This is a genomic window from Stenotrophomonas sp. Nf1, assembly GCF_003028475.1.
Lineage (GTDB): Bacteria > Pseudomonadota > Gammaproteobacteria > Xanthomonadales > Xanthomonadaceae > Stenotrophomonas.
On sequence record NZ_PYTV01000003.1, the window covers coordinates 396,314 to 453,984 of the forward strand.

The 57,671-nt window shown below is 67.4% G+C and carries 46 protein-coding genes, 1 pseudogene and 1 riboswitch (2 of these 48 running past the window's edge); of the genes and pseudogenes, 18 read left to right on the top strand and 29 right to left on the bottom strand.

Features of this window, described 5'->3' with window-relative positions; translation table 11 throughout:
* Positions 1–610: the end of a phosphoethanolamine--lipid A transferase gene (locus C9412_RS08390; RefSeq protein ID WP_107231191.1), read on the top strand. 1,040 nt of this gene lie to the left of the window's left edge; only the last 610 of its 1,650 coding nucleotides appear in the window; the start codon falls outside the window, past its left edge; the stop codon is at positions 608–610.
* Positions 611–1,190: 580 nt separating this feature from the next.
* On the top strand, positions 1,191–3,155 hold the full coding sequence (locus C9412_RS08395) for a M2 family metallopeptidase (RefSeq protein ID WP_107231192.1): 1,965 nt from the start codon (positions 1,191–1,193) through the stop codon (positions 3,153–3,155).
* A 119-nt stretch (positions 3,156–3,274) separates the two neighbouring features.
* Here C9412_RS08395 and C9412_RS08400 read toward each other — a convergent pair whose 3' ends face one another.
* The 3 genes from C9412_RS08400 to C9412_RS08410 form a co-directional block, all read right to left on the bottom strand.
* Positions 3,275–3,667 carry a hypothetical protein gene (locus C9412_RS08400; protein ID WP_014038106.1) on the bottom strand — a complete coding sequence of 131 codons (393 nt, stop codon included), beginning with the start codon at positions 3,665–3,667 and terminating at the stop codon, positions 3,275–3,277.
* Positions 3,668–3,736: 69 nt separating this feature from the next.
* Complete coding sequence (locus tag C9412_RS08405) at positions 3,737–4,633, bottom strand: siderophore-interacting protein (protein ID WP_107231193.1); 897 nt, start codon at positions 4,631–4,633, stop codon at positions 3,737–3,739.
* Positions 4,634–4,774: 141 nt separating this feature from the next.
* A complete protein-coding gene (locus tag C9412_RS08410) occupies positions 4,775–6,001 on the bottom strand; it encodes a multidrug effflux MFS transporter (RefSeq protein WP_107231194.1) in 1,227 nt (408 codons plus the stop codon).
* 300 nt (positions 6,002–6,301) lie between these two features.
* Positions 6,302–6,404: riboswitch (glycine riboswitch) on the top strand.
* A 62-nt stretch (positions 6,405–6,466) separates the two neighbouring features.
* On the opposite strand from C9412_RS08410, the gene gcvP reads away from it, so the two are divergent.
* Positions 6,467–9,334: an aminomethyl-transferring glycine dehydrogenase gene (gcvP, locus tag C9412_RS08415; protein WP_107231195.1), complete on the top strand. Its 2,868-nt coding sequence runs from the start codon at positions 6,467–6,469 to the stop codon at positions 9,332–9,334.
* 92 nt (positions 9,335–9,426) lie between these two features.
* On the opposite strand, the gene C9412_RS08420 is transcribed toward gcvP, so the two are convergent.
* The 3 genes from C9412_RS08420 to C9412_RS08430 all read right to left on the bottom strand — a co-directional run bounded on the left by C9412_RS08420 (position 9,427) and on the right by C9412_RS08430 (position 12,111).
* Positions 9,427–9,837, bottom strand: coding sequence for a VOC family protein (locus C9412_RS08420; RefSeq protein WP_107231196.1), 411 nt, complete (start codon positions 9,835–9,837; stop codon positions 9,427–9,429).
* Positions 9,838–9,939: 102 nt separating this feature from the next.
* Positions 9,940–11,307 (bottom strand): amino acid permease, encoded by a 1,368-nt coding sequence (locus tag C9412_RS08425; protein ID WP_107231197.1) that lies wholly within the window; start codon positions 11,305–11,307, stop codon positions 9,940–9,942.
* 81 nt (positions 11,308–11,388) lie between these two features.
* Positions 11,389–12,111 (bottom strand): AraC family transcriptional regulator, encoded by a 723-nt coding sequence (locus C9412_RS08430; protein ID WP_107231198.1) that lies wholly within the window; start codon positions 12,109–12,111, stop codon positions 11,389–11,391.
* A gap of 115 nt (positions 12,112–12,226) precedes the next feature.
* Between C9412_RS08430 and C9412_RS08435 the strand changes: the two genes are divergently transcribed.
* Together C9412_RS08435 and C9412_RS08440 are read left to right on the top strand one after the other, a co-directional pair.
* A complete protein-coding gene (locus C9412_RS08435; RefSeq protein ID WP_107231199.1) occupies positions 12,227–14,317 on the top strand; it encodes a catalase in 2,091 nt (696 codons plus the stop codon).
* Between the two features lie 22 nt (positions 14,318–14,339).
* A pseudogene (locus C9412_RS08440) lies at positions 14,340–14,540 on the top strand (hypothetical protein); the annotation flags it as partial.
* A 73-nt stretch (positions 14,541–14,613) separates the two neighbouring features.
* Here the strand turns inward: C9412_RS08440 and C9412_RS08445 are convergent.
* Together C9412_RS08445 and C9412_RS08450 are read right to left on the bottom strand one after the other, a co-directional pair.
* Entirely contained in the window at positions 14,614–15,402 is a 789-nt protein-coding gene (locus tag C9412_RS08445; RefSeq protein ID WP_107231201.1) for a hypothetical protein, read from the bottom strand.
* A 125-nt stretch (positions 15,403–15,527) separates the two neighbouring features.
* Positions 15,528–17,654 (bottom strand): methyl-accepting chemotaxis protein, encoded by a 2,127-nt coding sequence (locus tag C9412_RS08450; protein ID WP_107231202.1) that lies wholly within the window; start codon positions 17,652–17,654, stop codon positions 15,528–15,530.
* A gap of 235 nt (positions 17,655–17,889) precedes the next feature.
* Between C9412_RS08450 and C9412_RS08455 the strand changes: the two genes are divergently transcribed.
* Together C9412_RS08455 and C9412_RS08460 are read left to right on the top strand one after the other, a co-directional pair.
* Complete coding sequence (locus C9412_RS08455; protein ID WP_107231203.1) at positions 17,890–18,849, top strand: L,D-transpeptidase; 960 nt, start codon at positions 17,890–17,892, stop codon at positions 18,847–18,849.
* 4 nt (positions 18,850–18,853) lie between these two features.
* Complete coding sequence (locus tag C9412_RS08460) at positions 18,854–19,486, top strand: M23 family metallopeptidase (RefSeq protein WP_107231204.1); 633 nt, start codon at positions 18,854–18,856, stop codon at positions 19,484–19,486.
* A 20-nt stretch (positions 19,487–19,506) separates the two neighbouring features.
* Here the strand turns inward: C9412_RS08460 and C9412_RS08465 are convergent, their stop codons facing one another.
* From C9412_RS08465 to hflK, 7 genes are all read right to left on the bottom strand, one after another.
* Positions 19,507–19,914 (bottom strand): hypothetical protein, encoded by a 408-nt coding sequence (locus tag C9412_RS08465; RefSeq protein ID WP_107231205.1) that lies wholly within the window; start codon positions 19,912–19,914, stop codon positions 19,507–19,509.
* Positions 19,877–20,521 carry a transcriptional regulator gene (locus C9412_RS08470; protein WP_258190117.1) on the bottom strand — a complete coding sequence of 215 codons (645 nt, stop codon included), beginning with the start codon at positions 20,519–20,521 and terminating at the stop codon, positions 19,877–19,879. Before C9412_RS08470 ends, C9412_RS08465 begins: the two co-directional genes overlap by 38 nt.
* Positions 20,522–20,584: 63 nt before the next feature.
* Complete coding sequence (locus C9412_RS08475) at positions 20,585–21,223, bottom strand: hypothetical protein (RefSeq protein WP_107231207.1); 639 nt, start codon at positions 21,221–21,223, stop codon at positions 20,585–20,587.
* A gap of 153 nt (positions 21,224–21,376) precedes the next feature.
* Entirely contained in the window at positions 21,377–22,669 is a 1,293-nt protein-coding gene (locus tag C9412_RS08480) for an adenylosuccinate synthase (protein ID WP_107231208.1), read from the bottom strand.
* A 378-nt stretch (positions 22,670–23,047) separates the two neighbouring features.
* Positions 23,048–23,233, bottom strand: a complete 186-nt coding sequence (locus tag C9412_RS08485) for a DUF2065 family protein (RefSeq protein ID WP_106468837.1) — start codon at positions 23,231–23,233, stop codon at positions 23,048–23,050.
* Between the two features lie 67 nt (positions 23,234–23,300).
* Positions 23,301–24,164 (bottom strand): protease modulator HflC, encoded by an 864-nt coding sequence (locus C9412_RS08490; RefSeq protein WP_010482785.1) that lies wholly within the window; start codon positions 24,162–24,164, stop codon positions 23,301–23,303.
* Positions 24,161–25,294: an FtsH protease activity modulator HflK gene (gene hflK, locus C9412_RS08495; RefSeq protein WP_107231209.1), complete on the bottom strand. Its 1,134-nt coding sequence runs from the start codon at positions 25,292–25,294 to the stop codon at positions 24,161–24,163. The genes C9412_RS08490 and hflK overlap by 4 nt, the downstream gene beginning before the upstream one ends.
* A 153-nt stretch (positions 25,295–25,447) precedes the next feature.
* Here hflK and C9412_RS08500 point away from each other — a divergent pair, with 153 nt between their 5' ends.
* Positions 25,448–26,443, top strand: coding sequence for a YhdH/YhfP family quinone oxidoreductase (locus tag C9412_RS08500; RefSeq protein WP_107231210.1), 996 nt, complete (start codon positions 25,448–25,450; stop codon positions 26,441–26,443).
* Between the two features lie 88 nt (positions 26,444–26,531).
* A complete protein-coding gene (gene pilH, locus C9412_RS08505; RefSeq protein WP_005410644.1) occupies positions 26,532–26,903 on the top strand; it encodes a twitching motility response regulator PilH in 372 nt (123 codons plus the stop codon).
* Positions 26,904–27,030: 127 nt separating this feature from the next.
* On the opposite strand, the gene C9412_RS08510 is transcribed toward pilH, so the two are convergent.
* Positions 27,031–27,918, bottom strand: coding sequence for a DnaJ C-terminal domain-containing protein (locus tag C9412_RS08510; protein ID WP_107231211.1), 888 nt, complete (start codon positions 27,916–27,918; stop codon positions 27,031–27,033).
* Between the two features lie 261 nt (positions 27,919–28,179).
* Between C9412_RS08510 and C9412_RS08515 the strand changes: the two genes are divergently transcribed.
* Complete coding sequence (locus C9412_RS08515; RefSeq protein WP_107231212.1) at positions 28,180–28,662, top strand: peroxiredoxin; 483 nt, start codon at positions 28,180–28,182, stop codon at positions 28,660–28,662.
* Positions 28,663–28,691: 29 nt separating this feature from the next.
* Entirely contained in the window at positions 28,692–29,267 is a 576-nt protein-coding gene (locus C9412_RS08520; protein WP_107231213.1) for a ferritin-like domain-containing protein, read from the top strand.
* 134 nt (positions 29,268–29,401) lie between these two features.
* On the opposite strand, the gene pbpC is transcribed toward C9412_RS08520, so the two are convergent.
* The 9 genes from pbpC to prpB form a co-directional block, all read right to left on the bottom strand.
* On the bottom strand, positions 29,402–31,783 hold the full coding sequence (gene pbpC / locus C9412_RS08525) for a penicillin-binding protein 1C (RefSeq protein ID WP_107231214.1): 2,382 nt from the start codon (positions 31,781–31,783) through the stop codon (positions 29,402–29,404).
* A 49-nt stretch (positions 31,784–31,832) separates the two neighbouring features.
* The gene (locus C9412_RS08530) at positions 31,833–36,740 is read right to left on the bottom strand and encodes an alpha-2-macroglobulin (RefSeq protein WP_107231215.1); all 4,908 of its coding nucleotides are present in this window, start codon (positions 36,738–36,740) and stop codon (positions 31,833–31,835) included.
* 163 nt (positions 36,741–36,903) lie between these two features.
* Positions 36,904–38,364 carry a bifunctional 2-methylcitrate dehydratase/aconitate hydratase gene (locus tag C9412_RS08535; RefSeq protein WP_107231216.1) on the bottom strand — a complete coding sequence of 487 codons (1,461 nt, stop codon included), beginning with the start codon at positions 38,362–38,364 and terminating at the stop codon, positions 36,904–36,906.
* Between the two features lie 123 nt (positions 38,365–38,487).
* Positions 38,488–39,666 (bottom strand): 2-methylaconitate cis-trans isomerase PrpF, encoded by a 1,179-nt coding sequence (gene prpF, locus C9412_RS08540; protein ID WP_107231217.1) that lies wholly within the window; start codon positions 39,664–39,666, stop codon positions 38,488–38,490.
* Between the two features lie 77 nt (positions 39,667–39,743).
* Positions 39,744–39,986 carry a type II toxin-antitoxin system ParD family antitoxin gene (locus C9412_RS08545; protein ID WP_107231218.1) on the bottom strand — a complete coding sequence of 81 codons (243 nt, stop codon included), beginning with the start codon at positions 39,984–39,986 and terminating at the stop codon, positions 39,744–39,746.
* Between the two features lie 101 nt (positions 39,987–40,087).
* Positions 40,088–40,792: a hypothetical protein gene (locus C9412_RS08550; protein ID WP_107231219.1), complete on the bottom strand. Its 705-nt coding sequence runs from the start codon at positions 40,790–40,792 to the stop codon at positions 40,088–40,090.
* Between the two features lie 93 nt (positions 40,793–40,885).
* Positions 40,886–43,504, bottom strand: a complete 2,619-nt coding sequence (acnD, locus tag C9412_RS08555) for a Fe/S-dependent 2-methylisocitrate dehydratase AcnD (RefSeq protein WP_107231220.1) — start codon at positions 43,502–43,504, stop codon at positions 40,886–40,888.
* A 97-nt stretch (positions 43,505–43,601) separates the two neighbouring features.
* Positions 43,602–44,759 (bottom strand): 2-methylcitrate synthase, encoded by a 1,158-nt coding sequence (gene prpC / locus C9412_RS08560; RefSeq protein WP_008265338.1) that lies wholly within the window; start codon positions 44,757–44,759, stop codon positions 43,602–43,604.
* 36 nt (positions 44,760–44,795) lie between these two features.
* Entirely contained in the window at positions 44,796–45,689 is an 894-nt protein-coding gene (prpB, locus tag C9412_RS08565; RefSeq protein ID WP_107231270.1) for a methylisocitrate lyase, read from the bottom strand.
* Between the two features lie 153 nt (positions 45,690–45,842).
* Here prpB and prpR point away from each other — a divergent pair, with 153 nt between their 5' ends.
* On the top strand, positions 45,843–47,426 hold the full coding sequence (prpR, locus tag C9412_RS08570; RefSeq protein WP_107231221.1) for a propionate catabolism operon regulatory protein PrpR: 1,584 nt from the start codon (positions 45,843–45,845) through the stop codon (positions 47,424–47,426).
* A 134-nt stretch (positions 47,427–47,560) separates the two neighbouring features.
* Here prpR and C9412_RS08575 read toward each other — a convergent pair whose 3' ends face one another.
* Complete coding sequence (locus C9412_RS08575) at positions 47,561–48,031, bottom strand: DoxX family protein (RefSeq protein WP_107231222.1); 471 nt, start codon at positions 48,029–48,031, stop codon at positions 47,561–47,563.
* A 187-nt stretch (positions 48,032–48,218) separates the two neighbouring features.
* Complete coding sequence (pdxH, locus tag C9412_RS08580) at positions 48,219–48,818, bottom strand: pyridoxamine 5'-phosphate oxidase (protein WP_107231223.1); 600 nt, start codon at positions 48,816–48,818, stop codon at positions 48,219–48,221.
* A 40-nt stretch (positions 48,819–48,858) separates the two neighbouring features.
* Here pdxH and C9412_RS08585 point away from each other — a divergent pair, with 40 nt between their 5' ends.
* Positions 48,859–49,686, top strand: a complete 828-nt coding sequence (locus C9412_RS08585; RefSeq protein ID WP_107231224.1) for a kinase — start codon at positions 48,859–48,861, stop codon at positions 49,684–49,686.
* Positions 49,687–49,692: 6 nt separating this feature from the next.
* On the opposite strand, the gene C9412_RS08590 is transcribed toward C9412_RS08585, so the two are convergent.
* A complete protein-coding gene (locus C9412_RS08590; protein WP_107231225.1) occupies positions 49,693–49,896 on the bottom strand; it encodes a dodecin family protein in 204 nt (67 codons plus the stop codon).
* A gap of 99 nt (positions 49,897–49,995) precedes the next feature.
* Between C9412_RS08590 and C9412_RS08595 the strand changes: the two genes are divergently transcribed.
* The 5 genes from C9412_RS08595 (at position 49,996) to mdtD (ending at position 54,642) form a co-directional block, all read left to right on the top strand.
* Complete coding sequence (locus C9412_RS08595) at positions 49,996–50,538, top strand: shikimate kinase (RefSeq protein WP_107231226.1); 543 nt, start codon at positions 49,996–49,998, stop codon at positions 50,536–50,538.
* Positions 50,535–51,647: a 3-dehydroquinate synthase gene (gene aroB / locus C9412_RS08600; RefSeq protein ID WP_107231227.1), complete on the top strand. Its 1,113-nt coding sequence runs from the start codon at positions 50,535–50,537 to the stop codon at positions 51,645–51,647. The genes C9412_RS08595 and aroB overlap by 4 nt, the downstream gene beginning before the upstream one ends.
* Positions 51,648–51,790: 143 nt before the next feature.
* Positions 51,791–52,030, top strand: a complete 240-nt coding sequence (locus C9412_RS08605; RefSeq protein ID WP_107231228.1) for a WGR domain-containing protein — start codon at positions 51,791–51,793, stop codon at positions 52,028–52,030.
* Between the two features lie 26 nt (positions 52,031–52,056).
* Positions 52,057–53,139: a uroporphyrinogen decarboxylase gene (gene hemE, locus C9412_RS08610; RefSeq protein ID WP_107231229.1), complete on the top strand. Its 1,083-nt coding sequence runs from the start codon at positions 52,057–52,059 to the stop codon at positions 53,137–53,139.
* Positions 53,140–53,232: 93 nt separating this feature from the next.
* Positions 53,233–54,642 carry a multidrug transporter subunit MdtD gene (gene mdtD, locus C9412_RS08615; RefSeq protein WP_107231230.1) on the top strand — a complete coding sequence of 470 codons (1,410 nt, stop codon included), beginning with the start codon at positions 53,233–53,235 and terminating at the stop codon, positions 54,640–54,642.
* Between the two features lie 343 nt (positions 54,643–54,985).
* Here mdtD and C9412_RS08620 read toward each other — a convergent pair whose 3' ends face one another.
* Positions 54,986–57,671, bottom strand: the 3' portion of a protein-coding gene (locus C9412_RS08620; protein WP_107231231.1) for a hybrid sensor histidine kinase/response regulator. Its footprint extends 842 nt past the window's final position; only the last 2,686 of its 3,528 coding nucleotides appear in the window; the start codon falls outside the window, past its right edge; its stop codon occupies positions 54,986–54,988.

Below are 57,671 nucleotides of genomic sequence, written 5' to 3' on the forward strand. Positions count from 1 at the left end.
GCTGTCCGATGCGACCACGCCGGGCCTGTGCGCGGATGGCCGTTGCATGGACGAGATCCTGCTGCAGGATCTGGCCACCCAGGTGCGCGCCCGTCCCGGTGACCGGGTGGTGGTGCTGCACCAGCTGGGCAACCACGGCCCAGCCTATTTCGAGCGCTACCCGGCCGCCTTCGCCCGCTTCAAGCCAACCTGCGACACCCGTGATATCGGCCGCTGCTCGCGCGAAGAGATCACCAACAGCTACGACAACGCGGTGCTGTATACCGATCACTTCCTGACCAAGACCATCGGCACGCTGCAGGGCATGCAGGATTACGACACGGCGATGATCTACCTGTCCGACCACGGCGAGTCGCTGGGCGAGAAGGGCCTGTTCCTGCACGGTGTGCCGTATGCGATCGCCCCGGCCGAGCAGACCCGGGTGCCGATGACGATGTGGTTCTCGCCCGGCTTTGCCAGCAGTCGTGGGCTGGATCTGCAGTGCGTGCGCAAGCGCTCGGCGGCGTATACCGACCACGACAACCTGTTCCCGTCGGTGCTGGGGCTGATGCAGGTGAAGACGTCGCTGTACGAACGCGACCGCGACGTGTTCGCCAACTGCGAGCGTTGAGGGTTGTTCGGCAGGGCTTGCCGCCCTGCACCTGCAGAGGCAACGGCCGAAGCAACAGCAGAAGCTGGCTTCCTGTGGGTAGGCGGGGTGGGTCCGGTGGCGGGAGACGCCGTAAACCCATCCATGGGGGCTTGGCCGCGGCATCCATGCCGCGGACACTCCCGCCACCGGACCCACCCCGCCTTCGACGGTTTTCCGCGAGCTGTTGGGAATGCCGATGGGGTCAGATCCGTTTTCCAAAGGAAAACGGATCTGACCCCATTCTGATTTTCGATACCTGACAGATGTGTCGACCAAGGTCGACACCTACCAACAGCCGCCGGAATCTGTCAGAGGTGGGGCGGTGTGGGCTTGCAGGACCGTTGGCGCCATGGATGGCGCCATCGAGCCCCCATGGATGGGTTTACGGCGTGTCCTGCAAGCCCACACCGCCCCGCCATCCCACGGATAGCACGCTGTTGCTCTTGCTTGTGCTCCGGCCTCTGCGGGTGCCGGGCGCGGCCCGGCCGACTTCCGCCACTTGCGGTGGCAGCGGCTGCCCACTAGCCTTCGGCCGTCGTTCACCACCCAAGGACCGCCCGTGAAACACCGTCATCTCCTGCTGGCCTCGGCAATCGCCACCGCCACGCTGGCCCTGGTCGCCTGCAAGAAGGAACCCACTCCAGGCACCGACACCGCCAGCAGCAGCACCCCGGCCGGCGAAACCGCCGACCAGTTCGTGGCCCGCATCAATGCCGAATTCAAGGCCGCCTACCCGGAGATGACCTCGGCCCAGTGGCTGTCCTCCACCTACATCAACAGTGATTCGGAACGCATCGCGGCCAAGGCCAACGAGCGCTCGCTGACCCAGCTCAACAGCTGGATCGAACAGGCCGCCAGGTTCGATGGCAAGCCGATGAGCGAGGACAGCAAGCGCGCGATTCACCTGCTGAAGCTGATGTCCTCGATGCCGGCGCCGCGCGACCCGGCCAAGCTGGCCCAGCTGACCCAGATCGCCACCCGCATGGAAGGCAGCTACGGTGCCGGCAAGTACTGCACCGACGCCAACGATCCGAACTCCTGCCGCCAGCTGGGCGAACTGGAGCAGGTGCTGGCGCGCAGCCGCGACTACGACAAGCAGCTCGATGCCTGGCAGGGCTGGCACAGCACCACAAAGAGCATGCGCGGCGACTACCAGACCTTCGTCAGCCTGGTGAACGAAGGCGCCAAGGGCATGGGCTTCACCGATGCCGGGCAGATGTGGCGCAGTGGCTACGACATGCCGCCGGAGCAGATCGGTCCGGAAACCGACCGCCTGTGGGATCAGGTCAAGCCGATGTACGAGCAGCTGCACTGCTACGCACGCGGCAAGCTGGACAAGACCTACGGCAAGGACAAGGCCGAAGTGGGCAACGGCCTGATTGCCGCGCACCTGCTCGGCAACATGTGGCAGCAGGACTGGTCGAACCTGTGGGACCAGCTGGAACCGTACCCGGGCGCAGGCAGCCTGGACATCACCGCCGCGCTTGAGAAGCAGTACCAGACCAACCTGAGCGCCGCGCTGGCCAAGGCCGGCAAGGACGCCAACGTCGCCGCGCAGTACAAGGCACAGCGCGAGGCCGAACTGCGTACCGCCAAGCAGATGACCGAGCGCGCGCAGGACTTCTACGTGTCGCTGGGCATGCCGTCGCTGCCGCAGTCGTACTGGGACAAGACCCAGTTCATCAAGCCCGATGACCGCGACGTGGTCTGCCACGCCAGCGCCTGGGACATGAACATGGAAGGCGACGTGCGCACCAAGATGTGCATCAAGCCCAACGAAGAAAACTTCACCACCATCTACCACGAGCTGGGCCACATCTATTACGACCTGGCCTACAACCCGCTGCCGCCGCTGTTCCAGGGCGGTGCCAACGATGGCTTCCACGAAGCGATCGGCGACACCATCGTGCTGGCGATGACGCCCAAGTACCTCAGCTCGATCGGTCTGGTCGACGCACCGACCGAAAGCCGTGAGGCGGTGATCAACAACCAGATGCGCATGGCGCTGTCGGGCGTGTCGTTCCTGCCGTTCGGGCTGATGATCGATCGCTGGCGCTGGGGCGTGTTCGACGGTTCGATCACTGCCGACAACTACAACAAGGCCTGGTGGGACCTGAAGGCCAAGTACCAGGGCGTGGCCCCGGCCAGCACCCGTGGCGAAGAATTCTTCGACCCGGGCGCGAAGTACCACGTGCCAGGCAACACCCCGTACACCCGCTACTTCCTGGCGCGCATCCTGCAGTTCCAGTTCTACAAGGGCCTGTGCGACGCGTCCGGCTACAAGGGACCGCTGCATGAGTGCACCTTCTACGGCAACAAGGAAGCCGGCCAGAAGTACTGGGCGATGCTGAGCAAGGGTGCCAGCCAGCCATGGCAGGCCACGCTGAAGGAACTGACCGGCACCGACAAGCTCGATGCCGGCCCGATGATCGAGTACTTCACCCCGGTCAACGAGTGGCTGAAGCAGCAGAACGAAGGCCAGATGTGCGGCTGGCAGGCCAACGCAGCGCCGGCGGCGAAATGAAAGAAGGGGCGGATCCGCAAGGATCCGCCCCTTTCCGGTAGTGCCGGCCGCTGGCCGGCAAGCGCGAGATAGATGATCGTCAGGCAGCCGGCCAGCGGCCGGCACTACCGCGAGGTGGGTCAGCTGTTCTTCTTCGCCGCCATCGCCGCGGCCAGCTCGGCCTTGAACTCCTCGAAGGTCTGGCCCTTCTCCTTCGCCTCCGCCTGTGCGGCATCGCGCAACGCGTCCGAATACATCAGGCGCACCGGCGTGCCCTTGCGTTCGTGCAGTTCACCGGCCTGCATGATCAGCGCCAGTACCTGCGCAGCGCTCTCGCTGTGGCCGGCAATGCGGCCATCCATGCCCAGCACCCATTCGCCGTCGCGGCGCACGACCCCGGCCAGCAGGGTGCGCTGTGCATCGCGCAGTTCGGCATGCGGCTCCACCGGCGAGGCCTGCGCGGCGGCCTTGTTAGCGGCCTGCTTTTCCTGGCGACGGCGCTGGTCGCGGCGGGTCTTGGAGCTGGTGGACATGGTGCGGTACCGCTGCGAAGGGGGGCGCAAGGATAGCGCACCCCGCCCGCCTGACCGTTTCACACCCGCTCAGTCCAGCACTTTGCCGTGCCGCCAGTAGCCCATGAAGGTGATCGCACGACGGTCCAGGCCGCAGTCGCGGACCAGATGGCGACGGATCGCCATCACCGCCCCCGCCTCGCCCGCCACCCACGCATACAGCGGCCCCGCCACGCTGGCGTCGGCCTGTTCCCACAGGATCTGCGCATCCACATCGATGTCCTCCAGATCGTCACCGGCGGACACCGCCGAGGCCGCCGCCAGCCGGGCCTGGACCGCGTGCAGCAGCGGCTGGCCGTGGGCCGCCTGACCACGCGGCAACCAGACCAGCTCGGCCGTGGCCGGCGCCTTCAGCGGTACCGCATCGCCGGCCTGGGCGACCTCCAGCAGCGCCAGCGTGCGCGGCGGATCGGCCAGCGCGGCCAGTTCCTCGAGGATGCCGGCCACCGCCGGCAGCGCGGTTTCATCGGCCACCAGCAGCACCTGGCCGACACCCGCCGGTGGCTTCCATTCCCAGCCCTCGCTGCTGTCGGCACAGTCGGCATCGGGGGCCAGCAGCACCACGCGGTCGCCCGGGCGGGCGTGGATGGCCCAGCGCGAAGCCGGCCCGGTCTCGCCATGCAGGACGAAATCCACGTCTACCTCGCCCTGTTCCGCGCGCAGCTGGCGGATGGTGTAGGTCCGCATCGGCGGGCGCTGATCGTCCGGCAACGCCCGGTAGCGCGGATACCAGTCCTCGCCGCTGGGCACCTGCGGTAGGTCCTGGCCGGGCAAGGGGAAGAACACCTTGATGCGCTGGTCCGGGCCTTCGGTCTTCATCCGCGCCACGTCGGCACCGGTGAACACCATGCGGTCCAGGGAAGGGGAAAGAACGCGGCGCTCCTTCAGCGCCACCTCGAACAGGCGGTAGGTCTGCTGCGCAGCCATGGGGGAACCTCATGCGACGACATCGGATCGGCTGGCGGTCGTGCATCCACGCACTGGCTGGCTGGAGTCCCCAGCCTAGTCCGGTCACCGGTCGTCGCAAGCGTTGCGGGCATCACGGCCCGCCCTACCCCTGCGCGCTGCTCAATGGCCCGTGCAGGCTGCCTGTGCCGCGCGTTCACGCTGGTGTTCCCAGTACCAGAACACGAAGCCGGCGGCGAAGAACGCGGCCTGACCCAATGCCAAGTGCAGCGGGCTGGCACTGAGCAGCGGCGACACCACGCCGGCCACCACGGTGCTGATCATCAGCTGCACGAAGGCCTGCAGCGACGAGGCCAGGCCACGCTGGTGCGGGTACATGTCCAGCACCGCCAGCGCCAGGATCGGGAAGATCAACGCCATGCCCATGCCACCCAGGAAGATCGGCAGCACCGCCCACGGCAGCACGAACTGCGGCGCCAGTGCCACATAGCCGACGTTGAGCAGCACCGACAGCGCGCACAGGCCAAAACCGATGGCGACCTGGCGCGTCGGCGTGGTGTGGCCGGCCATGCGCCCGGACAGGAACGAGCCGGTGGTCATGCCACCAATGGTGGGAATGAACAGCCAGGCGAAGCCGCCCTCGCCCAGATGCAGGTGCTGCATCACGAACACCGGCGCCGAGGAGATGTACAGGAAGATGCCGCCGAAACCGATGCTGCCGGCCAGCGCCAAGCGCAGGAAGCGCGGATTGAAGCCGATGCGCACGTAATCGCGCAGCAGCACGCGCGGCGACAACGGTACGCGTGCCTCGACCGGATGGGTTTCCGGCAGGTAGCGCGCGGTGGCCGCCAGCAGCACCAGCCCGAACACCACCAGGAACCAGAAGATCAGCGGCCAGCCGGCGCCGCTGAGCAGGATCCAGCCACCGATGATCGGCGCGATCGCTGGCGCGATGCCGAACAGCATCGACACCTGACTCATCAGCCGCTGCGCGTCATGACCGTGGTACAGGTCGCGGATCACCGCGCGGCCGACGATCATGCCCACGCCCGCCGACAGGCCCTGCAGCGCGCGGAAGGCCAGCAGCGTGCTCAGGTCGGTGGAGAGCGCGCAACCGACCGAGGCGCCGACGAACACCACCAGGCCACCGAGGATCACCCGCTTGCGCCCCCAGGCGTCGGACAGCGGGCCGTGCGCCAGGCTCATCAGGCCGTAGAACAGCAGGTACACGCTGATGGTCTGCTGCACCGCCACCTCGTCCACCGCCAGGCGCTGGGCCAGCTGCGGGAAGGCCGGGAAAATGGTGTCGATCGAGAACGGACCGAACATGGCCAGGCCGGCGAGCAGCAGGGCCATGCGGCGGGTGGAAGGAGCAACAGCGGCGGTCATGGAAAAAGTGTCCGGCAGGGCCATGCGCGGCACGCACGGCCGGCGCCGGTCCCCTTGCGGCAGGGACGGCGCCAGATGAATACGAGAATACGGCCATCATAGGTGGGGATTGCACGCGATGCCATGCAGCGCTGCACAAAACGCACGACCGGGCCATCGGCCATTCAGGCCCGGCCGCACCGACCGGCGGCCGCCGGCGGGCCCGCAACGGGCTATAATCGGCGGGCAACACGGTGGGAGAAGCGGAACACCGCTGCCGAAGGCGCAACGCCCGTAATCGCTCAGGCCCGATACCACCCGTAACACAACTCTGGAGAGACCGGTTCGATCCGGCGCCGAAGGGGCACGAAGCTGCGGCCAGCCGCGCTTTTAAACTCTCAGGCAAAAGGACAGAGGGGCGCCCCGCAGACCGCCGACCGGCGGCTTGTGCCCGTGCGTGTGCCCTTTCCTGACGGATCCTTCGCCATGTCCCAGAACACCCCTTCCCTGCGTGAGCTCGAGCATCATTCCGCGTTCGTCGAGCGCCACATCGGCCCCAACGATGCCGAGATCGCGCAGATGCTCGACGTCGTCGGCCACGCGTCGCTGGATGCGATGACCGATGCCATCGTGCCGGCCAAGATCAAGTCGCCGGCGCCACTGGCACTGCCGCAGTCGATGACCGAAGTGCAGGCACTGGCGAAGATCCGTGCGATCGCCGACAAGAACACCGTGCTGCGCAGCTTCATCGGCCAGGGCTACTACGGTACCCACACGCCGAACGTGATCCTGCGCAACATCCTGGAAAACCCGGCCTGGTACACCGCCTACACCCCGTACCAGGCGGAAATCTCGCAGGGCCGCATGGAAGCGCTGATCAACTTCCAGACCCTGTGCGCCGACCTGACCGGCATGGAGATCGCCAACGCCTCGCTGCTGGACGAAGCCACCGCCGCCGCCGAAGCGATGACCCTGGCCAAGCGTTCGGCCAAGTCGAAGTCGGACACCTTCTTCGTGCACGACGCCGTGCACCCGCAGACCCTGGAACTGCTGCGCACGCGCGCCGAGCCGATGGGCATCGTGCTGCGCGTCGGCACTCCGGCCGAAGCGCTGGAAGCGGAAGCGTTCGGCCTGCTGCTGCAGTACCCGGACACCTTCGGCCAGGTCGGCGACTACAAGGCGCTGGTTGATGCCGTGCACGCACGCGGCGGCCTGGTGGCCGTGGCCACCGACCTGCTGGCGCTGACCCTGCTGGCCGCCCCGGGCGAATGGGGTGCGGACATCGTAGTCGGCAACAGCCAGCGTTTCGGCGTGCCGTTCGGCTTCGGTGGCCCGCACGCCGCCTTCATGGCCTGCCGTGACGCCTACAAGCGCTCGATGCCGGGCCGCCTGATCGGCGTGTCGATCGACGCGCAGGGCAACCCGGCCTACCGCCTGACCCTGCAGACCCGCGAGCAGCACATCCGCCGCGAGAAGGCCACCTCCAACATCTGCACCGCGCAGGTGCTGCTGGCGGTGATGGCCTCGATGTATGCCGTCTACCACGGCCCGGACGGCCTGACCCGCATCGCCCGCCGCACCCACCGCCTGGCCTCGATCCTGGCCACGGCGCTGCGCAATGCCGGCGTGCAGGTCGGTGGCGACTTCTTCGACACCCTGCACATCACCGGCGTGCATGCCGATGAGATCCATGCCAAGGCGCGCGCCGCCGGCTACAACCTGCGCGCGATCGACAGCGACTCGGTCGGCATCAGCCTGGACGAAACCACCACCCGCGCCGACGTGGTTGCGCTGGCTGCGGTGTTCGGTGCCCAGGCTGACGTCGACGCGCTCGATGCCAGCACCGCCGATGCACTGCCGGCCGGCCTGCTGCGCCAGTCCGCGTTCCTGACCCACCCGGTGTTCAACACCCACCACAGCGAGCACGAACTGCTGCGCTATCTGCGTTCGCTGGCCGACAAGGACCTGGCGATGGACCGCACGATGATCCCGCTGGGTTCGTGCACCATGAAGCTCAACGCCACCGCCGAGATGATCCCGGTGACCTGGCCGGAGTTCTCGCAGATCCATCCGCTGGTGCCGGCCGACCAGGCGCTGGGCTACAAGGAACTGATCGATACGCTGGAAGCGATGCTGGTCGAATGCACCGGCTACGACGCGGTGAGCCTGCAGCCGAACTCCGGCGCGCAGGGCGAGTACGCCGGCCTGCTGGCGATCCGCGCCTACCACCGCTCGCGCGGCGAAGGCCACCGCGATATCTGCCTGATTCCGGATTCGGCGCACGGCACCAACCCGGCTTCGGCACAGATGTGCGGCATGAAGGTGGTGGTCACCAAGACCGATGCCAACGGCAACGTCGATGTCGAAGACATCCGCGTCAACGCCGAGAAGTACAGCGACCGTCTGGCCGCGATCATGATCACCTACCCGTCCACGCACGGCGTGTTCGAGGAAGAAGTGGTCGAGATCTGCGAGATCATCCACCAGCACGGCGGCCAGGTGTACACCGACGGCGCCAACATGAACGCCCTGGTCGGCGTGGCCAAGCCGGGCAAGTGGGGTTCGGACGTTTCGCACCTGAACCTGCACAAGACCTTCTGCATTCCGCATGGCGGCGGCGGCCCGGGCGTCGGCCCGTGCGCGGTCAAGGAGCACCTGGCACCGTTCCTGCCGGGCAAGCTGGGTGACAACGGCCCGGTCGGCATGGTCAGCGCGGCCAGCTTCGGCAGCGCCTCGATCCTGCCGATCAGCTGGATGTACATCGCCATGATGGGCAGCGAAGGCCTGCGCAAGGCCACCCAGGTCGCGCAGCTCAATGCCAACTACATCGCCAAGCGCCTGGCCCCGCACTTCAAGACCCTGTACACCGGCCGCAACGGTCTGGTCGCGCATGAGTGCATCCTGGACGTGCGCCCGCTGGAGAAGACCAGCGGCATCGGCGCCGAAGACGTGGCCAAGCGCCTGATCGACTTCGGCTTCCACGCCCCGACCCTGAGCTTCCCGGTGGCCGGCACGCTGATGGTCGAGCCGACCGAGAGCGAATCGCTGCACGAGCTGGACCGCTTCATCGACGCGATGATCCAGATCCGCGAGGAAATCAGCGCGATCGAAGACGGCCGCCTGGACCGCGAGGACAACCCGCTGAAGAACGCGCCGCACACTGCCACCGCAGTGACCGCCAGCGAGTGGACCCACGCCTACCCGCGCGAACTGGCCGCCTTCCCGCTGGCCAGCCTGAAGCAGAGCAAGTACTGGCCGCCGGTGGCACGTGTGGACAACGTCTACGGCGACAAGAACGTGATGTGCGCCTGCATCCCGGTCGATGCCTACAAGGATGATGAAGTCGAGGCGTAATCCTTCGACCCGTCGGAAATGAAAACGGCCCGCGCGAGCGGGCCGTTTTCATAAGGGCGTGTGGACCAAGGTCCACACCCACAAAAAATCGATCACGGGTCCGGCATCTGTCCCAGGCTCAGCTGCCACGACACGCCGTAGCGGTCCTGCACCCAGCCATAGCGGTTGCTGAAATCGTAGTCGCCCACCGGCATCAGCCAGTGCCCGCCCTCGCCCAGCACGCGCGCGGCGCGTTCGAACTGTTCGGCGCCGGAGCACTCGACGAACAATGAGATCGACGGGCTGAAAGTGAAGTCGTGCACATCCAGGCTGTCGAAGCACAGGTAGTGGGTGCCACCGAGCAGGAAGATCGCCTGGCGCACCTGCCCGGGCACGCCGGCACCGGGCCCCTCCGGGTGGCGTTGCAGGGCCAGCAGGCGGAAATCGGCAAAGGCCTCGGCGTACAGGGCCAGAGCGGCCTCGGCCTGGCCGGTGAACATCAGGAACGGACGGCTGCGCAGCATGCGGTACTCCCGGTCGACGGGCCGATGACGGCCTACGCGATCAGCATCGCACGGCCGATGTGCAGCCCCCGTGGTAGTGCCGGCCGCTGGCCGGCAGCCTCGTCACGCCTCGCGCATGCGCCGGGCGATGGCGCTGCCCGCAGCGATCGTGGCGGTCAGCGCCACCATCGACAGGAACTGCAGGCGGGTGTGGGCCTCGCTCAGCAGCAGGCCGAAGATCAGCGCCAGGATGCCCAGCGCGCACACCGTCAGCCACGGGAAGCCGGCCATGCGGAACGGCAGGCGGGTGCCCAGGCGGTCGGCACGGCGGCGCAGCACCAGCTGCGAGACCAGCGACAGCGTCCACACCAGCAGGCAGGTGGAACCGACGATGTTGAGCAGGACCGGCAGCACCCGGTCCGGGAACAGCAGTTCCATCACGGTGGCGGCGAAACCGAACAGCACGCTGGCCAGCACGGCAATCACCGGCACCTGGCGCGGATCGGTCCAGCCCAGCACCGCCGGTGCTTCGCGGCGCTGCGCCAGCGAATACATCATGCGCGAAGCGCCGTAGAGGTTGGCGTTGAGCGCCGACAGCAGCGCGATCACCGCAATCAGTGTGATGGCGGTACCGGCGCCCGGGATGCGGGCGATATCCAGCACGGCGGCGAACGGCGACTTCAGCGCCTCGCTGGTCCACGGCACCACCGCGATGATCACGCTCAGCGAGCCGATGTAGAACACCAGGATGCGCCAGGCCACAGTGCGGATGGCACGGGCGATGCTGCGTTCGGGGTCTTCGGTTTCGGCCGCCGCCACCGCCACGATCTCGGTGCCGCCGAAGGCGAACACCACCACCAGCAGCGCCGCGCCGATACCGGCCAGGCCCTTCGGCGCGAAACCGCCGTGTTCGGTGAAGTTGCTCAGGCCCGGTGAGGTGACCTGCGGCAGCCAGCCCATCAGCAGCGCCACGCCGATGGCAATGAAGGCCAGGATCGCCACCACCTTGAGGATGGCGAACCAGAATTCGAACTCGCCGAAGTTCTTCACCCCGAGCAGGTTGATGGCGGTGAAGAACAGCATGAAGGCCAGCGCCGCCATCGGCACCGGTATGGCCGGCCAGACGGTGGCCAGCAGCCCGGCCGCCCCCACCGCCTCGGCGGCGATCACGATCACCAGCTGCACCCACCACAACCAGCCGACGGTGGCGCCCGCAGTGGCGCCCATGGCATCGGCGGCATACACCGAGAACGCGCCGCTGGTGGGTTTGGCCGCCGCCATCTCGCCCAGGGCGTTCATCACGATGATCACCAGCGCGCCGGCGACCAGGTAGGAGACCAATACCGCCGGACCGGCCGCCTGCACCCCCACGCCCGAGCCGAGGAACAGGCCGGCGCCGATGGCGCTGCCCAGCCCCATCATGATCAGCTGGCGCGGCTTGAGCGAATGCCCGAGGCGGGACGGTGAAGCGGTCGGAGTCGAATTGGGCATCGGCGGGGCTGGCGGCGGCTACAGGGGCGACACCTTACCCTGTCCCGCGCCTGCACGGATAGGCGCAGCGCAGCAGGTGGCTCAGGCCAGCGCAGGCTCGCCGACGTTGCCACCGATACGGGCCCGGTAGGCGCGCGGCGAGAAACCGGTTTCAGCCTTGAACTTGCGGGTGAAGGCGCTCTGGTCGCTGAAACCGCAGGCCTGGCCGATGCAGGCGATGCTGTCGTCGCCATGCAGCAGGTGCATGGCCATCTGGATCCGCAGCCGGGTCAGCACCTGCTGCGGGGTCATCTGGAATACCTTGCGGAAGCTGCGCTCCAGCTTGGACAGCGAAAAGCCGGTGATGTCCAGCAGGGTCTGCATGCGCACGTTCTCGGCGTAGTGCGCGTTGAGATGGGCCAGAGCCAGCCGCAGCTGCTCGTACTGGCTGCCCAGGCTGTCCTTCTGGCCGAGGTCGCGGGAAATGCCGATCAGGCCCTCGATGGCCCCATCGACCACCAGCGGACGCTTGCAGGTCAGGCACCAGCCCGGTTCGCGGTTGGCGAACAGATGCAGTTCCATCAGGTTCTCGATGACCTCGCCGGACAGCACGCGGGCGTCCTGGTCCACGTAGTCCGCGCTCAACCCGGTCGGGTAGATCTCCGCCGCGGTACGCCCGATCACGTCCTTGCGCGCGCGCAGGCCCAGCCGCCGCAGCATGGTCTGGTTGACGTGGGTGTAACGCCCCTGGCGGTCCTTCATGAAGAACAGCACGTCCGGGATGGCGTCGAACAGGGCTTCGATGTCGGTGGGCTCGACTCGCATGCGGCAAGCATACCCGAGCCTGCTTTTGCCCGTACGTTCACCCGTGGCGGACCCGGGGTTAACGGCCATGGGGCGACTGTCAGTCCTTCTTTGTCCTTCGATCCCGGAGCTCCCGATGGCCGCCAGCAAGCCGACCGGCAAGCGCGCACCCACCCCGTCCCCCAGCCAGCGCCGCGGCGAAGGCGACGAACTGCACCTGCACGCCGGCGGCACGCACCCGCCCATGACCACCGCCCAGGGCATCCCGGTTGCTGACAACCAGAACTCGCTGCGCCAGGGGCCACGCGGCCCCACCCTGCTGGAAGATTTCATCCTGCGCGAGAAGATCACCCACTTCGACCATGAGCGCATTCCCGAGCGCATCGTGCACGCGCGCGGCAGCGCCGCCCATGGCTACTTCCAGTTGACCCGGTCGCTGGGCAAGTACACCCGCGCCCGCGTGCTCACCGAGGTGGGCACGAAGACGCCGGTGTTCACACGCTTTTCCACCGTGGCCGGCGGCGCCGGCTCGGTCGACACCCCGCGCGACGTGCGCGGCTTCGCAGTGAAGTTCTACACGCCGGAAGGCAACTGGGACCTGGTGGGCAACAACATCCCGGTGTTCTTCATCCAGGATGCGATGAAGTTCCCGGACCTGGTACATGCGGTGAAGATGGAACCGGACCGCGCGTTCCCGCAGGCGGCCAGCGCCCATGACACGTTCTGGGACTTCATCTCGCTGATGCCCGAGTCGATGCACATGATCATGTGGGCAATGAGCGACCGCGCCATTCCCCGCTCGCTGCGCATGATCGAAGGCTTCGGCGTGCACAGCTTCCGCCTGTTGAACGAGGCCGGCGATTCGACGTTCGTCAAATTCCACTGGCGCCCGACGCTGGGCATCCAGTCCACGGTCTGGGACGAGGCGCTGAAACTGCAGGCGGCCGACAATGATTTCCACCGCCGCGACCTGTTCGAGGCGATCCAGCGCGGCGACTTCCCCGAATGGGAACTGGCGGTGCAGTTGTTCACCGAAGCCGAGGCCGAGGCCTTCCCCTTCGACCATCTGGACCCGACCAAGATCATTCCCGAATCACTGGTGCCCTTGCAGGTGATCGGGAAGATGGTGCTGGACCGTTGGCCGGACAACTTCTTCGCCGAAACCGAACAGGTGGCGTTCTGCCCGGCCAATGTGCCGCCGGGCATCGACTTCAGCAACGACCCGCTGCTGCAGGTGCGGCTGTTCTCCTACCTGGACACGCAGCTGATCCGCCTGGGCGGACCGAACTTCCACCAGATTCCGGTCAATGCCCCCCGCTGCCCCTTCGCCAACCACCAGCGCGACGGGCACATGCAGATGCAGGTGCCCAAGGGGCGCGTGGCCTACGACCCCAGTTCGCTGGAAGACGACAGCCCGCGCGAGACGCCGGCGGGGTTCCGCAGCCACCCCAGCGCCGACGATGGACGCAAGGGACGCACGCGTGCGGAGAGCTTCGCCGACCACTACAGCCAGGCGCGCGCGTTCTTCCGCAGCCTGGAAAAGCCTGAGCAGGCGCACCTCGCCTCGGCGCTGGTGTTCGAGTTGTCGAAAGTGGAAACGCTGAAGGTGCGCGTGCGTACCGTCAGCCACCTGCGCAACATCGACGAGGCGCTGGCCCAGCGCGTGGCCGACGGCCTGGCGCTGGCCGCGTTGCCCGAGCCTGCGCCGACCGCGGTGCCGGCGCGTGACCTGCCGGCCGTGCCCGAAGTGCGGGTGATCGGCCGCAGCAGGGACACGCTGCAGGGCCGTTGCATCGGCATCCTGTTCGACGAGGGTTCGGACGCAGGTGTGCTTGCCGCCCTGCAGAAAGCCGCGCGCAAAGCCGGCGCCGAGGTGAAGCTGGTCGCGCCCAAGGTCGGTGGGGCCACGCTCAGCAACGGCAAGGCACAGGCCGCCGATGGCCAACTGGCAGGCACGCCGTCGGTGGTGTTCGATGCGGTGGCCGTGGTGCTCGGTGCAGACGCAGCCAAGGCACTGGCCAAGGACGCGGCGGCGGTCGAGTTCGTCAGCCATGCCTGGGCGCATCTGAAAGCCATTGCCAGCGATGCGGGCGGCCAGTCGCTGTTGAAGGCCGCACGCGTGGGCAACGATGCCGGCATCGTGGAGGCCGAGGACACCAGGGCGTTCCTCACCGCCGCCGCGACCCGCCAATGGGCGCGCGAACCCAAACTGCGCCTGCTGGCCTGATTGAAACAACAGGAGAACCGCCATGCCCCGTGGTGACAAATCCGCCTACACCGACAAGCAGAAGCGCCAGGCCGAGCATATCGAGGACAGCGAGCGTGCGCGCGGTGCGAGTGAAAGCACAGCCGAGCGCATCGCCTGGGCGACCGTCAACAAGCAGGATGGCGGTGGCAAGCGCAGTGGCAGTGGGCGCAAGGCGGTGAAGAAGAAGGCAGCGCAGAAGGCCACACGAACCCGCACACGCGCAGGGTGATCACTGTGTGGTGGTGTCTGTGCTGTGCAACGGCGCAACGGCACCGTCAACGGCCTGCGCCGCTCTTTGCCACCACTGGCGGCACGCTTGCCGCCTGCAACGTGCGCACCGCTGCGATCGGAATGGCCTCGGCACGCCGCTGCTGCGGCCACCAGACGAACAGGAAAGCGCTGCTGGAGCCCAGAAGGCGGGCACTGCCCGGCAGCGGCGCCGGGTCGCCGTTGAGTTGCAGGCGGATCACCTCGCCCTTGCCATGACTTCGGATCTGCTGCCCGCGCACCTGCACGTAGTTGGCCGCGCCGATGGCCATGAAAGCGGCCACGGCCAGGGTCATCGCCGTCAGGGGCCGCAGCCCGATGCCCTCCCAGCTGGTCAGGAACGAACGCCGCAGCAGCACCCGCCAGATCCAGCTGCGTCCACGCAGCTGCTCCAGCTTGGCGGCATTGCGCATGCGCAGCGTTTCCGGCCAGCTCGCCACCAGCACCACCAGCAGCCCCAGCGCCAGCAGCAGCACATAGGCGGGGTCGCGGATACCGGCAACCAGGAAATCGCTGGGCTGCATGTAGTCCAGGATCGACAGCTCGAACCCGCGGTAGAACCAGAAGCTGGACCACAGTCCCAGTGCTGACACCAGCAGATAGGCCACGCTGAACAGCAGCGCAGGTTCGCGGCGCATGCGGCGCACCATCTGCATCACTGCCGAATCATCATCGCCGCCGGTCAGCGGCAGCATCGACCAGTCGGTCGGTCCTTCCGGTGGCGCGACAGCGGCCACCTCCATGCCCTGCACCCTCGGCACGTCGCCATAGGTGCCTTCCGGTTCCCTGCTGTCCATATCGCCCCCTTTTCCGGCGAGCATCGCCGAAAAAGGGGGCGTGCGGTAGAGTCGAGCTCGCTCGACTGCTCTCGATCCATGTACCAAGGCCGTCGAGCAAGCTCGACGCTACCGTTGCCTACCGGTCAGGCCGCGCGCGCTACTGCGGCGCGGGCAGCAGCGCCCTGCTCCAGCTGAAACACCGACACCGAGGTGGTCAGCGCATGCGCCTGCTCTTCCAGCGCGCGGCTGGCGGCGGTGGCTTCTTCCACCAGCGCAGCGTTCTGCTGGGTCACCTGATCCATCTGCACCACCACCTGGTTGACCTGCTCGATGCCAGCCGCCTGCTCCTTGCTGGCTGCGGCGATATCGCTCATCAGCTGGGTGGTGCGCGAACTGGCCTGGGCCACGCGGGCGATCGCCGCTTCGGATTCAACGGTCACCGCCAGGCCACTTTTCACCTTCGCAGCGGCGTCTTCGATCAATTCCTTGATCTCCTTGGCGGCCACACCGGCACGCTGTGCGAGCGTGCGCACTTCGCTGGCAACCACGGCGAAGCCACGGCCCTGCTCACCGGCACGTGCGGCCTCCACTGCGGCGTTCAGCGCCAGGATGTTGGTCTGGAACGCGATGCCGTCGATCACCGTGGAGATCTCCGAGATGCGTGCCGAGGACTGGTCGATCTCACCCATCACCGACGCCATCTGTGCCATCGCCTGCTCGGTTTCGCGCACCGCGGCACCGGCCGCATGCGCTTCGCTGTCAGCCTGGCGGGCCAGCTCGGCATTCTGGCGCACGGTGGAGGTCAGCTCTTCCATCGATGCAGCCGCTTCTTCCAGATTGGCGGCCTGCTGCTCGGTGCGGCGCGACAGGTCATTGTTGCCGGCGGCCAATTCCTGCGCCGCGTTGTTGATGCTGTCGGCGGCCACCTGGATGCCACGCACGATACCGGTCAGCTGTGCGGTGGTGGTGTTGGCATCATCGCGCATGCGCGCGAACACGCCCTCGTAGTCGCCGTCCATGCGTGCGGTCAGGTCGCCATGCGAAATCGCGCGCAGCACGTCGGAGACATCGGCGATGCTGGCCTGCGAACTGGCCATCATGCCGTTGAGGTGCTCGACCATCGCCTTGAACTGGAACTGGAACGCAGCGGCATCGCCACGCATGCTGAAATCACCGGCACGCGCGGCGCGGGCCAGTTCATCGATCTGCGCGTTGATCGCCATCAGGCTCTGCTTCACCGCGGCCAGGGTGCGGGTCAGCGCGCCCTTCTCACCCGGGTACTCCGGCAGGTCGCGACTGAGATCACCGATGGCGTAGCGCTGCATCACCTCGGCCATCAGCAGCTCCACCTGCACGTGCGATTCGACCAGGCTGTTGGTGGCCTGCACCATGCGCCCGAAGTCACCGGGGAAGGCGCTGGCATCCATGCGGTAGCGGATCGCGCCGGCCTCGTGCTGTTCGGCCATCTGCAGCTGCGCGCCGATCGCCGCCTGCACGCTCTGCCGCACGCTGGCCATCGCCTCGCCCAGCTGGGTCAGTTCGTCACGCCCGCCCAGGCGGAATTCCTGGTCCAGCTGGCCCTTGGACAGCCGCTCGGCCAGATTCACCGCGCGTGCCAGCGGGCCGGTCAGGCTGCGCCCGATCATCACCGAGGCTGCGATGCCGAGCAGCAGCGCAACACCGCCCAGCACCAGCAGCTGCAGCAGGCTGCGCTCGCCCAGACGGATCGCCTCGGCGGCGGCAGTACGGCTTTCCTTCTCTTCGAAGTCCACGCCATCGGACAGCGCCTTGTTCCAGCCATTGGCCGCCTCCTGCACCGGGCCCAGGGTCAGTGCCACCGCGCCCGGATAGTCGCCCTGCTCCATCAGGTCGCTGGTCTGCTTGTTGAGCGGGCGTGCGATGGCACGCTTGGCGGCAATGGTTTCAGCGAACGCCTTGCCTTCGGCATCGCTGGGCAACGCCTGGTAGGCACTCCAGCTGGCTTCGTAGCGCTTGACCAGGTCGGCGATGCGCTGCTCGTCGTGGCCGCGGTCTTCGCCCTGGCGGATCAGCATCTCGCGGCGCACCACCATCATCTGGTTGTTGGCATCGAGCATCTGCGACAGCAGCCGCACCTTGGCCACGCTGACATCGACCACCTGCTGCATCGCACGCTTCTGCACCACGCTGGCGGTGGCGCCGGTGGCCACCACGGCGGCAACCAGCAGCAGCAACAGGCCAAAGCCCAGCCCAAGACGCCAGGCAACCCTGACATTCCTCAAGAAATTCATCGGTACATCCAAAACGGGGGGATGCGCCCGTATCGGCCGGCCCACCGGCATTCTTGATCGGCCACACGCACACCCGTCGGCAGCCGTTCACCTTGGTGAGGCCGCGCGCCGCGCTTCTGCGACAAGGGCCTGCCCCGCGCAGGGGCGGACCTGCTCATGCCGGCATCAGGTTGCTTTCACGGGGGCTGCGCAGCCACTGCGGGCAGGGTGGAGCAGCCATCTGCCGGAGACCTCCATGCGCGTACACCGCCCCGCCCTGCTCGCCTTGTCCCTGCTGGTCTCGCCCGCCTTCGCGCAGGTGCCGCCGCCGGCCCCGTTGCCGGAGCCCATTGCCGAGAAGGCCGGACCCGATACCGCAGCGCGCTCACCGTTGCACGCCCAGGTGCTGCTGGATCGCGCCAATTTCTCCCCCGGCGAGATCGACGGTGAAGTCGGCAGCAACCAGCGCCGCGCCGTGGCCGGCTTCCAGGCCGCCCACGGCCTGACGGTCAGCGGAGAGCTGGACGACAGCACCTGGAAGGCCCTGCAGGCCGATACGGTCGTGCCACTGGCCAGCTACACGCTGACCGCCGAGGACGTGGCCGGGCCGTTCGTCGCCGTTCCGAAGACGCCCGCTGCGCAGGCAAAGCTGAAGGCGCTGGGCTACAGCAGCGTGGAGGAATCACTGGGCGAGCGCTTCCATGCCTCGCCTGCGCTGCTGAAGGCACTCAATCCTGGCATCGATCTGGCCAAGGCCGGCAATCGCATCCAGGTGCCCAACATCGCAGCGGCGGCCTTGCCGAAGGCGGCGAAGATCGTGGTCGACAAATCCGATTCCACCCTGCAGTTGCTGGATGCGCAGGGCAAGGTGATCGCACAGGTTCCGGTGTCGTCCGGCAGCCAGCACGATCCGCTGCCGATCGGTGACTGGAAGATTCTCGGCGTGTATCGCGACCCGCCGTTCCACTACAACCCCAAGCTGTTCTGGGATGCGCGCAAGGGCGACAGGAAGGCCACACTGCCGCCCGGTCCAAACAATCCGGTCGGCCGGGTCTGGATCGATCTGTCCAAGCCCCACTATGGCCTGCACGGAACGCCGGTGCCCAGCCATGTCGGCAAGACCGAATCGCATGGCTGCGTACGCATGACCAACTGGGACGCGCTGCGCGTGGCCGATGCGGTGGATACCTCCGTCCCCGTGCTGATGCAGGAGTGAGCCGATGCGTCTTTCGCAGCTGATCGTGCTGGGCGTGCTGCTGGGTGTGGGGATGGGCTGGTGGCTGCGCCGCGATGCCGCTGAACCCACGGCGGCGCCCACGCCTGCAACGCCGTCCACCGAGATGACAGCGCAGGCTCTGGAAGCGGCCACCGCGCGAGCACCGGCGCCGGCGCCGAAGCCGACCAGCGTCGACGCGGCAGCGGACAGACTGCTGTTGCCGGTGCAGGGCGTGCTGCCCTCGCAGCTGCGCGACACCTTCAGCGATGCCCGCAGCGAAGGACGCGTGCATGATGCGATCGACATCATGGCCGATGCCGGAACGCCGGTGCTGGCCGCGGCCGACGGCACGGTGGAGAAACTGTTCGACAGCAAGCGCGGTGGGCTGACGATCTACCAGTTCGAGCCCAGCGGACGCTGGTGCTACTACTACGCGCACCTGCAGCGCTATGCCGATGGCCTGGCCGAAAAGCAGGTGATCAGGCGCGGCGAGGTGATCGGTTATGTAGGCAGCACCGGCAACGCCAGCGCTGAGGCCCCGCACCTGCATTTCGAAGTGCACGTGCTGGGGCCGGAGAAGCAGTGGTGGAAGGGGGAATCGATCAATCCGTACCCGCTGTTGCAACCAGGGCGCTAGCTCGTCTGCACGCGCTCCATTCAGAGGGCGGAAGCAATGCGCACCGCTTCGCAGGCGGCGATAAGGTCTTCTACCAGGCGCCCGCTCACATCCAGTTCGCCCTCGTACTCGGCGAGATTGCGCTGCTGATGGCATTTGTCGAGCACACGCCATACGTCCGGGCCGACGCCCAAGGTGTGCTTGAGCGACTGGAACACGATGTAGCGGTTGCTGGGTCGGAATCCCTGCGCACGAAGCGCGGCCAGGCTCAATGCGTGCGCGGCGTTGTAGGCAAGATCGAACCGGCTCTCCAGCGAGAGCGTGGCATTACGCGCGTCGCGCAGGCGCGCCAGACCGGAGCGCTGCAGCCCCTCGATCTCGCTCGCTTCGGCAGGTTCGACGGTGAGCGGTTTACCCGGCCCGACCAGGTTCTGCAACGGTGAGGTCATCCATTCCTCCAATCACCCATACCTTGGGCTGTTCCAGTACTCGCCGCAGGAAAGCATTGCCCTTGCGCAGGCGATCCTTCAGTTCGTCATGCGTGTACAGCGTCGGATTCACCGGCCGCCCCAGCTGACCCTCGAGAGGATCCAGCGCGGCCATCAACTCAGCATAGCCCAGCGTATCGGACACCAGCATCAGATCGATGTCGCTATGTGCGCTGTCGGTGCGCTTGGCCACCGAGCCGTAGACGAAGGCGAAGCTGATCTTGTCCCGCAAGGGCTGCAACGCCTCGCGCAGCGGCTGGGCCAGGCCGATGGTCTTGTGCACCAGCGCCACCAGTTCGGCATGGATGGGGGAACCGGCAAATGCCCGATAGCGCTTCTGGTTACCGACTTTTCGTTGCTCCACCAGGCCACTTGCGACCAGCTTGGCCACTTCCCGCTGCACGGCGCCAGAGCCGGCACCGCTGCCACTGATCAGTTCGGAGATGCTGAAATCTCGACGGTCCTGGCCGAACAGCAGCGCCAGCACACGCTGCTGGGTCTGGGTGAACAGCGCGTCGGCCAGGCCGATGGCACGGGTGGAAGATGAACTGGCAACAGGGCTACCCATACTGGGCATTATTGTGCCCATATTGGGTATTCTGCAAGTGGCTTCGCCAGGCGTGGCCTGGCGCTACCCGGCGGGGATACGGCGCTGCCAACGGCGCAGGGCGATGCTGGCCACCGCCAGCCCGACACCGAATACCAGAAGCAACATCGCCACCGGCTGCCAGAAGAAAAACGGCCACAGCCAGACATAATCCAGGTCGGTCAGCTTCAGCAGATCCAGCGGTGGCTGCAACTCGATGGTGGCCGCACGACCCGCCAGCGCCGGGGCCACCTCGAGCACGGTCACCTGCAATGAGGACCGTCCGCGCGGCAGTGCATCGCCGCGGCCATAGCCAAAGTAGAACGCGGTAAGGCCGCTGGACTCAACCGATGCCAGCGCGCGATTGATGCCCTGCCCGGCCACGCCCGAACGCGTACCGGCGCGGAAGTCCGCACGATCGGTGGGGGTTTCGATACGCAGCAGCACCTCGGGGTCTTCCAGGCTGCCGTCGTCGGCATAGCGCAAACGAAGACGCAGACGGTCGTCCATGAAGCGGTAGACCGTGAGCTCGGCCGTGGCGCCCGGACTCAGCGGCAACGATATCGTCTGCGTACGCGAGGCTAGAGTGTTGGCAGCGGCGCCCAGCGCCAGCACCACGCAGGCAATACCCCACAGGCTCCACAGCACCCACAGGGTGATGCGCACCACAGTCTCGCCTTTCACGCTGACATCCGGGTCATCACGTCGCTTCCGTCCTGGCGGTGTCGACACAGTAACGAAAAAGCCCCGCTTTCGCGGGGCTTCTTCTTTCAGCGACGCCGGGCAGCGCCCGGCGCTACCGGTTGGTCGCGACGCCGGGCATGGCCCGGCGCTACCTCAGGCGAACGGGTCCTGCAGGACCATGGTGTGGTCGCGGTCCGGGCCGGTGGAGACGATGCTGATCGGGCAGCCGGCCAGCTCCTCCAGCGAACGCAGGTAGGCGCGTGCGGCCGGCGGCAGCTCGTCCCACTGGGTGATGCCGTGGGTGTTCTCGCTCCAGCCCGGGAACTCCAGGTACACCGGGGTGCAGTCTTCCCAGCCCTGCGCGTCCAGCGGCGCGTACTCGGTGCGCTTGCCGTTGTATTCGTAGGCGATGCAGACCTTCAGCTTTTCCATGCCATCGAGCACGTCCAGCTTGGTGATGCACAGGCCGCTGATGCCGTTGATGGCCACGGCGCGCTTCAGCGCCACGATATCCATCCAGCCGCAACGACGCGGGCGACCGGTCGAGGCACCGTACTCGGCGCCGCGGTCACGGATGCCCTGGCCGATTTCGTCGTCCAGTTCGGTCGGGAACGGGCCGCCGCCGACGCGGGTCGCGTAGGCCTTGGCAATACCCAGCACGTAGTCGATCGAATCGGCGCCGACGCCGGAACCGGCCAGCGCGCCACCGACGGTGGTGTTGGAGCTGGTGACGTACGGGTAGGTGCCGTGGTCGATGTCCAGCAGCGCACCCTGCGCGCCTTCGAACAGCACGCGCTTACCCTGCTTGCGCAGGTCGTGCAGGATGCCGGCCACGTCGGACTTCATCGGCTGCACGTATTCGCCGAAGGCCAGTGCTTCGTCGAAGGTCTTCTGGAAGTCGACCGCATCGGTGTTGAGGTATTTTGTCAGCACGAAGTTGTGGTAATCCAGCGCGGTGCGCAGGAGTTCTTCCAGCTGCTTCGGGTAATGCAGGTCGGCGATGCGGATGCCGCGGCGCGCCACCTTGTCTTCGTAGGCCGGGCCGATGCCACGGCCGGTGGTGCCGATCGCCTTGCCGCCGGCAGCGCGCTCGCGCGCCTGGTCCAAGGCGATGTGGTACGGCATGATCAGCGGCGCAGCCGGGGAGATCTTCAGGCGCGAACGCACTTCCACGCCGGAGGCTTCCAGCTCGGCGATTTCCTTCTGCAGTGCGGCCGGCGAGATCACAACGCCGTTGCCGATCAGGCACAGCGCATCGTCACGCAGGATGCCCGACGGGATCAGGTGCAGAACGGTCTTCTTGCCGTTGATGACCAGCGTGTGGCCGGCATTGTGGCCGCCCTGGAAGCGCACGACGGCGCCGATTTCCTCAGTGAGCAGGTCGACGATCTTGCCCTTGCCTTCATCGCCCCACTGGGCACCCAACACTACGACAGACTGACCCATGACGGGCTCCTCGATTTGTTGCGGCCATCGGGGCCGCGGACGGGTAAACCGTGGCGGGGCTGGCCAGCACCTGCAAGGCGGCTCCAAACGGGGAGCGGCCGGCGATGGATGGCCCAGACACGGAAAAAGCCGAACGGGGAGGCCCGTCCGGCTTTTGTGCATTATCCGGGTTTCCGGGGTCGGGTGCCACCTTTCCGACGGGCGGCTTCACCGGCCGGTCAGCCGCCCGAAACGGGGTCAGATCCCTTTCCTGCGGAAAGGGATCTGACCCCGGCTCGTGATCCGGTAGTGCCGGCCGCTGGCCGGCAATGCCAACCAAGGTTGGCATCTACCAGAGCCGGGCCACGCATGTGAACGCAGGCCGCCGCGCCGGGGCGTCTAGTGGCGGGCCCACCACAGCAGGCTCAGGCCAGCCAGCAGCACCAGCCCGCCGAAGCTGCGCAGGGCCGGGCTGGGCAGATCCAGCAGGCGCTCGGCCATGCGTTTCCAGGCGATCGGCGCAACAAACAGGAACAGGCCTTCCAGCACCGCCACCAGGCAGACGGCAGCGAACAGATCTTTCATGGGGGACTCCGGAAAAAACACGGGGCCCGGCATCTGGCCGGGCCCCGTGGGGTAATGCCCTGCGACCTCAGCGGTCGTTCTTCAGGTACTGCAGGAACGGGTCGTTCTTGTCCAGCACGATCACCCCGTTGCCGTCGGTCATGGAGCCACGGTAGGCCTCCAGGCTGCGGTAGAACGCATAGAACGACGGGTCGGCCGAGCCGGCCTTGCCGTAGATGCGGGCGGCATCGGCATCGCCTTCACCGCGCAGGCGCTGCGCATCACGCTCGGCTTCGGCGATCAGCACGGTGCTGTCACGGTCGGCCTGGGCGCGGATGGTCAGCGACTGCTCCTCGCCCTCCGCACGCAGCTTGGCGGCTTCCTGCTTGCGCTGGGCGCGCATGCGCTCGTACACGTCGTTGATCACCTGGCTGTCGGTCGGCAGGTCCACCTGCTTGATGCGCAGGTCGATCATCTGCATGCCCAGCCCGGCCACCGCTTCGTTGATCCCCTTCAGCTGCTCGGCGATCAGCTCGCTGCGGTCGCCGGACACCAGCTGCTGCAGGGTGCGCGAGTTGATCTGGTTGCGCAGCGAGTCGGTGATGATCGGTGCCAGGCGGGCATTGGCGATGCGCGGATCGCCGCCGGTGGCACGGAAGTAGTCACCCACGTTGGAGATGTAGCCGATGGCGAAGAAGTCGACGCTGACGTCCTTCTGCTCGGCGGTGAAGTAGCGCGCCGGGGCGGTATCGAGCACCTGGAAACGGCGGTCGAAGACCTTCACCGTTTCCACCACCGGCACCTTGAAGTGCAGGCCCGGCTTGATGTCCGAACGCACCACCTTGCCCAGGTTGAGCACCATGGCGGTCTGGTCCTCACGGACCACGTACACCGAGCCGAGCAGGCCCAGCACCACCGCCACGATCACGGCGATCCAGATTGGACTCTTCATCGGCTGCCCTCCTCACGGCCGCTCGGTCGCCCGGTCGGGCGGCCCACCGGCCGGCCCGGATCACGGGACTGTTCCACCGCTGCGCCCGGCAGCGACGGCATCACCACCTCCGGGTTGGTCACCCCCGGCGGGGCCGACGTGGCCGGACGGGTATCGCCGGTCATCGGCACGTAGATCAGCTGGCGGCCATCGCCACCGATCACCTTGCGGTTCTCGCTCAGCACCTGCTGCACGGTCTCCAGCCACAGGCGCTTGCGGGTCACTTCCGGGGCGTCCTTGTACTGGGCCTGCAACAGGCTGAAGCGCTGCGCGTCACCCTCGGCCTTGGACACCACGGCCTGCTTGTAGCCTTCGGCGGTGGTACGGGCACGCGAGGCCTGGCCTCGGGCTTCCGGCACGACCTTGGCGGCGTAGGCCTGGGCTTCGTTGATCAGGCGTTCCTTGACCTGCTGGGCGCCGTTGACCTCGTCGAAGGCCGGCTTCACTTCTTCCGGCGGACGGGCGTCCTGCAGGGTCAGGCCGGTCACGGTCAGGCCGGTCTTGAACGCCTTCAGCAGCGCCTGCAGGCGCTCCTCGGCGGCCGCGGCCAGCGGGCCACGGTTGTTCAGTACGGCATTGAGGTCGGCGCGACCGACTTCCTCGCGCACCGCGCTCTGCGCCGACTGTTCCAGCACCTGGTTGGCATCCACGGTGCCGAACAGATACTGCTGCGGATCATCGATGCGGTACTGGACGTTCAGCGAGACGTTGACGATGTTCTCGTCGCGGGTCAGCACCGGCACCTGGATCGAGAAGGTCTTGATCTCGGTGGCGTTGACCTTGGTAACCGATTCGATCGGCCACGGCAGCTTGAAGTTCGGTCCGGGCTGCAGGATGCGCGAGAACTGGCCGAAGCGCAGCACCACGCCACGCTGCTGTTCGCCGATCAGCTGGAAGCTGGAGAACAGCACCAGCAGCACCACGGCCGCCACCACCCAACGCACGATGCCGCCGTCGAACAGATCCTTCAGCGGCCCGGGCAGACCGCCCCAGCCACCACCATTGCCACCGCCGCGGGAGCCGAACGGCCCGCGTCGATTGTCCTCGGGGCCTTGTCCGCCCTTGTTGCCGCCGGGTGTATTCCAGGCCATGCACGCTCCATCAAGATTTGGGCTGCGGCGCGGGCCCTTCCCGCACCACCAGCCGTGAAACCATTACCGATCATACAAGATGGGGCGGATCGGCAGGATCGAAAGGGGCCCGACGGGGTAAGGTGGCGTTTTCCTCGAAGTCAGGCAGCGCCGATGGTCCCCACCGCCCCGTTCACCGCCTTCCGCATCGAAAACGACGACGCCGGCTACCGCAGCGGCCTGGCCCAGCTCAATGTCGACGATCTCAACCCGGGGCAGGTGCTGATCCGCGCGCAGTGGTCTTCGGTCAATTACAAGGACGCGCTGGCCGGTACCGGCAAGGGCAGGATCCTGCGCCGCTTTCCGCTGGTGGGGGGCATCGACGTGGCCGGTACCGTGGTTGCCAGCACCGACCCGGCCTGGCGTGAAGGCGACGCGGTGCTGGCCACCGGCTGCGGCCTCAGCGAGACCCGCGATGGCGGCTACAGCCAGTACGTGCGGCTGGAATCGAGCGCGGTGATCGCACAGCCGGCCGGGCTGAGCCCGCGCGAGGCGATGGTGCTGGGTACCGCCGGCTTCACTGCGGCGCTGGCCCTGCTGCGCATGCAGGACAACCGGCAGACCCCGGAACTGGGCCCGCTGGCGGTCACCGGCGCCAGCGGCGGCGTCGGTGCGCTGGCCCTGTCGATCTTCAGCCGTGCCGGCTACACGGTGCATGCGGTCAGCGGCAAGCCCGACCAGGCCGACTTCCTGCGCGCCATCGGTGCCGCCGAGGTGCTGCCGCGCGAAGCGCTGGCCGATACCGGTCCGCTGCAGTCGGCGCGTTTCAGCGGTGGCCTGGACAATGCCGGCGGCGACATGCTGGCCAGCCTGCTGGCGCAGACCGTGCCCTACGGCAGCGTGGTCAGTGCCGGCCTGGCCGCCAGCCCGAAGCTGGACATGACGGTGATGCCGTTCATCCTGCGCGGCGTGTCGCTGCTGGGTGTGTCCTCGGCCAACGCGCCGCGCGGACTGCGCGAAGAAGTCTGGGCGCGGTTGGGCAACGAATGGAAGCCGCAGCACCTGCAGCGCATCTGCACCGCCGAAGTCGGCCTGGATGGCCTGCCGGCCGTCTTCGAGCGGATGCTGGCTGGCGGTTCGCTGGGCCGTACCGTGGTGCGGATCGACTGAACGTCGCAGGCAGGCGACGGACGGCACACGCGCCCCTCCCGCCGGTAATGTGCCCGCACTACACTGCGGGCATTACCTGGGGAACAACATGGCACGCATTCTGATCGTCGACGACTCACCGTCGCAGCTGTTGGGGATACAGCGCATCGTCGAGAAGCTCGGGCACCAGATCCTGACCGCCACCGATGGCGCCGCCGGGGTCGAGACCGCCAAGGCCGAGCTGCCCGACCTGGTCCTGATGGACGTGGTGATGCCCAACCTCAACGGCTTCCAGGCCACCCGCACGCTGGCCCGCGACGAGGCGACCCGCCACATCCCGGTAATCCTGGTGACCACCAAGGACCAGGACACCGACCGCATGTGGGGCATGCGCCAGGGCGCCAAGGCCTACATCACCAAGCCGTTCTCGGAAGACGAACTGTCCGAGGTGCTGGAGCGCGTGTTCGCCGGCCAGGGCTGAGGCTGCCCCGGTAGGTGCCAACCTTGGTTGGCACGCTTTTGCTCTGCCGGCCAGCGGCCGGCACTACCGCAGGACGTGCTCAGATCGTCTCGCCGACGGCGCACGCCGCCGGCGCTCCTCCGGCCTGTCAGATTGACTCGCCGAACGCCTTGGCCAGGTTGCGGTAGGCCTTCTTCTGCGCCTCGTCGGTCGCCGCCGGAGCCACGATCTCGAGTTCAACGATCTGGTCGCCGTCCGGGCTGCCCGGCAGGCCGCGCCCGCGCAGGCGCAGCTTGCGACCGGCATCGGAATCGGCCGGGATCTTCAGCTCCACCGCCCCGCCCAGGGTCGGCACGCTGATGCTGGTACCCAGCGCCGCCTGCCAAGGTGTGACCGGCAGTGTGTAGAGGATGTTGCGGCCGTCGACCTCGAACTGCGGGTGCGCGGCGTACTCCACTTCCAGCAGCAGATTGCCGCCGTGGTTGCCCTGCCCGGCCAGCCGGATCACCTGGCCCGGGCGGATGCCCTTGGGCACGCGCACGTCCAGCTGCTTGCCGTTGACGGTGATGCGCAGGCTGTCGCCGCTGTAGGCCGCCTCCAGCGGTACCGACAGCTTGGCGCGGGTATCGCGGTTGGGCGCATGGCCCTGGCTGCTGAAGCCCGGACCCGGGCCGGCACCGCCGCGCTGGCGGGCGAACAGGCTCTCGAAGAAGTCGCTGAAGCCGCCATTGGCGCCACCGCCGCCGAACACTTCCTCGAAGTTGAAGCCGCCGGCACCGCCGTAGTTCGGCGGCACGTTGAACTCCTCGCCCGGACGATAGCCCTGTGCGCGCAACTGGTCGTAGGCCGCGCGCTTCTCCGGGTCACGCAGTGCCTCGTAGGCCTCGTTGACCGCCTTGAACTTGTCTTCGGCCCCGGCCTCCTTGCTGACGTCCGGGTGGTATTTGCGTGCCAGCCGGCGGTAGGCGGTCTTGATCTCCGCCTCGCCCGCGCTCGGTTCCACCCCCAGGGTGGCGTAGTAATCCTTGAATTCCATCCAGCTACCTCGATTCGCTTCGGCCGCGCCGGTGGCGCCGCCCCGGGTTCATTCTACGCGCCGGCGATGCTACGCCGCCCCTCGTGCGGCCCCGGTGAGGCCGACTGATCCTGCGCAATGCGGCGGCCATCGTCCGGCCCCAGACTGTAGCTGGATGCCTGCGCCGCAAAGCCTGAAGATGGGGCCTGCACACCGGGTTTCCAATGTCTTGACGCCCCTGTCCCATCCGGCCCCCTAGCCTGCCCCTGCAAGGAGTTCCCCATGACCATCCACGTCGGCGACCGCATTCCGGAAGTGACCCTCAAGCGCATCCGCGAGGGCATCGAAACGCTCGATACGCATTCGCTGTTCGATGCGAGCAAGGTGGTGCTGTTCGCCGTGCCCGGTGCGTTCACCCCCACCTGCTCGGCGCGCCACCTGCCCGGCTTCGTCGAAAAATTCCAGGACTTCCGCCAGCGCGGCATCGACGTCTATTGCATGGCCGTCAACGATCCGTTCGTGATGAAGGCCTGGGCCGCCGAACAGAACGTGCCCGACGGCCTGCTGATGCTGTCCGACGGAAACGCCGAACTGACCCGCGCGCTCGGCCTGGAACTCGACGCCAGCGCCTCGGGCATGGGCATCCGCTCGCGCCGCTTCGCCCTGTACGTGGTCGATGGCGTGGTGCGCGCGGCGTGGGTCGAACAGCCCGGCCAGTTCGAAGTGTCTTCGGCCGAGTACGTGCTGGAGCACCTGCCTACCTGATTGTCCACCGCAAGAGGAAACGGCCAGCCATGTCCAGCAAGCCAGCCAAAGCCCCCAAGCCCGCCGCGAAGATTCCCGGCATCAGCGACCGCAAGACCCTGCGCGAGCGTGCCCGGCGCAACATCGAGGACGGCGCGATCACCGACAGCTACAGCGCCGACCGCAAGGTGGTGATCAAGCTGCTCAACGACGCCCTGGCCACCGAGTACGTCTGCGTGCTGCGCTACTACCGGCACTACTTCATGGCCAAGGGCATGCTGGCCGACGCGGTGAAAGCCGAGTTCCTGGAGCATGCACAGCAGGAACAGGCACACGCCGGCAAGCTGGCCGAGCGCATCGTCCAGCTCGGTGGCGAACCCGATTTCAACCCCGATACGCTGACCGCGCGCTCGCATGCCGAGTACAAGGAAGGCAGCGACCTGCGCGACATGGTCCGCGAGAACCTGGTGGCCGAGCGCATCGCCATCGACAGCTATCGGGAGATGATCAACGTCATCGGCGACCGCGATACCACCACCAAGCGCATCCTTGAGGAAATCCTGGCGCAGGAAGAGGAACACGCCGACGAGTTCGCCGACCTGCTGGATGGGTGGATCGGGGAGTGACGGCCTGGCGCTCCCTGTAGAGCCGAGCCCATGCTCGGCTGCTCCTGCGACGTGCGTGCAGCGGTCAGCCGAGCATGGGCTCGGCTCTACAACAGCGTGGCAAACATACGGGACGTGCCAACCAAGGTTGGCACCTACCGGAGGACGGTGAAGCGCACCTGCGTCCACGCGCCATCGGCGGCCAGCGCGGTCAGGGTGTGCGTGCCGGGATCGGCGAACTCGCGCTGCATCAACTGCGCGCCCTGCGTCTGCGCGATCCAGCGGCCATCCAGCAGCCAGTCCACCGCCTGCTCGCTGCCCAGCGCGCGCAGCTGCAGGCGCACGCCATGCTCGGCGTTGGGCGCGCGTGCCAATGCGGCGCCGTCGTTGAGCCCATCGATGTGCAGTGCGACGCTGGCTTCGCGGCCATCGTCACGGCAGTCCGGCGACAACGGCGGCAGCTGCGAGGCCTCACGTGTGGCCTTGGGCAGCCACGGCGACAGCAACGCCGGCCAGCGCGCGATCTCGCGCGCCACTTCCTCATGCGGCAGGCGGCAATCGGCCGACACCCGCAGTCCGCTGCGGGCATCGGCCAGATAGCGTTGCCGGCCCGGCTGCCAGCGCCGCGCCTCGCGCTCGGGGAACGTTGGCGGTGCGGCGCCATCAAGCAGGTAGGCCGGCATCCTGCGCTGGCAGAGCGCAGTCGGCAGGCCCTCGGCACGCTCGCCGGTTGGCCAGCAGATGTCTTCCTGGCTGACGCTGGTCGGCATCGGCGCAGCCGCCGAGTCACCACGCTGGCGCGGCAGGCTGTCCACCACCTCGAACATCAGCGGCAGCGCAGTGACCGCGCCGTACTGTCCCGGCAACGGCGTGCCATCCGGGCGCCCCACCCACACCCCCACCGTGTAGTGGCGGGTGCTGCCGATCGCCCAGGCATCGCGGTAGCCGTAGCTGGTGCCGGTCTTCCAGGCCACGCGCGGTCGCCCGCCGACGTCGAAGGTGCCGACGCCGTAGCCCGGCCGCGGATTCGACTCCAGCATCTCGCGCACGATCCAGCTGGCGCCGGGCGAGGCCAATCGCCGCTCGATCATCGGTTCGTCATCGGTGTAACGCACGCGGCCGGCGATGCCGTTGCGGTTGAGCGCGGCGAACGCGCCGACCAGATCTTCCAGCCGCGCGCCGGTACCGCCCAGTATCAACGACAGGTTGGGCGAACTGCCCGGCGGAAAGCGCAGCTGGATGCCGGCATGCGACAGGCGCGCGGCAAAGCGCGCCGCACCGACCCGCTGCAGCAGATCCACCGAGGGCACGTTGAGTGACAGCCGCAGCGCACTGGAGGCGCCCACCGGTCCGTTGAATGCCATGTCGAAATTGCCGGGCCGGTAGCTGCCGAAACTCTGCGGCGCATCCACCAGCAGGCTTTCCGAATGGATCAGCCCATCATCGAGCGCCATCGCATACAGGAACGGCTTGAGCGTGGAGCCGGGCGAACGCCAGGCCTGCACCATGTCGACGTGACCCAGCCGCTGGCGGTCGCCGAACGCCAGCGTGCCGACGTAGGCACGTGCCTGCAGGGTCTGGTTGTCGACCACCAGCAGCGCCGCCGAGGTACGCTCGGGCAGTGTGGAGAAGTAACTGGCCACGCGCTCTTCCAGCGTGCGCTGCAGGCCGATGTCGATGCTGCTCTGGATGCGCGCCTGGCCCGGATGCGCCGAATGCAGGCGCTGCGCCAGCAGCGCGGCATGCAGCGGCGGCCGCAGCGAGCGTGCCACCACGTTCTCGATGCGCGCGTCGTCCACCTCTTCCGGCGTCCACGCGCCCAGTTCGGCCATGCGGGTCAGCACCTTGTCGCGCGCCTTCTGCGCCGCTTCCGGGTGACGATCCGGGCGCAGCCGGCTCGGTGCCTGCGGCAGCACCGCCAGCAACGCGGCCTCGGCGTGCGACAGCTGCGCCGCCGGCTTGCCCAGGTAGGCCCAGCTGGCCGCTTCCACGCCTTCGATGGTGCCACCGTAGGGCGCGCGCTCCAGGTACAGGGCCAGGATCTGCGGCTTGCTCAGGTGCACTTCCAGCTGCACCGCGCGCAGCATCTGCTTGAGCTTGCCCCACGGTGTGCGCGTATGCGGGTCGAGGATGCGCGCCACCTGCATGGTCAGGGTCGAGCCACCGGACACGATGCGGCCGCCGCGCAGCAGCTGACCGCTGGCCCGCAGGATCGCCAGCGGGTTGATGCCCGGGTGGTTCCAGAACCAGCGGTCTTCGTAGGTCAGCAGCGCCTGCAGATACAGCGGCGAAACGCTGTCGATCGAGGCCGGATAGCGCCACACACCCTCGGCATCGGCGAACGCGCGCAGCGGCGTGCCGTCGGCGGCCACCACCAGGGTGCTGGTGTCGCGCTGCTTCGGCAGCGGTGGCGGGAAGGCGAAATCCAGCACCAGCAGCAGCGCCAGCAGCGCTGCGGTGCCCCAGCGCAGCCACGGCCACAGCGGCTGCAGCCGGCGGCGCAGGGCCGCCAGCCGGGTCTTCATTGCGTCTTTCATTGCGTAGTGCCCGCAGGACGGGCCGCGCCGTCGCGGCCCATCCGTGGGATCACGGCTGCACCACCGTGATCGTGGTCGGGTTGCTGCGGCCGACGCCCCGCAGCTGCGGGCGGTACATGTCCTCCACCAGCGGCGGCGGTACCGAGTAGGTGCCCGGGGTCACCGCACGCACCAGGTAGAACACGTTGGCCTTGCTGCCGCGCGAGAGCTTGAGCGCGGCCACGTAGCGGTCGTCGCGGAACTCCTCGTGCTTGGTGTCGGCCGCTTCACCACGGTCGCTGATGGTGATGCCATCGACCACCACGTCGGCCCACTGCTTGGCATCGCCCAGGTTGAAGTTCTCGATCTCCAGGCCGGCCGGCAGCAGGTCGGTCAGCAGTGCATCGGGCATCGTGGTGTCGGCGGTGACGGTGACGCGCACGATCAGCGCCTCGCCTTCCTTCAGCGGACGCGGCGTCCACGGCTTGCCGTCGGTGCCGTAGTAGCTGCGCTCCACGCCCAGCACGCTGTTGTCCGGTGCCGGTGCCGTGCGCGGGATGCCGGCCACATCGATGCTGGCGAACATCGGCGGCTGACCCTGCGGGGTGAAGCGCACGCCGCTGGCCAGTTCGCTGGCGCTGAAGTTGCGGCCGAACAGCTTGCGCTCACCGATCGCTTCAGTGCTGCCACCGATCACCAGTTCACCGGCCACCAGTGCCTTCTGGTTGGCGGCCAGTGCCTTGCCGAGGCGGGCGATGGCCACCTGCTCCTGCGTGCTCAGCCACATCCAGCCGGCATTGCGGCGCGCATCCAGGCCACGGCCGAGATCGACCGCGCGCGCGTCCCAGGCCGGCTTGGCCAGCTTGTTTTCATGGGTCAGCGCGATCATCAGCGCGTCATCGCGGATCGCGCTGCCGTAATCGCCGAAGTACGACGGGCGTTCACTGCTGGACTTGGCGAACGCCGCCGCCAGCGCCGCCTGGCCACGCTTGGCATCGCCCTGCAGCGACAGCGCCACACCCAGGTGGACCAGCGACAGGCCACCGACCGCCTTGCTGCGCTCGTTGTCGTACAGCGTGCGCAGGGTGCCCAGCGGGGCACGGTTGACCCGCGCCAGCACGTAGCCGGAGTAGGCCTGGTTGGCGAACTTCAGCTTCTCGCGGTCATCCTGGCCGTAGAACTGATTGCCACCGGACAGCAGGTCCTCGCTGAGGCGGTTGAGCGCCTTCTGCAGCACGTTGTCGGGCACTGCAAAACCAGCGTCCTTGGCATCGAGCAGGAACTCGGTGATGTAAGGGGTCAGCCACGGGTTCACGTAGCCGTCGTCACCCCACATCGAGAAGTTGCCATTGGCCACCTGCATCGACGCCAGGCGGCCGAACGCGCCTTCCATGCGTTCGCGGCGGGTCTTGGCATCCAGGCCATCGGCGCCGAGCATCGACGAGGTGGCCTGGTCCAGGATCAGCGCGGCGTAGCCCTTGCTGGTGGTCTGCTCGGCACAGCCATACGGATAGTTCAACGCGCCCTGCAGTGCACTGGCAAACGGGATCGGCGGCAGCGGGCTGACCAGCAGCCGGGCATTCACCGACTCGGACATCAGGCCCTCGGTCAGGCTGTTGTCGAGGCTGACCGCCGCCAGCGGGTCGAGCGTGCGCACCTGCGAACGCAGCACCTGCGGCCATGCCGCGCGCACTGGCAGATCATAGCGACGGTCGGCCTTGAAGCCGTTGCCGTCCACCCGCACGCGCACCTTGGCCACGCTGTGGCCCTCGCGCGCCGACAGCGGGAAGCTGAGCGTGCTCTTGGCATCGGCGTTCAACTGCACGCTGCGCGTGCCTTCGGCCAGTGCCAGCGGACCCTCGGTTTCCACCCGCACGTTGAACGCACCCGGCTTGCCGGTGAAGTTCTGCACGTCCAGGGTGACGGTGCTGCGGTCGCCCGGGGCGAGCACGCGCGGCATGCTGGCTTCGGCCAGGATCGGCGCACGCACCACGGTTTCCACATCGCGCTTGCCGTACTGGTCATCGCTGTAGACCAGCGCCGACACGCGCAGGGTGCCGTTGAAATCCGGCACCTTCAGGCGGATCCGGGCAATGCCCTTGGCGTCGAGCTGCACCGGGCCGGAGAACAGGTCCACGGTCTGCACGCGCGCGGTCGGGCGCTTGGCCTGCGGCAGCGCCTGCAGGGCCATGTCGCCACCGAACTTGAGCTTGCCGGCGCCGCCGTCGAAGCTCTCGATCACCCGGCTGTAGATGTCGTAGGCATCGATGCCGAGACGACGCTGGGCGAAGAAGTGCGCGCCGGCATCGGGCACCGGGAAGCGGGTGATGTTGAGGATGCCCACGTCCACCGCCGAGACGGTGACGTGCGCCATCTTGCCGGCCAGCTGCGGTGCGCTGACCGTCACCGGCAGGTCCTGCTCCGGGCGCATCTGCTTGGGCGCCACCAGGCCGACCGCCACGGTGCGGCCCTTGCGGTCCATCGGCACATGCACCACACCCACGGCACGGGCCGGGGTGATCTTGCTCGGCGCACTGCCACCACGGAACACCAGCGCGGTGATGTAGACGTCGTGGCGTTCCCAGTCGGCGGTGACCGGGATCTTGAAGGTCGAACCCGGCTTGGCGTCGATGTCCTGCACGTACAGCATGCGGTCGGTCTCGACCATCAGGATGCCCTTGCCGGCGTGCGGCGGGGTCACCGTCACCTCAAGCGTGTCTCCGGCCTTGTAGCCGGTCTTGTCCAGGCCCAGCTTGACCTTGTCCGGGCGTGCGTCCAGGCCGCGGTTGTCATCGCCCCAGCTCCAGCCGGCGCGGAACGGATAGCGGCTGGTCAGGCCGGTGGACGGATCGAACACGTCCACCCGGTACTCGCCCCACTCCACCGGCACATCGAAGGCGACCGCGCTGCTGCCGGCATCGACGGTGCGGGTTTCCTTGTTCTCGAAGCGGCGGGTGAAATCGTAGTCCCAACGGTTGTCGTTGAAGGTCCAGTGGTAATCGCGCAGTTCGCGCACCAGGGTGATCTTCAGGCCCTTGGCCGGCTGCGGCTTGCCCGCCGCATCCACGCGCATCAGCTCGAAGCGCGCATTGCCGTTGGCATCGGCACCGTCTTCGGGATTGAACAGCGGACGCACGCCCACCAGTGCATTGGCCGGCCACATCACCCGCTTCAGGGTGCGGGTGACGGTGCGGCCACCGGTTTCGTACAGGCTGCCGGACAGCACCACGGCAATCGGAGCCTTGGCCTTGGCCGCCTCTTCCGGCAACGCCACATCCTCACGCAGCTGGCCATTGGCCGGCAGCGTGGTATCGATCACATCCTTGGCTTCGCGCGGCAGCTGCAGGGTCGGGTCACCGAAGAAGTAGCCCGGCAGGCCTTCCACCGGCTGCTGCTCGGCGGCCACGGCCATGCGCGCGGTGAAGCGGTTGCCATCGGCCGGCGCACCATACAGATAGGCGCCATTGGCCTGCAGGCGCAGTTCCTCGCCCGGCTTCAGCGTCTTCTGCGCGCTGTCCAGGTCCAGCTTCATGCGCTCGGGCAGGAACTCTTCGATGCGCAGGGTCATGCCCTGGATCGCTTCCTTGCTGGCCGGGTCGGTACGGAATTCCACCTGCCAGCGCCCGGTCGGCGCCTCAGCGGGGATGACCTGCTCGAAGTTGATGTAGCCTTGCTCGCCCGGTTGCAGTCGGGTCTCACGGAAGGTCTTGCCGTCGGGCTGCTTCAGGCGCAGGAACACCGGCTGCGCCTTGACCGGCTTGCCATCGTTGTCGCGCAGCAGCGCGGACAGGCGCACGGTTTCGCCGGGGCGGTACAGGTCGCGGCCGGACCAGGCATAGACATCGAACCAGGCGTTGTCACGGCCGGCCACGGCGAACTCGCTCAGGTCCAGCGCCGGCTGGTTGAACGGCAGGAAGCTGGTGTCCTTGCCGCTGCTGGCGACCAGCACGTGGGTAGCGTCCAGGGTGTAGTTCAGCAGCGCATTGCCGTTGCCGTCGGTGCTGCCCTTCAGCACCACTTCGCCCTTGGCATCGAGCACGCGCAGGTCGATGCCCTTCAGCGGCGCACCGTCCTTCAGGCCGGCGGTGTGCACGAACAGCTTGTCCTTGTAGGCACGGGTATGCAGGCCGATGTCGCTGACCGAGAAGAACGCGGTATCGAACTCGCCCTCGTAGTCGCCGGTGCGCTTGAGCAGTGCGAAGTACAGGCCCGGCTCCTGCAGTTCCTTGATGTCCTGGGTCGGCAGGTAGGTCAGCACCCGCTCGTTCTGCTTGCCGCCGAGGATGAAGCGGTTGACGTAGACCGGCTCGGCCAGCTTGTTGATCGGGCTGCGCTCGTAATCGCTGCTCAGTTCCCAGCTGCCGCGGCGGCCGCCGCGCTGGTACTGGCTGAAGAAGGTCGGCAGGTCCTTCTCGCGCACGCGCAGGAACTCGACGTCGACCTCCGGCACGTTCACCGAGACCACCGGCAGGCCGCGGCTGTCCTTGGCCGGTAGCACACTGCCCTGCGAGGCGAAACCGACCACCGGTTTCAGCTCGCCGCTGAACACCTTCTGCTTCAGCTCCTTGCCCAGGCGGCTGCCATCGGCGGCCAGCAGGTCAGCCGAGACCACCAGGCTGAACTCCTTGCCGGCCTCGACGAACGGGTAGCGCAGGGTCAGGCCGTCATCGGACAGGGTCCAGCTGCTGTCATCGGTACCGACCTTCTCTTCGAAGCGCACCAGTTTGTCGAAGTCCTGGGTGCCGACCAGCGGGCGCGAGAACTCCAGCGCCAGCGACAGGCCGTCATTCTTCTGGTCCGGGTAGGCGCGCAGCAGGGTGAACTCCTTCACCTGCTCGGCCTGGGTGGTGATGGCTTCACCGCTGGCCTTGGGCAGCTGCCCGCTGTCATTGCGGCAGCCGGCCAGGCCCAGCAACAGGCCTCCTGCCAGTACAGCCGCCGTCCATCCCCACCGCTTCCGCTGTGCCGGACCGCTCATGTCGTCACTCCTTGATCGAGGCGGCCATTATAGGCGCGCCGCGTCAAGGTGTTGACGCGGATTCGGCAAGTGCCCCGCACGCAGGTAGTGCCGGCCGCTGGCCGGCAACCGGCATGGCAGGTTGGGTGGAATTGCCGGCCAGCGGCCGGCACTACCGATCGCCCTACCCCGGCAGGTACAGGTCCACGTAGTCGGTCACCGGCATCGCCGCCAGCGCCACCGGGTCCAGCGATGCGGCCAGGATGCGCTGCTGCTGGACGGTCGGGAAGCGGTGGGCCAGGTGCCGGCGGAACTTGTCCATCAGCAGCGGAATGCCTTCGGCGCGGCGACGGGCGTGGCCGAGCGGATACTCCACCCGCACCTCGGGCAGTTCAGTGCCATCGGTGAAGCGCACGCTCAGGCCGTTGCCGATGCTGCGCTTGTCCGGGTCCAGGTAGTCGGCGCTGAGCTGCGGGTCTTCATGGCAGGCCATCTTCGCGCGCAGTGGGTCGATGCGTGGATCGGCGGCCACGTCATCCTCGTAGTCCTCGGCCACCAGCCGCCCGTGCAGCAACGCGATGGCAACCATGTACTGCACGCAGTGGTCGCGGTCGGCCGGATTATGCAGCGGCCCCTGCTTGTCGATGATGCGGATGCAGGCTTCCTGGGTGCGGATGGTGATATGCGCGATGTCCTCGACCCGCCGCCCCATCGCGCGCAGCTGCTGGTGCAGCGTGATCGCCGCCTCCACCGCGGTCTGGCCATGGAATTCGGCCGGATAGCTGATCTTGAACAGCACGTTCTCCATGACGTAGCTGCCCAGCGGACGCCCCAACGTCACACGCTCGCCATGCATGGATACGGCCTCGAAACCCCAGGTCGGCGCACTCAACACGCTGGGGTAGCCCATCTCGCCGCTGGCCGCCATCAGCGCCAGGCGCACGCCCCGGCTGGTCGCATCACCCGCCGCCCAGCTCTTGCGCGAGCCGGTGTTGGGCGCGTGCCGGTAGGTGCGCAGCGCCTGGCCATCGACCCAGGCCAGCGACAGTGCATTGAGCATGCGTTCGCGATCCAGCCCGAGCAGCTGCGCCACCACCGCCGTGGTGGCGACCTTGACCAGCAGCACATGGTCCAGCCCGACCCGGTTGAAGGCATTGCGCAGCGCCAGCACGCCCTGGATCTCGTGCGCCTTGATCATCGCCAGCAGCACGTCGTGTACGGTCGGGGGCGGGCGGAGCAGCGCCTGCGCGTTGCGCCCCAGCCAATCGCAGACGGCCAGGATGCCGCCGAGATTATCGGAAGGATGGCCCCACTCGGCGGCCAGCCAGGTGTCGTTGAAATCCAGCCAGCGCACCATCGCGCCCAGGTTGAAGGCGGCCTGCACCGGATCCAGCACGTAGTGCGTGCCCGGCACGCGCGCGCCGTTCACCACGCTGATACCGGGGACCAGCGGCCCGAGCAGCTTGCTGCAGGCCGGGAAGGACAGTGCCTCCAGCCCGCACCCCAGCGTGTCGAGCAGGCAGTGGTGCGCGGTCTGGAACGCCAGCGGCGAGTCGATGCGGGCATCACGCACGTAATCGACGATGTCCACCAGCAGCGCATCCCACGCTGCACGCTCGTTGGATGGGGTGTGGTTGTCGGACATCGTGATCTCCTCGTTGCGGTACGCGGTTCCCCGCGCACCATGCCAACCAAGGTTGGCATCTACCAAAGCAATCTGTCTCTGCGGCCCGGTAGTCGCCAACCTTGGTTGGCGTTTACCAGCACATCATTCGGCCGGCACCCGCACCTTGCCTTCCATCAGCACACGGGCGCTGCGGCTCATGATGGCCTTGGTCACCGTCCACTGGCCGTCAACGAGCCCGGCCTGTGCGCCCACGCGCAGCGTGCCGGAGGGGTGACCGAAGGTCACCGCTTCGCGTTCACCACCACCGGCCGCGCGATTGACCAGCGTGCCCGGAATCGCGGCTGCGGTGCCGATCGCCACGGCGGCGGTACCCATCATCGCGTGGTGCAGCTTGCCCATCGACAACGCACGCGCGTGCAGGTCGATGGCCGAGGCCGGGATTGACTTGCCACTGGACGACACGTAGTCCTGCGCCGGCGCCACGAAGGCGACCTTCGGCGTGTGCTGGCGGGTCGCCGCGTCTTCCAGGTTCTTGATCAGGCCCATGCGCAAGGCACCGTAGGCGCGGATCGTCTCGAAGCGCTCCAGCGCTGCCTTGTCTTCGTTGATCGCCGGCTGCAGCTCGGTGCCGGTGTAGCCCAGGTCGGCGGCATTGAGGAAGATGGTCGGGATGCCGGCGGTGATCATGGTCACCTCGAAGCTGCCCACGCCGGGCACCTCCAGGGTGTCCACCAGATTGCCAGTCGGGAACATCGCGCCGGCGTCGCCGTCATCGGACGGATCGATGAATTCGAGCTGGATCTCGGCGGCCGGGAAGGTCACGCCATCCAGCTCGAAATCGCCGATCTCCTGCACTTCGCCATCGCGCATCGGCACGTGGGCGATGATGGTCTTGCCGATGTTGGCCTGCCAGATACGCACCGTGCACAGGCCGTCGCGCGGCACGCGCGCGGGATCGATCAGGCCATTGGCGATGGCGAACGGGCCAACCGCAGTACTGAGATTGCCGCAGTTGCCACTCCAGTCGACGAAGGCGGTGTCGATCGAGACCTGCCCGTACAGATAGTCCACATCGTGGTCCGGCACAGAAGAGGTGGAGATGATCACGCACTTGCTGGTGCTGGACGTTGCACCGCCCATGCCGTCAGTCTGCTTGCCATACGGATCGGGCGAGCCGATCACGCGCATCAGCAGCGCATCGCGAGCAGCGCCCGGCACCTGCGCGGCTTCGGGCAGGTCCTGCAGGCGGAAGAACACGCCCTTGCTGGTGCCACCGCGCATGTAGGTGGCGGGAATACGGAGTTGCGGGAGGAAGGTCATGGATCGGGTTCCTGTGTGCAGTGAAACAATTCCTGGGGAGCCGTGCACCGACTTGGGGTGGGCCGGATGTACTGGCTTCATTCTCGATTCGATGCGCGTTCAAGCAGATTCTGGAAGTGCCCCGGGGGCAGAGGGGCAGGAAGCCCCGAAGCGACGCCTTCCGCGATCAATTGGCGCAGCAGGTCTTCAGCCTTGCTTCGCCGACGCTGACGGACAAGGTCACGAACGTACTCAGAAGCGCTGACATAGTCGCCTTCACGAACGTCCTGGTCCACGAATTGTCTGAGCTCATCTGTCAATACCACTTTGATATTGACCATGCAAACCTCCACTGCGGAACTGTCACGCGACAGTCTGCGAGGCACCAAAGGCAACGACAAGTGCAGAAAGCGCCAGCCTTTGCATAAAGAAGTCTTTGCCATCAGGCAGGCGCCTCAGCATGACTTCGCCGCGCCCGCGCTGACGTCCCTTGCTGCCAACGGAACAGATACAGGATGGCCAGTTTGGTGCTTGCGCTCACCGCGGCCAGCAGCAGCAAAGGCCATCCCATCCGCAGGCCCATGGCGAAGGCAAATACGATCGTGGACAGGTCCATCAGCAGAATCAACTGACTCATCCGCAGCGACACGGCACCGGTGTGGCCATTGCGCAGGATCAGCAGAATCTGGTGCAGGTAGCCCTGCGCCAGCAAGGCGGTGATCACCACAATCATCGCGCTGGCCACTACCCTGCCCTCATCCACATGACGGTTGCCCCAAGCCAGACCGGCCAGCGCGCAGATCAACAGCAGCACGGCTGCCAGCAGGCTGATCGTTGCGGAGCCACTTCGGCGGTCACGCCAGATCTCCACCAGGATGCTCATGACCAGTATCGATGCGAGCAAGCGCGGCCAGACAATGAAGTGATTGAATGGTGTGACGCTGTAGCCGTATATGAAGAACGAAAGGTACGCCAGGAAGCTGACCGTGAACTGGTTCAGCGACAGCACTGAAGTGGCGCTGTCAGTCGCGCCCGCACGTTCCCGGCGGCTGCGCACCAGTCGCAACTGCGCGCCCACACCCAACAGGCTCAGAAAAATGAAGGCCGTGTTGACCGTGCCTGCGATGTTGTAGAACGCCGTTCCCATGCAGATGGGGCAACGCCCCTCTCCTCTGTAACCACCGCCATGCGGGCCGAAGCCAGCATGGCGGTAACTCGACACAAGGTAGCCACCACTGCCTCACGCCACCTTGGCGCCTTCCAGGAAGTCCTGCGCGAAGCGCTGCAACACGCCGCCGGCCTCGTAGATGGCCACTTCCTCGTCGCTGTCCAGGCGGCAGGTGACCGGCACGATCACGTCCTGGCCATCGCGGCGGTGGATGACCAGGGTCAGGTCGGCGCGCGGGGTGCGCTCGCCGACCACATCGAAGGTCTCGGTGCCGTCGATGCCCAGGGTCAGGCGGGTGGTGCCCGGCTTGAACTCCAGCGGCAGCACGCCCATGCCGATCAGGTTGGTGCGGTGGATGCGTTCGAAGCCTTCGGCCACGATCGCTTCCACGCCGGCCAGGCGCACGCCCTTGGCGGCCCAGTCGCGCGAGCTGCCCTGGCCATAATCGGCACCGGCAATGATGATCAGCGGCTGTTTGCGCTCCATGTAGGTCTCGATCGCTTCCCACATGCGCATCACCTTGCCTTCCGGCTCCACGCGCGCCAGCGAACCCTGCTTCACGCTGCCGTCGTCGTTGCGCACCATCTCGTTGAACAGTTTCGGATTGGCGAAGGTGGCGCGCTGCGCGGTCAGATGGTCGCCGCGATGCGTGGCGTAGGAATTGAAGTCCTCTTCCGGCAGGCCCATCTTCGCCAGGTATTCGCCGGCGGCGCTGGAGGCCAGGATCGCGTTGGACGGCGACAGATGATCGGTGGTGATGTTGTCCGGCAGCACCGCCAGCGCGCGCATGCCGGCCAGCGTGCGCTCACCGGCCAGTGCGCCCTCCCAGTACGGCGGGCGGCGGATGTAGGTGCTCTGCGGGCGCCAGTCGTACAGCGGGCTGACCGCCGCGCCGTGCTCCACGCGCACGTTGAACATCGGGTTGTAGACCTTGCGGAACTGCTCCGGCTTCACCGCCGCCTTCACCACGGCGTCGATCTCGGCGTCGCTCGGCCAGATGTCTTTCAGGCGCACCTCGTTGCCGTCGGCGTCCACACCCAGCACGTCCTTTTCGATGTCGAAGCGCACGGTGCCGGCAATGGCGTAGGCGATCACCAGCGGCGGCGAGGCCAGGAAGGCCTGCTTCGCATACGGGTGGATGCGGCCGTCGAAGTTGCGGTTGCCCGACAGCACGGCCGTCGAATACAGGTCGCGGTCGATGATCTCCTGCTGGATCGCCGGGTCCAGCGCGCCGCTCATGCCGTTGCAGGTGGTGCAGGCGAAGGCGACGATGCCGAAGCCGAGCTTTTCCAGGTCCGGCAGCAGGCCGGCTTCTTCCAGGTACAGCTGCACCGCCTTCGAGCCCGGCGCCAGCGACGACTTCACCCACGGCTTGCGCAGCAGGCCACGTTCATTGGCCTTGCGCGCCAGCAGGCCGGCAGCGATCACGTTGCGCGGGTTGGAGGTGTTGGTGCAGCTGGTGATGGCGGCGATGATCACCGCGCCATCGGGCATCAGGCCCTGGGCCTGTTCGGCCTTGCCGGCCTCCAGCTTGGCTTCATCGGCGATGCCGCGCTCGGCCAGCTCGGACACCGGCAGGCGGCGGTGCGGATTGCTCGGGCCGGCCATGTTGCGCACCACGCTGGACAGGTCGAAGCGCAGCACGCGCTCGTACTGCGCGGTGGCCAGATCATCGGCCCACAGGCCGGTGGTGCGTGCGTAGTTCTCCACCAGTGCTACCTGCGATTCCTCGCGACCGGTCAGGCGCAGGTAATCGGTGGTCTGCGCATCGATGTAGAACATCGCCGCGGTAGCACCGTACTCGGGGCACATGTTGGAAATGGTGGCGCGGTCACCAATGGTCAGTGCCGCAGCGCCTTCGCCATAGAATTCAAGCCAAGCGCCGACCACGCGTTCCTTGCGCAGGAACTCGGTCAGCGCCAGCACCACGTCGGTGGCAGTGATGCCCGGCTGCGGCCGGCCGCTCAGTTCCACGCCGATGATGTCCGGCAGGCGCATCCACGAGGCGCGGCCCAGCATCACGTTCTCCGCTTCCAGGCCGCCCACACCAATGGCGATCACGCCCAGCGCGTCCACGTGCGGGGTATGGCTGTCGGTACCGACGCAGGTATCCGGGAACGCCACGCCGTCCTGCACGTAGACCACCGGCGACATCTTCTCCAGGTTGATCTGGTGCATGATGCCGTTGCCCGGCGGAATCACATCCACGTTCTGGAACGCCAGCTTGGTCCAGTCGATGAAGTGGAAACGGTCTTCGTTGCGGCGGTCTTCAATGGCGCGGTTCTTCTCGAACGCCTGCGGATCGAAACCACCGCACTCCACCGCCAGCGAGTGATCGACGATCAGCTGCACCGGCACCACCGGATTCACCTTGGCCGGGTCGCCGCCCTTGTCGGCGATCGCATCACGCAGGCCGGCCAGGTCAACCAGCGCGGTCTGGCCGAGGATGTCATGGCAGACCACACGCGCCGGGAACCACGGGAAATCGAGGTCGCGACGGCGCTCGATCAGCTGCGTCAGCGAAGCGGCCAGCGTGGCCGGATCGCAGCGGCGTACCAGGTTCTCGGCCAGCACGCGCGAGGTGTACGGCAGCGTGGCGTAGGCGCCGGGCTGGATCGCATCGACGGCGGCACGCGCATCGAAATAGTCCAGCGTGCTGCCGGGGAGGTTCTTGCGGTAATCGGTATTCATGGGCTGGCGGAGTACTTGGGGCGGGCCGGGTGCCGGCAATGCGGCGGCGAATGCATCCGGCCGGCGCAGGGCCGGCCGGATGGGTACAGCGGGTGGATCAGACGCGCTTGTCGATGGCGACGAAGTCGCGATCTTCCGGGCCGATGTAGTTGGCGCTCGGGCGGATGATCTTGCCGTCGATGCGCTGCTCGACGATGTGCGCGCTCCAGCCGGCGGTGCGGGCGATCACGAACAGCGGGGTGAACATCGCGGTCGGCACGCCCATCATGTGGTAGCTGACGGCGCTGAACCAGTCCAGGTTCGGGAACATCTTCTTGATGTCCCACATCACCGACTCCAGGCGCTCGGCAATGTCGTACATCTTCATGCTGGACTGTTCTTCGGACAGCTCGCGGGCCACATCCTTGATCACCTTGTTGCGCGGATCAGAGACGGTGTAGACCGGGTGGCCGAAACCGATCACCACTTCCTTGCGCTCGACGCGGGCCTTGATGTCTTCCTCGGCCTCATCGGGGTTGTCGTAGCGCTTCTGCACTTCGAACGCCACTTCGTTGGCGCCGCCATGCTTCGGGCCACGCAGCGCGCCGATGCCACCGCAGATCGCGCTGTACATGTCGCTGCCGGTGCCGGCGATGACGCGGCAGGTGAAGGTGGAGGCGTTGAACTCGTGCTCGGCGTACAGGATCAGCGAGGTGTGCATCGCCTTCACCCACGAATCCTGCGGCTTTTCGCCGTGCAGCAGGTGCAGGAAGTGGCCGCCGATCGAGTCGTCGTCGGTCTCCACGTCGATGGCGCGGCCGTTGTGGCTCCAGTGGTACCAGTACAGCAGCATCGAACCGAGGCAGGCCATCAGCTTGTCGGCGATGTCGCGCGCGCCCGGATGGTTGTGGTCGTCCTTCTCCGGGGCCACGCAGCCGAGCACGGATACGCCGGTGCGCATCACGTCCATCGGGTGCGCCGACGGCGGCAGTTCTTCCAGTGCGGCCTTCACTGCGGCCGGAATGCCACGCAGCGACTTCAGCTTGGCCTTGTACGAGACCAGCTCGGCGCGGGTCGGCAGCTTGCCGTGCACCAGCAGGTAGGCGATTTCCTCGAATTCGCTGGTGTTGGCCAGGTCCAGGATGTCATAGCCGCGGTAGTGCAGGTCGTTACCACTGCGGCCCACGCTGCACAGCGCGGTGTTGCCGGCGGCGGTGCCGGACAGGGCGACGGACTTCTTCGGCTTGAAGGTCGGGGTTGCGGTCGTATCGTTCATGTTTCCCTCCGAAAACTTGATGGTGCAGGGTACTGCTTATTTCTTGGCGGCGAACAGTGCATCGAGCTGCTGCTCGAAGGCGTGGTAGCCGATGCGGTCGTAGAGTTCTTCGCGGGTCTGCATGGTCTCCACCACGTTGCGCTGGTGGCCATCGCGGCGCACCGCCTGGTAGACGTTCTCGGCCGCCTTGTTGGCCGCACGGAATGCCGACAGCGGGAACAACTGGATGGCGACGCCGGCCGAGGCCAGTTCATCGCGGCTGAACAGCGGGGTGGCACCGAATTCGGTGATGTTGGCCAGCACCGGCACCTTCACCGCGTCGACAAAGCGACGGTAGGTATCCAGGTCGTAGGCGGCCTCGGCGAAGATGCCGTCGGCACCCGCCTCGACGCAGGCGATGGCACGCTCGATGGCCTTGTCCACGCCGTCCACCTGGATGGCGTCGGTGCGCGCGATCAGGAAGAAGTCCGGATCGGTCTTGGCATCGGCGGCGGCCTTCACGCGGTCGACCATTTCACCCTGCGAGACGATTTCCTTGCCCGGGCGATGACCGCAGCGCTTGGCGCCGACCTGGTCTTCGATGTGGCAGGCGGCCGCGCCGGCCTTGATCAGCGACTTCACGGTGCGCGCGATGTTGAACGCGCTCGGGCCGAAGCCGGTGTCGATGTCCACCATCAGCGGCAGGTCGCAGACATCGGTGATGCGGCGCACGTCGATCAGCACGTCTTCCAGGGTGTTGATGCCCAGGTCCGGCAGGCCCAGCGAACCGGCAGCGACACCACCACCGGACAGATAGATGGCGCGGAAACCGGCGCGCTTGGCCAGCAGGGCGTGGTTGGCGTTGATCGCGCCGATCACCTGCAGCGGCGATTCGGCAGCCAGCGCCTCACGGAAGCGGGCACCGGCAGAGAAAGGAGTGGAAGCGGTCATGCGGCAATCCAGGTTGGAGAACGGGTAGGTAGGCGCAAGCACCATGCCAAGCTGCAAGCCGTTGATTTCACGGGGATGACCGGCGCGCAACACTGAAACGAATGAAACATTGAAACAGATGTATCATGAAACATCGCTCCCACCCCTGCCGCCATGTACCTGCCCCGCTCCCCGCTGCGCCACGCCGATGCCGACCCGGGCCGCCCGGTGATCTGGACGGTCAGCGTCTCGCGCCTGACCGGCCTGCTCGGGGATGTCATTCCCGAATTCGACCGCCGCGCGCGCATCGAGCAGATCAACCTCGGCTTCGAGGACGCGGTGTCGGTGATCGGCCAGCGCCTGCGCCGCGAGCATTGCGACGTGGTGATTGCCGGTGGCTCCAACGCCGCCTGGCTGCGCAGCCGGTTGGAGCTGCCACTGGTGCCGATCCAGGCCAACGGCTTCGACCTGATGGAGGCGCTGGCGCGGGCGCGGCGCATCGCCAGCCGTATCGGCCTGGTCACCCACGCCAGCGACGTGCCGGTGTTCAGCAACTTCCAGCAGAGCTTCGGGCTGGACATCGAGCATCGCCGCTTCGTCACCCGCGAGGACGCGCGCGACTGTATCGCCGATCTGCGCGCCAACGGCATCGAGGTGATCGTCGGCACCGGCATGGCCATCGACCACGCCGAACAGGCCGGCCTGCCCGGCGTGCTGCTGTACTCGGCCGATTCGGTACGGCAGGCGTTCGAGCACGCGCTGGAACTGACCCAGACCCTGGCCCGCTCCGGTGGCAGCCGGCCCACGCCGCGCCGCCGCGCCGCACCGCGCAGCGATGCCCACGACCTGCTCGGTGACAGCGAAGCGATGGCGCAGGTGCGCGCGCAGATCGCGCTGTATGCACCGCATGACAGCACCGTGCTGGTCACCGGCGAAACCGGCACCGGCAAGGAGCTGGTCGCACGCCAGCTGCATGCGGGCAGTGGCCGACGCGGCCGCTTCGTCGCGCTGAACTGCGGTGCGATCAGTGAATCGCTGTTGGAAGCCGAGCTGTTCGGCTACAGCGATGGCGCCTTCACCGGCGCACGTCGCGGCGGACGCGTCGGCCTGGTTGAAGCCGCCGACGGCGGCACCCTGTTCCTGGATGAGATCGGCGAGCTGCCGCTGCCATTGCAGACCCGCCTGCTGCGGGTGCTGGAAGAACGTGAAGTACTGCGCGTGGGCGCCACCGAACCCACCCCGGTCGACCTGCGCGTGGTCGCCGCCACCCTGCAATCGCTGGAGCAGCGCGCGGCAGCGGGCAGCTTCCGTCGCGACCTGTATTACCGGCTGGCCGCGCTGCGCATCGCCCTGCCGCCGCTGCGTGCACGGCGCGGTGACATCCCGCTGCTGGCCCGGCATTTCTTCCGCCAGCTGCGTGGCATCGATGCGCCGCTGGACGAGGATGCGATGGCAGCGCTGTGCGCCGCAGAATGGCCGGGCAACGTGCGTGAGCTGCGCAACCTGGTGGATCGGTTGCGCATCCATTGGCAGCCCGGTGAAGGGCTGATCGATGCGGCGCGACTGCGGCAGCTTGCGCCCGAGCTGACAAGCGAAGGCGCGACGGCACTGCCGGTGGAAAGCAACGGCAAGCGCCCGCCGCGTGCGCAGCTGGAAGCATTGCTGCAGGAACACCGCAATGATCGCGAGGGCATGGCCCAAGCGCTGGGCGTATCGCGCACCACGCTGTGGCGTTGGCTGCGCGCGGAAGGCCTGTAGCGTCGAGCTTGCTCGACCGCCCTTGTAGAGTCGAGCTTGCTCGACCGCCTTTGTAGAGTCGAGCTTGCTCGACTGAGGAAAATCAGCCGAGCATGGCTCGGCTCTACAGGAAGAGCAGTCGAGCAAGCTCGACGCTACAGAAGCTGCGCGCGACGACGCGCGTCGAAGGCGAAGCGGCCACTGCCCACCGCCGCAATCCACAGCAACAGCACGCCCAGCGGCACTTCGCTCAGATAGAAGAACCAGCTCAGCCAATCCAGCACGCCCAGCCCGGCCGGAATACGCGCGATGCCGTCGGTCAGCGCAGCCACCGCGCAGATCGCCGCCAGCAGCAGGGCCGACGGGCGGCTCAACAGGCCCAGCACCAGCAGGCCACCGGCAATCCATTCAATGGCCCCGAGCACCGGCGCACTGAACACCGGGAACGGGATGCCCGCCTCGACCAGCGTATGCACCATGCGCTCGCGCCCGGCATCGGTGAACACCTTGTTCCAGCCGGAGACGCAGAACATCACCCCGGCCACGATGCGGGCCAGCAGCAAGAGCAACGCTTCCACGCCGCGGCGCGGCGGCGGCACAGCAAACAGGCAACGCCAGGCAGGCATGGCAACTCCGCAGATCGAGGGCATCGGCCGGAGTGTGCCGGCCAGCGACCTGCTCGCAGATGAAGCAGGCCGGTCCGTTCACGACAAACGCAGACTTCTGTAGAGCCGAGCCCATGCTCGGCTGATACTTTCGAAGGAGCAGCCGAGCATGGGCTCGGCTCTACAGCAGCCCCAGCACCATCCCGCCTTACGGGTACAGCAGGCGCTTGCTCCAGCGGCCTTCGGCACCGGCTTCATAGCACCAGCGCTCGTGCAGGCGGAACTGCGCGCCGTACCAGAACTCGATGCGGTCGGGCACCACGCGCAGACCACTCCAGCCGTCCGGACGCGGCACGTCCTTGCCCTCGAAACGTGCCTCGACCTCCGCCACGCGTGCATCGAACTCTTCGCGCGTCGCCAGCGTCTTCGACTGCTGCGAGGCCCACGCACCGATCTGGCTCATGCGCGGGCGGCTGGCGAAATAGGCATCGGCCTCGGCATCGGCGACCTGTTCGACACGGCCCTCGATGCGCACCTGGATGCCGGCCTCGCGCAGGCTGCGCCACAGGAACAACAGCGCGGCCTGCGGATTGGCCTGCAGTTCCTGCCCCTTGTGGCTGTCCAGATGGGTGTAGAACACGAAACCGCGCTCATCGAACGCCTTCAGCAGCACCGTGCGCGCCGAAGGGCGGCCGTGGGTATCGGCGGTGGCTACGGTCATCGCGTTCGGCTCGACCTCGCGGCTCTGTTTGGCCTCTTCGAACAGGCCGGCAAACGTGGACAGGGCTTCGGCGTACAGGTCGCTCATGATTGCGTTCTTCTCACACGGATTGGGCTATTGTGGCTGCATGGCCGCTGCTGCGTATATGCCCCAGGTGAAAGGATTCCCCGAAACATTGGCCGAACAGGCGCTGGACGATGCGCTGGGCAGCGGCGCAGCGGTTCCAGTATTGGCGATCAGCGGCCTGCAGGGGAGCGGCAAATCGACGCTGGCCGCACAGGTGGTGGCGCGCGCACAGGCGCGCGGCCTCAACGCGGCGACGCTGTCCATCGATGACGTCTACCTGACCCGCGCCCAGCGCCAGCGGCTGGCCCGCCAGGTGCATCCGCTGCTGATCACCCGCGGCCCACCCGGCACCCATGACCTGCCACTGGCCCACGCCGTGCTCGACGCAGTGGCCGCGCGGCAACCCTTCGCCCTGCCCCGCTTCGACAAGCTGGCCGACGAGCGCCTGCCCCAAGCGCAATGGCCGCGAATTGAACACCCCCTCGACCTGCTGGTGTTCGAAGGCTGGTTCCTGGGCACACCGGCGCAGGATGACGACGCGCTGGACAGCCCGCTGAACGCACTGGAACGTGAAGCCGACGCCGACGGCCGCTGGCGCCACTGGTGCAACCAGGCGCTGGCCCGCGACTACCCCGCGCTGTGGCAGCGCTGCGACCGCCTGTGGTTTCTGCAGCCGCCGGATTTTTCGGTGGTGCCGCGCTGGCGCTGGCAGCAGGAGCAGAACCTGCAGGTCGCGCAGCCGGGCCGGCACGGCATGAGCCGGCCACAGCTGGAGCGCTTCGTGCAGTACTACGAGCGGGTCAGCCGGCAGGCGCTGCAGGCCTTGCCGGCCCTGGCCGACCACGTGGTGGTGCTGGACGGCCAGCGCCAGGTGCAGGCACTGCGCTGAACGCGCTTATTCGACCAGGAAGGTCACCCGCAGGTTGACCCGCCATTCGGTGATCTCGCCGCTGCCGTTGGTCACCACCTTGGTCTCGTTCACCCAGGCGCCCTGGATGCCCTTGACCGTCTCGGAGACCTTCTTCAACCCGCTGCGTACGGCGTCCTCGACACTTTTCGGCGAGGAGGCGGTGATTTCGATGACCTTGGCGACCGACATGGGCTGTACTCCGGCTGGCGCGGGAACCCCCCGCAGGAACCACCACCCTGACGTGAAGAACGTAAAGGCCGGGGCACGGAGGTGTTAGCATCAGAGGGCATGAATCCTGCTCCGAACCTGATCCTGATCGGCCCGATGGGCGCCGGCAAAACCTGCATCGGCCGCCGCCTCGCCGAGCGCTTCACGCTGGACTTCGTCGATGTCGACCAGGCCATCGTCGATGCCGCCGGCGCCAGCATTCCGACCATTTTCGAGCACTCCGGCGAAACCGGCTTCCGCACCCACGAACGCGAAGCGCTGGCCCGCGTGCTGGCAGGCCGCGGCCAGCTGGTTTCCACCGGTGGCGGCGCGGTGCTCGATCCGGGCAACCGTGCCCTGATCGCCCAGCGCGGCTTCGTGGTCTACCTGCGGGTCAGCGTGACCGCACAACTGGAACGGCTGGCCCGCGACAAGGGCCGGCCGCTGCTGCAACGCCCGGACCGCGAGCAGGTGCTGCATGACCTGGCCGCGCACCGCGACCCGCTCTACCGCAAGCTGGCCGACCTCACCCTCGATACCGACCCGTACACCGCTGCCGATGCGACCGCCCAGCTGGTGGTCAAGCTGGCCACGCAATGGCAGCGCCAGGACCTGACTGCATGACCTCCCCCGCCCTGCTGCAGGTCGCCGTTGGCGGCGACCGCCCCTACTCCATCACCATCGGCGCCGGTGCGCAGGCCGACGGCACTGCGCTGGCCTCGCATGTGCGCGGCCGTCACGTGCTGCTGCTCAGCGACAGCGAAGTGGCGCCGCGCTACCTGGCGGCGGTGAAGCAGACGCTGCTGGCCGCACGCCCGGACCTGATCATCGGCGAGCACGTGCTGGCCGCCGGTGAAGCGTCCAAGACCCTGGCCGAATTCGGCCGTGCAATCGAAGCACTGGCCGCGCTCGGCGCCACCCGCGATGCCTGCGTGTTCGCCCTCGGCGGCGGCGTGGTCGGCGATCTGGCCGGTTTCGCTGCGGCGTGCTGGATGCGCGGCGTGGACTGCGTGCAGCTGCCGACCACGCTGCTGGCGATGGTCGATTCGTCGGTGGGCGGCAAGACCGCCGTCGACATTCCGGCCGGCAAGAATCTGGTCGGCGCCTTCCATCCGCCGCGCGCGGTGATCGCCGATACGCGCGTGCTGGCCACCCTGCCGCCGCGCGAGCTGCGTGCCGGCCTGGCCGAAGTGGTGAAGTACGGCGCGCTGGGCGATGCGGTGTTCTTCGAGTGGCTGCAGCAGCATGCCGATGCGCTTCTTGCCGGTGAGGATGCGGTGCTTTCCGAAGCCATCGCGCGCAGCTGCCGGCACAAGGCCGCCATCGTCGAGCGTGACCCGTTCGAGAAGGGCGAGCGTGCCCTGCTCAACCTCGGCCACACCTTCGGCCACGCCATCGAAACCGAACAGGGTTACTCGGCCCCCGGCCGCGATGCGCTGAACCATGGCGAGGCGGTGGCGGTGGGCATGGTGCTGGCCGCGCAGCTGTCCACCGACCTGGGCCTGGCCGAAGACAGCGACCGCGCCCGCCTGCAGGCGCTGCTGGAACGCCTCGGTTTGCCGGTGACGATCCCGGCCGGGCTGGACCCGCAGGCCCTGCTCGGCCGCATGCGGCTGGACAAGAAGAACGTGGCCGGCCGTCTGCGCCTGGTGCTGTGGCGCGGCATGGGCCGCGCCGAAGTGGTGCCGGACGTGGATGAGGCGGCGGTGCTGAAGGTGCTCTCGGCCCGGTAGTGCCGGCCGCTGGCCGGCAACTTCAGCAACGAGGAAGCCGGCCAGCGGCCGGCACTACCGGGCTGCGCGGCAGGATTGACGGCCAGCGGCCGGCACGACCGTGTTGCGGCGGGGGTCACCCTGGCCCCGCTACAATCGGCGCCATGCACGTCTACCTGCAACATCCCGACGCCGGTGCGCAGGCACCGCGCTTCCTGCGCCTGAACCTGCAGCCGGACCTGTTCGGCGGCTGGGAGCTGCTGCGCGAGAGCGGCCGCGTCGGCGGCCGCTCGCAGCTGCGGCGTGAGCTGTTCCTGCAGGCCGACGATGCCCGACATGCCTTCGAGAAAGCCCGTGATGCCGAACTGCATCGCGGCTTCCAGATCCTTTCGCACGGCGACTGACGCCGCTGCCCACTTTCGTCCAAGGAATGCCCACCGTGACCAGCCCTCTCCGCAACGATCGCCTGCTGCGCGCCCTGCGCCGCGAACCGGTGGATTGCACGCCCGTCTGGCTGATGCGCCAGGCCGGCCGCTACCTGCCGGAATACCGCGCGACCCGGGCCAAGGCCGGCAGCTTCCTGGCCATGGCCAAGACCCCGGAGATCGCCTGCGAAGTCACCCTGCAACCGCTGCGCCGCTTCCCGCTGGACGCGGCCATCCTGTTCTCGGACATCCTCACCATTCCCGACGCGATGGGCCTGGAGCTGTACTTCGTCGAAGGCGAAGGCCCCAAGTTCCGCCACCCGGTGCGCGATGAAGCGGCCATCGCCAGGCTGGCGGTGCCGGACATGGAGCAGGACCTGGGCTATGTGATGGACGCGGTGCGGCTGATCCGCCGTGAACTCGACGGCCAGGTGCCGCTGATCGGTTTCTCCGGCAGCCCGTGGACGCTGGCCTGCTACATGGTCGAAGGCGGCGGCAGCAAGGACTTCGCGCGCATCAAGGCGATGGCGCTGAACCACCCGCAGGCGCTGCACCGCCTGCTGGAGGTCACCACCGAGGCGGTGATCGCCTACCTCGGCGCGCAGCGCGCGGCCGGTGCGCAGGCGCTGCAGGTGTTCGACACCTGGGGCGGCGTGCTGTCGCCGGCAATGTACCGCGAGTTCTCGCTGCGCTACCTGCAGCGCATCGCCGAAGGCCTGGAGCGTGGCCAGGGCAGCGAACGCACGCCGCTGATCCTGTTCGGCAAGGGCACCGGCCTGCACCTGGACGCTCTGTCGCAGACCGGTGCCGATGCGCTGGGCCTGGACTGGACGCTGGACCTGGATGAAGCGATGCGCCGTACCGGCGGCCGCGTCGCCCTGCAGGGCAACCTCGACCCGACCACCCTGTACGCCTCGCCGGATGCGATCGCCGCCGCCGCCGCGCGCGTGCTCGATACCTACGCCGCCGGCAACGGGGGTTCGCGCGAGGGCCATGTGTTCAACCTCGGCCATGGCATGTCGCCGGACATGGACCCGGCGCACGTGCAGGTCCTGGTCGACGCAGTGCACGCACACAGCCAGCGCTGAATCAAGCGCCGCAAGCGTCACGGTGCGACGTTGATCGCACCGTGACCCGGTTTGCGCGATCATGGCGCCCCCACGCTGCACCGGCCACACGCCATGCCCACATCGTCATCGACCTACAACCGCCACCGTCCCCTGCTGTGGCTGGTGTCCTTGGCGATCTTCATGCAGATGCTGGACTCGACCATCGTCAACACGGCATTGCCGGCGATGGCGGCCAGCCTGGGCGAAAGCCCGCTGCAGATGCAGTCGGTGGTGTTCAGCTATGCGTTGGCGGTGGCGACCTTTATCCCTGCTTCCGGCTGGATCGCCGACCGCTACGGCACCCGCCGCACCTTCCTGCTGGCCATCATCCTGTTCACCCTCGGCTCGCTCGCCTGCGCGCTGGCCCAGCACCTGCACCAGCTGGTCGGTGCGCGCGTGCTGCAGGGCATCGGCGGCGCAATGCTGCTGCCGGTCGGCCGGCTGGCGGTGATGCGCTCGGTGCCACGCGAGGATTTCCTGCGTGCGATGAGCTTCATCGCCATCCCGGCGCTGGTCGGCCCGCTGATCGGCCCGACCCTGGGCGGCTGGCTGGTCGAGATTGCCTCATGGCACTGGGTGTTCCTGATCAACCTGCCGATCGGCGTGATCGGTTTCATCGCCGCGATGAAAATCATGCCCGACCACTACGCCAGCCATCGCACCCGTTTCGACCTGCGCGGCTACATCATGCTGGCCTTTGCGATGGTGGTGCTGTCGCTGGCGCTGGACGGCATTTCCGGACTGGGCACGCCGCACGCACTGGTGATGCTGATGACCGTGGCCGGCCTGGCAGCACTGGTCGGCTACTGGCTGCATGCGGCCAATTCGACCGCGCCATTGTTCTCGCTGGCGCTGTTCCGCGTGCCCAGCTACCGCATCGGCATTCTCGGCAATCTGTTCTCGCGCATCGGCAGCAGCGCCATGCCGATGCTGATCCCGCTGCTGCTGCAGGTCGGCCTGGGCCTGGGCCCGATGAATGCCGGCCTGATGATGGTGCCGGTGGCGGCCGCCGGCATGGTCTCCAAGCAGCTGGCGGTGAAGCTGGTCGAACGTTTCGGCTATCGCCGCGTACTGATGGTCAACACGGTGCTGGTCGGGCTGGCGATGGCCAGCTTCATCCTGATGACACCGGGCCAGCACCTGGCGCTGCGGCTGCTGCAGCTGGCGTTCTTCGGCGCGGTCAATTCGCTGCAGTTCACCGTGATGAACACCGTGACCCTGCGTGACCTGGATCGCGAGTTCGCCAGTTCCGGCAACAGCCTGCTGTCGATGGTGATGATGCTGGCGGCCGGTTTTGGCGCCGCCGCGGCCGGCAGCCTGCTGGCCGCGTTCGGCAATCACCTGGACAGCACCGATGCCACGGCGGCGTTGCATGCCACCTTCCTGTGCGTCGGCGCGATCACGCTGACCTCGACGATGATCTTCTGGCAGCTGCCCGACACCAAGCCGGAGCCACGGCAGGTCGAGCACGTGGCGGAGTGAGGGGGTTCGGCAGGGCCTGCGGCCCTGCACCTGCTGCGGGCAAGGGCAAGGGCAACGGCGGGCTTGCTGCGGGATGGCGGGGCACTGTGGGTTTGCGGGGACGCCGTAAACCCATCCATGGGGGCTTGGTCGCCGCATCCATGCGGCTCACACCCCGCAAACCCACAGTGCCCCGCCTTCGAAGGATTCCTGCGATCTGTTGGTGGGTGTCGACCTTGGTCGACACGTCTGTCAGATGTCGAGAATGAAAATGGGGTCAGATCCGTTTTCCGGAGGAAAACGGATCTGACCCCATGCCGTCCAGCCGCTGCTTCAGTCGAGCAGGCTCGACTCTACGCAGGCCCTACCGCCCCATCACCTTGCCGATGGCCTCCATCAGCAGCTCACCGGTGACCGGCTTGCGCAGGAAACCGCCGATGCCGGCGGCCTCCACCTGCTGCTGCAGGTCAGGATCGGTGCGCGCGGTCACCGCCAGCAGCGGCAGCATGTAGCCCTGGTTGCGCAGATGCTGGGCCAGCTCGAAACCACTCAGACCCGGCAGGTCCAGGTCGAGCAGACCGACGTCGAAGTCACCGGCACTGATCTCACGCAGCGCCGCCAGCGCGTGCCCCGCATGCACGACCTCATGGCCACGCGCACTCAACAATCCGCGCATGACGTCGGCCACGGTGGCATCGTCTTCCACCAGCAGTACCCGCAACGGCGGCAGGCGCGTGGCTTCATCGCGATCCGCTGCAGCGCCCGTCTCGGCATCGGTATCGACCACCAGCGGCAACGGCAGCGTCACGCCGAAACAGGTGCCGCGCCCCAACTGGCTCTCCACCTGGATGCGGCCCTGCATCGCCTGCGCCAGCTCACGGCAGATCGCCAGCCCCAGACCACTGCCACCGTACTGTGCGGCGGTGCGTGCACCATCGGCCTGTTCGAATCGACGGAACAGGCGCTGCTGTTGTTCCTGGCTGATACCCGGTCCGGTGTCGCGCACTTCGAAGTGCAGCGCACGCAGGTCGCCGTCGCTGCGTGCGTGCAGGGTGATGGTGCCGCGGCTGGTGAACTTGACCGCGTTGGACAGCAGGTTGAGCAGGATCTGCCGCACCCGCATGGCATCGCCGGTGGCATGCAGACCTGCCGGCAACTGGTTGTCCAGGGTGAAGTGCAAGCCCTTCTGTGCCGCCAGCGGGCCCATCAGCGCGGCCAGATCCTGCAGCAGGCAGCTCAGCGCGAACGGCTTGGACTGCAGCTCCAGCCGCCCGGATTCGATCCGTGCCAGATCCAGTGCATCGTTGACCAGATGCAGCAGGTGCTCACCGGCGTGCCGGATCGACTGCGTGTAGCCACGCTGCTGTGGGTCCAGCGGCGAGGCCAGCAACAGTTCGCTCATGCCCAGCACGCCGGTCATCGGGGTACGGATCTCATGGCCCAGATTGGCCAGGAAACGGGTCTTGGCAGCCGATGCCTGTTCGGCCAGCTCCTGCTTGTGCAACGCCAGCTGATAGGCGTGGCGGCGTTGCAGGCGGCGGCGATAGAGCCACGCAAACCAGCTGGTCAGCAGCAGGGCGATCGACGCCAGCACCAGCAGCCCGGACAGGCTGCGCCACCAGGGCGGTTGCACGCGGAACTCCAGGCTCTGCACCCGCGACCAGACGTGGTCGGCCGAGCGCGCCTGCACTTCCAGCCGGTAGCTGCCCGGCGCGAGGCGCGAGAACAGGCGCTCGCCGGCCGGCCCGACTTCGACCCAGTCCGGGTCGTAACCGGCCAGGCGGTAGCGATAGGTGTTGGACGCCGAATCGGCAAAGGACAACAGCCGCGCGACGATGCGCAGGTCGCGGTCGCCGTCGGCGATCTGCAACGGTGCATCGTGGGTCATGTCCAGCACCTGCTCGTTGCGGCGCACTTCCACCCGCTCGATCACCAGCGGCGCGCGCCGCACCGAAGGCCGCACCTGCGCTGGATCGAACACCACCGCACCGGCCGGGGTACCGGCCACCAGATGACCGTCCGCCGCCGCGATCAACGTGTGTTCGCGGAACTCCTGGCTGGGCAGGCCATCGTGCACGCCGTACAGACGCACGCTCTGGCCATCGGCACTCACCCGCACCAGGCCGCGCGCACTGGTCGCCCAGGCCACGCCCTGGCCATCGACCACCAGGCCGGAGGCGGAAATGGCCGGGTATCCCTGTTCCGCGCCGATCACCGCCTGCCGTTCCAGGCGGCCCTGGCTCCAGCGATAACGCGACAGGCGGCCATCCTCGGACAGCCAGACCTGGCCATCACGACCGACATGCAACGCGTGGATGGCCGTTGCCGGCGCGCCCGGCACCGGCTGGAAGCGTCCGCTGTCGGGCAGCCACTGCAGCAGTCCGCGGCTGCTGGCCAGCCAGATATGATCCTGTGGCCCGCATTCGACATCGAGGTTGAGCTGGCCCTGCTGCAATCCGCGCTCACCGTTGTCCAGCTGGTGCCGCACGCGACCGTCGAGGTCACGCTGCTGCAGGCCCGAAGGCAGCATCAGCCAGAGACTGTCGCCGTCACAGGTCATCAAGGCCTCGACCACCCCTTCCATCGCGGCATCGGCGCCGGCCTCGCGCCCCCATCGGCGCAGCTCGCGCCGCTGCGGGTCGTAACGGATCAGGGCATCGGTGGAACCGACCCAGACCTGGCCGTGGCGGTCTTCGCGCACCGAGGTCAACCAATGCATGCCATTGACCCAGGTCCGGTGCTGTTCGACCTTGCCGGTCCTGGGATCGAAGCGGTCCAGCGCGCCGTGCCCGCCGACCGCCCATACGCCGCCATTGCGCGAAGCGCTGGTACCCAGCACGAGTGCGTTGCGCAGCGAGCTGGGGTCATCCTCCAGGCGCGACAGCACGGAGAACTGCCACCAGCGCGGCAGCAGGTGCCACAGCCCGGCATTGGTGCTCGCCAGCCAGATGCCGCCTTCCCGATCCTCGTAGGTGCCGGTCCAGTTGGGCCGGACCGGACCGCGCGCGATCGCGCTGTACAGCGGCACGGTCTGGTACTGGCCATCGACC

Bases quoted from the DNA above. Each gene is read 5' to 3' on its own strand.
- C9412_RS08400 (WP_014038106.1), bottom strand. From the start codon at position 3,667: ATGTCCACCAGCTCCAAGACCCGCCGCGACCAGCGCCGTCGCCAGGAA.
- C9412_RS08405 (WP_107231193.1), bottom strand. From the start codon at position 4,633: ATGGCTGCGCAGCAGACCTACCGCCTGTTCGAGGTGGCGCTGAAGGAG.
- C9412_RS08410 (WP_107231194.1), bottom strand. From the start codon at position 6,001: ATGACCGCCGCTGTTGCTCCTTCCACCCGCCGCATGGCCCTGCTGCTC.
- gcvP (WP_107231195.1), top strand. From the start codon at position 6,467: ATGTCCCAGAACACCCCTTCCCTGCGTGAGCTCGAGCATCATTCCGCG.
- C9412_RS08420 (WP_107231196.1), bottom strand. From the start codon at position 9,837: ATGCTGCGCAGCCGTCCGTTCCTGATGTTCACCGGCCAGGCCGAGGCC.
- C9412_RS08425 (WP_107231197.1), bottom strand. From the start codon at position 11,307: ATGCCCAATTCGACTCCGACCGCTTCACCGTCCCGCCTCGGGCATTCG.
- C9412_RS08430 (WP_107231198.1), bottom strand. From the start codon at position 12,111: ATGCGAGTCGAGCCCACCGACATCGAAGCCCTGTTCGACGCCATCCCG.
- C9412_RS08435 (WP_107231199.1), top strand. From the start codon at position 12,227: ATGGCCGCCAGCAAGCCGACCGGCAAGCGCGCACCCACCCCGTCCCCC.
- C9412_RS08445 (WP_107231201.1), bottom strand. From the start codon at position 15,402: ATGGACAGCAGGGAACCGGAAGGCACCTATGGCGACGTGCCGAGGGTG.
- C9412_RS08450 (WP_107231202.1), bottom strand. From the start codon at position 17,654: ATGAATTTCTTGAGGAATGTCAGGGTTGCCTGGCGTCTTGGGCTGGGC.
- C9412_RS08455 (WP_107231203.1), top strand. From the start codon at position 17,890: ATGCGCGTACACCGCCCCGCCCTGCTCGCCTTGTCCCTGCTGGTCTCG.
- C9412_RS08460 (WP_107231204.1), top strand. From the start codon at position 18,854: ATGCGTCTTTCGCAGCTGATCGTGCTGGGCGTGCTGCTGGGTGTGGGG.
- C9412_RS08465 (WP_107231205.1), bottom strand. From the start codon at position 19,914: ATGACCTCACCGTTGCAGAACCTGGTCGGGCCGGGTAAACCGCTCACC.
- C9412_RS08470 (WP_258190117.1), bottom strand. From the start codon at position 20,521: ATGGGTAGCCCTGTTGCCAGTTCATCTTCCACCCGTGCCATCGGCCTG.
- C9412_RS08480 (WP_107231208.1), bottom strand. From the start codon at position 22,669: ATGGGTCAGTCTGTCGTAGTGTTGGGTGCCCAGTGGGGCGATGAAGGC.
- C9412_RS08485 (WP_106468837.1), bottom strand. From the start codon at position 23,233: ATGAAAGATCTGTTCGCTGCCGTCTGCCTGGTGGCGGTGCTGGAAGGC.
- C9412_RS08490 (WP_010482785.1), bottom strand. From the start codon at position 24,164: ATGAAGAGTCCAATCTGGATCGCCGTGATCGTGGCGGTGGTGCTGGGC.
- hflK (WP_107231209.1), bottom strand. From the start codon at position 25,294: ATGGCCTGGAATACACCCGGCGGCAACAAGGGCGGACAAGGCCCCGAG.
- C9412_RS08500 (WP_107231210.1), top strand. From the start codon at position 25,448: ATGGTCCCCACCGCCCCGTTCACCGCCTTCCGCATCGAAAACGACGAC.
- pilH (WP_005410644.1), top strand. From the start codon at position 26,532: ATGGCACGCATTCTGATCGTCGACGACTCACCGTCGCAGCTGTTGGGG.
- C9412_RS08510 (WP_107231211.1), bottom strand. From the start codon at position 27,918: ATGGAATTCAAGGATTACTACGCCACCCTGGGGGTGGAACCGAGCGCG.
- C9412_RS08515 (WP_107231212.1), top strand. From the start codon at position 28,180: ATGACCATCCACGTCGGCGACCGCATTCCGGAAGTGACCCTCAAGCGC.
- C9412_RS08520 (WP_107231213.1), top strand. From the start codon at position 28,692: ATGTCCAGCAAGCCAGCCAAAGCCCCCAAGCCCGCCGCGAAGATTCCC.
- pbpC (WP_107231214.1), bottom strand. From the start codon at position 31,783: ATGAAAGACGCAATGAAGACCCGGCTGGCGGCCCTGCGCCGCCGGCTG.
- C9412_RS08530 (WP_107231215.1), bottom strand. From the start codon at position 36,740: ATGAGCGGTCCGGCACAGCGGAAGCGGTGGGGATGGACGGCGGCTGTA.
- C9412_RS08535 (WP_107231216.1), bottom strand. From the start codon at position 38,364: ATGTCCGACAACCACACCCCATCCAACGAGCGTGCAGCGTGGGATGCG.
- prpF (WP_107231217.1), bottom strand. From the start codon at position 39,666: ATGACCTTCCTCCCGCAACTCCGTATTCCCGCCACCTACATGCGCGGT.
- C9412_RS08545 (WP_107231218.1), bottom strand. From the start codon at position 39,986: ATGGTCAATATCAAAGTGGTATTGACAGATGAGCTCAGACAATTCGTG.
- C9412_RS08550 (WP_107231219.1), bottom strand. From the start codon at position 40,792: ATGGGAACGGCGTTCTACAACATCGCAGGCACGGTCAACACGGCCTTC.
- acnD (WP_107231220.1), bottom strand. From the start codon at position 43,504: ATGAATACCGATTACCGCAAGAACCTCCCCGGCAGCACGCTGGACTAT.
- prpC (WP_008265338.1), bottom strand. From the start codon at position 44,759: ATGAACGATACGACCGCAACCCCGACCTTCAAGCCGAAGAAGTCCGTC.
- prpB (WP_107231270.1), bottom strand. From the start codon at position 45,689: ATGACCGCTTCCACTCCTTTCTCTGCCGGTGCCCGCTTCCGTGAGGCG.
- prpR (WP_107231221.1), top strand. From the start codon at position 45,843: ATGTACCTGCCCCGCTCCCCGCTGCGCCACGCCGATGCCGACCCGGGC.
- C9412_RS08575 (WP_107231222.1), bottom strand. From the start codon at position 48,031: ATGCCTGCCTGGCGTTGCCTGTTTGCTGTGCCGCCGCCGCGCCGCGGC.
- pdxH (WP_107231223.1), bottom strand. From the start codon at position 48,818: ATGAGCGACCTGTACGCCGAAGCCCTGTCCACGTTTGCCGGCCTGTTC.
- C9412_RS08585 (WP_107231224.1), top strand. From the start codon at position 48,859: ATGGCCGCTGCTGCGTATATGCCCCAGGTGAAAGGATTCCCCGAAACA.
- C9412_RS08590 (WP_107231225.1), bottom strand. From the start codon at position 49,896: ATGTCGGTCGCCAAGGTCATCGAAATCACCGCCTCCTCGCCGAAAAGT.
- C9412_RS08595 (WP_107231226.1), top strand. From the start codon at position 49,996: ATGAATCCTGCTCCGAACCTGATCCTGATCGGCCCGATGGGCGCCGGC.
- aroB (WP_107231227.1), top strand. From the start codon at position 50,535: ATGACCTCCCCCGCCCTGCTGCAGGTCGCCGTTGGCGGCGACCGCCCC.
- C9412_RS08605 (WP_107231228.1), top strand. From the start codon at position 51,791: ATGCACGTCTACCTGCAACATCCCGACGCCGGTGCGCAGGCACCGCGC.
- hemE (WP_107231229.1), top strand. From the start codon at position 52,057: ATGCCCACCGTGACCAGCCCTCTCCGCAACGATCGCCTGCTGCGCGCC.
- mdtD (WP_107231230.1), top strand. From the start codon at position 53,233: ATGCCCACATCGTCATCGACCTACAACCGCCACCGTCCCCTGCTGTGG.